This window comes from Nocardioides cavernae, from assembly GCF_013410035.1.
Taxonomy (GTDB): domain Bacteria; phylum Actinomycetota; class Actinomycetes; order Propionibacteriales; family Nocardioidaceae; genus Nocardioides; species Nocardioides cavernae_A.
Genome location: NZ_JACCBW010000001.1, coordinates 1352121 through 1407432 on the forward strand (window position 1 = coordinate 1352121; position 55312 = coordinate 1407432).

Annotated in this window: 60 protein-coding genes (2 of these 60 only partly in view); 27 read left to right on the plus strand and 33 right to left on the minus strand. The window is 73.0% G+C overall.

The genetic code is table 11. The features are described from left to right. Together F4692_RS06580 and F4692_RS06585 are read left to right on the plus strand one after the other, a co-directional pair. A protein-coding gene (locus tag F4692_RS06580; RefSeq protein WP_179618771.1) for an MMPL family transporter crosses the window boundary here: on the plus strand, window positions 1-1054 show its final stretch. It extends 1445 nt beyond the left edge of the window; 1054 of the gene's 2499 nt are visible here — the last part of the coding sequence; its start codon lies beyond the left edge, outside the window; its stop codon occupies window positions 1052-1054. A 35-nt stretch (window positions 1055-1089) separates the two neighbouring features. Continuing rightward, the gene (locus F4692_RS06585; RefSeq protein WP_179619061.1) at window positions 1090-1860 is read left to right on the plus strand and encodes an HAD-IIA family hydrolase; all 771 of its coding nucleotides are present in this window, start codon (window positions 1090-1092) and stop codon (window positions 1858-1860) included. A gap of 15 nt (window positions 1861-1875) precedes the next feature. On the opposite strand, the gene chrA is transcribed toward F4692_RS06585, so the two are convergent. The 4 genes from chrA to F4692_RS06605 all read right to left on the minus strand — a co-directional run bounded on the left by chrA (window position 1876) and on the right by F4692_RS06605 (window position 5096). Then, entirely contained in the window at window positions 1876-3222 is a 1347-nt protein-coding gene (gene chrA / locus F4692_RS06590) for a chromate efflux transporter (protein WP_179619062.1), read from the minus strand. Further along, complete coding sequence (locus F4692_RS06595; RefSeq protein ID WP_179618772.1) at window positions 3219-3479, minus strand: GlsB/YeaQ/YmgE family stress response membrane protein; 261 nt, start codon at window positions 3477-3479, stop codon at window positions 3219-3221. Before F4692_RS06595 ends, chrA begins: the two co-directional genes overlap by 4 nt. A gap of 62 nt (window positions 3480-3541) precedes the next feature. Then, window positions 3542-4162, minus strand: a complete 621-nt coding sequence (locus F4692_RS06600) for a DUF2238 domain-containing protein (RefSeq protein ID WP_179618773.1) — start codon at window positions 4160-4162, stop codon at window positions 3542-3544. Window positions 4163-4184: 22 nt separating this feature from the next. Beyond that, entirely contained in the window at window positions 4185-5096 is a 912-nt protein-coding gene (locus F4692_RS06605; RefSeq protein ID WP_179618774.1) for a cation diffusion facilitator family transporter, read from the minus strand. Between the two features lie 137 nt (window positions 5097-5233). Between F4692_RS06605 and F4692_RS06610 the strand changes: the two genes are divergently transcribed. After that, window positions 5234-5830 carry a vitamin K epoxide reductase family protein gene (locus F4692_RS06610; protein ID WP_179618775.1) on the plus strand — a complete coding sequence of 199 codons (597 nt, stop codon included), beginning with the start codon at window positions 5234-5236 and terminating at the stop codon, window positions 5828-5830. Window positions 5831-5834: 4 nt separating this feature from the next. Here F4692_RS06610 and F4692_RS06615 read toward each other — a convergent pair whose 3' ends face one another. After that, window positions 5835-6170 carry an ArsR/SmtB family transcription factor gene (locus F4692_RS06615; RefSeq protein WP_179618776.1) on the minus strand — a complete coding sequence of 112 codons (336 nt, stop codon included), beginning with the start codon at window positions 6168-6170 and terminating at the stop codon, window positions 5835-5837. 66 nt (window positions 6171-6236) lie between these two features. Between F4692_RS06615 and F4692_RS06620 the strand changes: the two genes are divergently transcribed. After that, on the plus strand, window positions 6237-7502 hold the full coding sequence (locus F4692_RS06620; RefSeq protein WP_179618777.1) for an MFS transporter: 1266 nt from the start codon (window positions 6237-6239) through the stop codon (window positions 7500-7502). Window positions 7503-7622: 120 nt separating this feature from the next. On the opposite strand, the gene F4692_RS06625 is transcribed toward F4692_RS06620, so the two are convergent. From F4692_RS06625 to F4692_RS06645, 5 genes are read right to left on the minus strand one after another with little or no spacing between them, the layout of a single operon-like run. Then, window positions 7623-8633: an aldo/keto reductase family protein gene (locus F4692_RS06625; RefSeq protein WP_179618778.1), complete on the minus strand. Its 1011-nt coding sequence runs from the start codon at window positions 8631-8633 to the stop codon at window positions 7623-7625. Between the two features lie 23 nt (window positions 8634-8656). Beyond that, window positions 8657-9301 carry a Pr6Pr family membrane protein gene (locus F4692_RS06630; protein WP_179618779.1) on the minus strand — a complete coding sequence of 215 codons (645 nt, stop codon included), beginning with the start codon at window positions 9299-9301 and terminating at the stop codon, window positions 8657-8659. 19 nt (window positions 9302-9320) lie between these two features. Further along, entirely contained in the window at window positions 9321-9548 is a 228-nt protein-coding gene (locus tag F4692_RS06635; RefSeq protein WP_179618780.1) for a biotin/lipoyl-binding carrier protein, read from the minus strand. 55 nt (window positions 9549-9603) lie between these two features. Then, window positions 9604-10851: a hypothetical protein gene (locus F4692_RS06640; protein ID WP_179618781.1), complete on the minus strand. Its 1248-nt coding sequence runs from the start codon at window positions 10849-10851 to the stop codon at window positions 9604-9606. An 11-nt stretch (window positions 10852-10862) separates the two neighbouring features. Further along, complete coding sequence (locus F4692_RS06645; RefSeq protein ID WP_179618782.1) at window positions 10863-11630, minus strand: carbon-nitrogen hydrolase family protein; 768 nt, start codon at window positions 11628-11630, stop codon at window positions 10863-10865. Between the two features lie 38 nt (window positions 11631-11668). Here F4692_RS06645 and mobA point away from each other — a divergent pair, with 38 nt between their 5' ends. From mobA to F4692_RS06665, 4 genes are read left to right on the plus strand one after another with little or no spacing between them, the layout of a single operon-like run. After that, window positions 11669-12241, plus strand: coding sequence for a molybdenum cofactor guanylyltransferase (gene mobA, locus F4692_RS06650; protein ID WP_179618783.1), 573 nt, complete (start codon window positions 11669-11671; stop codon window positions 12239-12241). A 48-nt stretch (window positions 12242-12289) separates the two neighbouring features. After that, window positions 12290-12613: a DUF6457 domain-containing protein gene (locus F4692_RS06655; protein WP_179618784.1), complete on the plus strand. Its 324-nt coding sequence runs from the start codon at window positions 12290-12292 to the stop codon at window positions 12611-12613. A gap of 4 nt (window positions 12614-12617) precedes the next feature. After that, window positions 12618-13586, plus strand: coding sequence for an NAD(P)H-quinone oxidoreductase (locus tag F4692_RS06660; protein WP_308645180.1), 969 nt, complete (start codon window positions 12618-12620; stop codon window positions 13584-13586). A 44-nt stretch (window positions 13587-13630) separates the two neighbouring features. After that, the gene (locus tag F4692_RS06665) at window positions 13631-14254 is read left to right on the plus strand and encodes a bacterial proteasome activator family protein (protein ID WP_179618786.1); all 624 of its coding nucleotides are present in this window, start codon (window positions 13631-13633) and stop codon (window positions 14252-14254) included. Between the two features lie 4 nt (window positions 14255-14258). Here the strand turns inward: F4692_RS06665 and F4692_RS06670 are convergent, their stop codons facing one another. Genes F4692_RS06670 through serS form a run of 4 tightly spaced genes read right to left on the minus strand, consistent with a single transcriptional unit; the run spans window position 14259 to window position 17751 of the window. Then, entirely contained in the window at window positions 14259-14843 is a 585-nt protein-coding gene (locus tag F4692_RS06670; RefSeq protein ID WP_179618787.1) for a hypothetical protein, read from the minus strand. 10 nt (window positions 14844-14853) lie between these two features. Further along, window positions 14854-15672: a Cof-type HAD-IIB family hydrolase gene (locus tag F4692_RS06675; protein WP_179618788.1), complete on the minus strand. Its 819-nt coding sequence runs from the start codon at window positions 15670-15672 to the stop codon at window positions 14854-14856. After that, window positions 15657-16487, minus strand: a complete 831-nt coding sequence (locus F4692_RS06680) for an HAD family hydrolase (RefSeq protein ID WP_179618789.1) — start codon at window positions 16485-16487, stop codon at window positions 15657-15659. The genes F4692_RS06675 and F4692_RS06680 overlap by 16 nt, the downstream gene beginning before the upstream one ends. Next, window positions 16480-17751, minus strand: a complete 1272-nt coding sequence (gene serS, locus F4692_RS06685; protein ID WP_179618790.1) for a serine--tRNA ligase — start codon at window positions 17749-17751, stop codon at window positions 16480-16482. The genes F4692_RS06680 and serS overlap by 8 nt, the downstream gene beginning before the upstream one ends. Window positions 17752-17811: 60 nt before the next feature. Here serS and F4692_RS06690 point away from each other — a divergent pair, with 60 nt between their 5' ends. Further along, a complete protein-coding gene (locus tag F4692_RS06690; RefSeq protein ID WP_308645181.1) occupies window positions 17812-19386 on the plus strand; it encodes a bifunctional phosphatase PAP2/diacylglycerol kinase family protein in 1575 nt (524 codons plus the stop codon). Between the two features lie 5 nt (window positions 19387-19391). On the opposite strand, the gene F4692_RS06695 is transcribed toward F4692_RS06690, so the two are convergent. From F4692_RS06695 to F4692_RS06720, 6 genes are all read right to left on the minus strand, one after another. After that, on the minus strand, window positions 19392-20066 hold the full coding sequence (locus F4692_RS06695) for a response regulator (RefSeq protein ID WP_179618791.1): 675 nt from the start codon (window positions 20064-20066) through the stop codon (window positions 19392-19394). Then, window positions 20063-22561 (minus strand): sensor histidine kinase, encoded by a 2499-nt coding sequence (locus F4692_RS06700; protein WP_179618792.1) that lies wholly within the window; start codon window positions 22559-22561, stop codon window positions 20063-20065. The genes F4692_RS06695 and F4692_RS06700 overlap by 4 nt, the downstream gene beginning before the upstream one ends. 4 nt (window positions 22562-22565) lie before the next feature. After that, the gene (gene kdpC / locus F4692_RS06705; RefSeq protein ID WP_179618793.1) at window positions 22566-23150 is read right to left on the minus strand and encodes a potassium-transporting ATPase subunit KdpC; all 585 of its coding nucleotides are present in this window, start codon (window positions 23148-23150) and stop codon (window positions 22566-22568) included. Between the two features lies 1 nt (window position 23151). Then, entirely contained in the window at window positions 23152-25152 is a 2001-nt protein-coding gene (gene kdpB / locus F4692_RS06710; RefSeq protein WP_179618794.1) for a potassium-transporting ATPase subunit KdpB, read from the minus strand. Beyond that, the gene (gene kdpA / locus F4692_RS06715; RefSeq protein WP_179618795.1) at window positions 25149-26807 is read right to left on the minus strand and encodes a potassium-transporting ATPase subunit KdpA; all 1659 of its coding nucleotides are present in this window, start codon (window positions 26805-26807) and stop codon (window positions 25149-25151) included. The genes kdpB and kdpA overlap by 4 nt, the downstream gene beginning before the upstream one ends. Before the next feature lie 183 nt (window positions 26808-26990). Then, window positions 26991-27392 carry a DUF4446 family protein gene (locus F4692_RS06720; RefSeq protein WP_179618796.1) on the minus strand — a complete coding sequence of 134 codons (402 nt, stop codon included), beginning with the start codon at window positions 27390-27392 and terminating at the stop codon, window positions 26991-26993. A gap of 69 nt (window positions 27393-27461) precedes the next feature. On the opposite strand from F4692_RS06720, the gene F4692_RS06725 reads away from it, so the two are divergent. From F4692_RS06725 to F4692_RS06755, 7 genes are all read left to right on the plus strand, one after another. Then, a complete protein-coding gene (locus F4692_RS06725) occupies window positions 27462-28304 on the plus strand; it encodes a prephenate dehydratase (RefSeq protein WP_179618797.1) in 843 nt (280 codons plus the stop codon). A gap of 14 nt (window positions 28305-28318) precedes the next feature. Continuing rightward, window positions 28319-28924, plus strand: a complete 606-nt coding sequence (locus F4692_RS06730) for a TMEM165/GDT1 family protein (protein WP_308645182.1) — start codon at window positions 28319-28321, stop codon at window positions 28922-28924. Continuing rightward, the gene (locus tag F4692_RS20680; protein ID WP_218858171.1) at window positions 28906-30054 is read left to right on the plus strand and encodes a GNAT family N-acetyltransferase; all 1149 of its coding nucleotides are present in this window, start codon (window positions 28906-28908) and stop codon (window positions 30052-30054) included. The genes F4692_RS06730 and F4692_RS20680 overlap by 19 nt, the downstream gene beginning before the upstream one ends. 129 nt (window positions 30055-30183) lie before the next feature. After that, the gene (locus F4692_RS06740; protein ID WP_179618798.1) at window positions 30184-31110 is read left to right on the plus strand and encodes a hypothetical protein; all 927 of its coding nucleotides are present in this window, start codon (window positions 30184-30186) and stop codon (window positions 31108-31110) included. Window positions 31111-31202: 92 nt separating this feature from the next. Then, window positions 31203-32429, plus strand: coding sequence for an arginine deiminase (locus F4692_RS06745; protein ID WP_179618799.1), 1227 nt, complete (start codon window positions 31203-31205; stop codon window positions 32427-32429). Window positions 32430-32499: 70 nt separating this feature from the next. Next, the gene (locus tag F4692_RS06750) at window positions 32500-32874 is read left to right on the plus strand and encodes a cyclic nucleotide-binding domain-containing protein (protein WP_179618800.1); all 375 of its coding nucleotides are present in this window, start codon (window positions 32500-32502) and stop codon (window positions 32872-32874) included. 5 nt (window positions 32875-32879) lie between these two features. Continuing rightward, window positions 32880-33932 carry an adenylate/guanylate cyclase domain-containing protein gene (locus tag F4692_RS06755; RefSeq protein WP_308645183.1) on the plus strand — a complete coding sequence of 351 codons (1053 nt, stop codon included), beginning with the start codon at window positions 32880-32882 and terminating at the stop codon, window positions 33930-33932. Between the two features lie 12 nt (window positions 33933-33944). Here F4692_RS06755 and F4692_RS06760 read toward each other — a convergent pair whose 3' ends face one another. Then, a complete protein-coding gene (locus F4692_RS06760; RefSeq protein ID WP_179618801.1) occupies window positions 33945-36815 on the minus strand; it encodes a helix-turn-helix transcriptional regulator in 2871 nt (956 codons plus the stop codon). A gap of 162 nt (window positions 36816-36977) precedes the next feature. On the opposite strand from F4692_RS06760, the gene F4692_RS06765 reads away from it, so the two are divergent. Continuing rightward, the gene (locus F4692_RS06765) at window positions 36978-37220 is read left to right on the plus strand and encodes a hypothetical protein (protein ID WP_179618802.1); all 243 of its coding nucleotides are present in this window, start codon (window positions 36978-36980) and stop codon (window positions 37218-37220) included. A 103-nt stretch (window positions 37221-37323) separates the two neighbouring features. Continuing rightward, a complete protein-coding gene (locus F4692_RS06770) occupies window positions 37324-38307 on the plus strand; it encodes an EamA family transporter (protein ID WP_179618803.1) in 984 nt (327 codons plus the stop codon). Here F4692_RS06770 and F4692_RS06775 read toward each other — a convergent pair. The 5 genes from F4692_RS06775 to F4692_RS06795 all read right to left on the minus strand — a co-directional run bounded on the left by F4692_RS06775 (window position 38188) and on the right by F4692_RS06795 (window position 41452). Further along, window positions 38188-38526 carry a YnfA family protein gene (locus F4692_RS06775; RefSeq protein WP_179618804.1) on the minus strand — a complete coding sequence of 113 codons (339 nt, stop codon included), beginning with the start codon at window positions 38524-38526 and terminating at the stop codon, window positions 38188-38190. The two genes, F4692_RS06770 and F4692_RS06775, sit on opposite strands and share 120 nt — an antisense overlap. A gap of 183 nt (window positions 38527-38709) precedes the next feature. Continuing rightward, entirely contained in the window at window positions 38710-39642 is a 933-nt protein-coding gene (locus F4692_RS06780) for a DUF5926 family protein (RefSeq protein ID WP_179618805.1), read from the minus strand. A gap of 45 nt (window positions 39643-39687) precedes the next feature. Beyond that, the gene (locus F4692_RS06785; RefSeq protein ID WP_179618806.1) at window positions 39688-40509 is read right to left on the minus strand and encodes a glycerophosphodiester phosphodiesterase family protein; all 822 of its coding nucleotides are present in this window, start codon (window positions 40507-40509) and stop codon (window positions 39688-39690) included. An 80-nt stretch (window positions 40510-40589) separates the two neighbouring features. Next, window positions 40590-40931, minus strand: coding sequence for a UBP-type zinc finger domain-containing protein (locus tag F4692_RS06790; protein WP_179618807.1), 342 nt, complete (start codon window positions 40929-40931; stop codon window positions 40590-40592). 29 nt (window positions 40932-40960) lie between these two features. Further along, window positions 40961-41452 carry a DUF2087 domain-containing protein gene (locus F4692_RS06795; protein ID WP_179618808.1) on the minus strand — a complete coding sequence of 164 codons (492 nt, stop codon included), beginning with the start codon at window positions 41450-41452 and terminating at the stop codon, window positions 40961-40963. 294 nt (window positions 41453-41746) lie between these two features. Between F4692_RS06795 and F4692_RS06800 the strand changes: the two genes are divergently transcribed. The 4 genes from F4692_RS06800 to F4692_RS06815 all read left to right on the plus strand — a co-directional run bounded on the left by F4692_RS06800 (window position 41747) and on the right by F4692_RS06815 (window position 44554). Next, complete coding sequence (locus F4692_RS06800; RefSeq protein ID WP_179618809.1) at window positions 41747-42238, plus strand: hypothetical protein; 492 nt, start codon at window positions 41747-41749, stop codon at window positions 42236-42238. 60 nt (window positions 42239-42298) lie between these two features. Continuing rightward, complete coding sequence (locus F4692_RS06805; RefSeq protein ID WP_179618810.1) at window positions 42299-42922, plus strand: LysE family translocator; 624 nt, start codon at window positions 42299-42301, stop codon at window positions 42920-42922. Between the two features lie 127 nt (window positions 42923-43049). Further along, entirely contained in the window at window positions 43050-43664 is a 615-nt protein-coding gene (locus tag F4692_RS06810) for an ANTAR domain-containing protein (protein ID WP_179618811.1), read from the plus strand. Between the two features lie 131 nt (window positions 43665-43795). After that, entirely contained in the window at window positions 43796-44554 is a 759-nt protein-coding gene (locus F4692_RS06815) for an endo alpha-1,4 polygalactosaminidase (protein ID WP_179618812.1), read from the plus strand. A gap of 22 nt (window positions 44555-44576) precedes the next feature. Here F4692_RS06815 and F4692_RS06820 read toward each other — a convergent pair whose 3' ends face one another. Beyond that, window positions 44577-45560, minus strand: coding sequence for a TerC family protein (locus F4692_RS06820; RefSeq protein ID WP_179618813.1), 984 nt, complete (start codon window positions 45558-45560; stop codon window positions 44577-44579). A gap of 187 nt (window positions 45561-45747) precedes the next feature. Between F4692_RS06820 and F4692_RS06825 the strand changes: the two genes are divergently transcribed. Next, window positions 45748-47193 carry a dihydrolipoyl dehydrogenase family protein gene (locus tag F4692_RS06825; protein ID WP_179618814.1) on the plus strand — a complete coding sequence of 482 codons (1446 nt, stop codon included), beginning with the start codon at window positions 45748-45750 and terminating at the stop codon, window positions 47191-47193. A gap of 64 nt (window positions 47194-47257) precedes the next feature. Here the strand turns inward: F4692_RS06825 and F4692_RS06830 are convergent, their stop codons facing one another. Further along, window positions 47258-48466, minus strand: coding sequence for an ATP-binding protein (locus F4692_RS06830; RefSeq protein ID WP_179618815.1), 1209 nt, complete (start codon window positions 48464-48466; stop codon window positions 47258-47260). A 74-nt stretch (window positions 48467-48540) separates the two neighbouring features. Between F4692_RS06830 and zwf the strand changes: the two genes are divergently transcribed. After that, window positions 48541-50040: a glucose-6-phosphate dehydrogenase gene (gene zwf, locus F4692_RS06835; RefSeq protein ID WP_179618816.1), complete on the plus strand. Its 1500-nt coding sequence runs from the start codon at window positions 48541-48543 to the stop codon at window positions 50038-50040. Window positions 50041-50121: 81 nt separating this feature from the next. Here the strand turns inward: zwf and F4692_RS06840 are convergent, their stop codons facing one another. Continuing rightward, window positions 50122-50388, minus strand: coding sequence for a hypothetical protein (locus F4692_RS06840; RefSeq protein WP_179618817.1), 267 nt, complete (start codon window positions 50386-50388; stop codon window positions 50122-50124). A gap of 45 nt (window positions 50389-50433) precedes the next feature. Between F4692_RS06840 and F4692_RS06845 the strand changes: the two genes are divergently transcribed. Then, complete coding sequence (locus F4692_RS06845; RefSeq protein WP_179618818.1) at window positions 50434-51315, plus strand: Fpg/Nei family DNA glycosylase; 882 nt, start codon at window positions 50434-50436, stop codon at window positions 51313-51315. 96 nt (window positions 51316-51411) lie between these two features. On the opposite strand, the gene F4692_RS06850 is transcribed toward F4692_RS06845, so the two are convergent. The 3 genes from F4692_RS06850 to aat form a co-directional block, all read right to left on the minus strand. Further along, entirely contained in the window at window positions 51412-51801 is a 390-nt protein-coding gene (locus tag F4692_RS06850; protein ID WP_179618819.1) for a hypothetical protein, read from the minus strand. A gap of 79 nt (window positions 51802-51880) precedes the next feature. Beyond that, window positions 51881-52363, minus strand: coding sequence for a hypothetical protein (locus tag F4692_RS06855; protein WP_179618820.1), 483 nt, complete (start codon window positions 52361-52363; stop codon window positions 51881-51883). Between the two features lie 86 nt (window positions 52364-52449). Continuing rightward, window positions 52450-53136 carry a leucyl/phenylalanyl-tRNA--protein transferase gene (gene aat, locus F4692_RS06860; protein WP_308645184.1) on the minus strand — a complete coding sequence of 229 codons (687 nt, stop codon included), beginning with the start codon at window positions 53134-53136 and terminating at the stop codon, window positions 52450-52452. A gap of 99 nt (window positions 53137-53235) precedes the next feature. On the opposite strand from aat, the gene F4692_RS06865 reads away from it, so the two are divergent. Together F4692_RS06865 and F4692_RS06870 are read left to right on the plus strand one after the other, a co-directional pair. Further along, window positions 53236-54567, plus strand: a complete 1332-nt coding sequence (locus tag F4692_RS06865) for a calcium-binding protein (RefSeq protein ID WP_179618822.1) — start codon at window positions 53236-53238, stop codon at window positions 54565-54567. 40 nt (window positions 54568-54607) lie between these two features. Beyond that, window positions 54608-55288, plus strand: a complete 681-nt coding sequence (locus F4692_RS06870) for an EcsC family protein (RefSeq protein ID WP_179618823.1) — start codon at window positions 54608-54610, stop codon at window positions 55286-55288. A gap of 16 nt (window positions 55289-55304) precedes the next feature. Here F4692_RS06870 and F4692_RS06875 read toward each other — a convergent pair whose 3' ends face one another. Continuing rightward, window positions 55305-55312, minus strand: partial view of a hypothetical protein gene (locus F4692_RS06875; RefSeq protein ID WP_179618824.1) — the 3' end only. The gene runs 1183 nt beyond the window's last position; only the last 8 of its 1191 coding nucleotides appear in the window; its start codon lies beyond the right edge, outside the window — the gene reads right to left on this strand; the stop codon is at window positions 55305-55307.

Genomic DNA, 55312 nt, shown 5'->3' on the forward strand with positions numbered 1-55312 from the left:
CCAGATGCGGCTCGGGCTGCCCGACGGCTCGACGCAGCCGCCCGACTCCTCCGGCTTCCAGGCCTACGAGGTCCAGGCCGAGAAGTTCGGCGAGGGCTCCAACGGGCCGCTCCTCGTCGTCGCGGACCTGCCCGCGGCGATCGGCGAGGACGAGGTCATCGCCGAGCAGGCCGCCATCGGCGAGCGCCTCGGCAACCTCTGGGCGGTCGAGGCGGTCGTCCCGATCGGCGCGTCGAAGGACCGCACGGCGCTGGCGTTCCAGGTGGTCCCGCGCGGCGCGCCGTCGAGCGAGTCCACGGGGGCGCTCGTCCACGACCTGCGTGAGCTCAGGCCCACGACGACCGACGGGGGGGAGGCGACCCTCGGCGTCGCCGGCAACGCGAGCGCCAACATCGACATCTCCGAGCAGCTCTCCGACGTGCTCCCGACCTACCTGGTGCTCGTGGTGGGCCTGTCCCTGCTGATCCTGGTGCTGGTGTTCCGCTCGATCCTGGTGCCGCTGACCGCGACCCTCGGCTTCGTGCTGTCCCTGCTGGCGGCGTTCGGCGGCATCACCGCGATCTTCCAGATCGGCTTCCTCGCCGACCTCTTCGGCGTCCACGCGCCGGGGCCGGTGCTGAGCTTCCTGCCGATCATCGCGACGGGCATCCTGTTCGGGCTCGCGATGGACTACCAGCTCTTCCTCGTCTCGGGGATGCGCGAGGCGTACGCCCACGGCGCCGACGCGCGGGTCGCGGTGAGGCACGGCCTCAACGCCGGGCGGGCGGTCGTCACCGCGGCGGCGATCATCATGATCTCGGTCTTCGCCGGGTTCGTGTTCTCCCACGACGCGACCATCAAGCCGATCGGGTTCGGCCTGGCGTTCGGCGTCCTGCTCGACGCCTTCGTGGTCCGGATGCTCCTCATCCCCGCGGCGATGCACCTCCTCGGCGACAAGGCCTGGTGGCTCCCCGGCTGGCTCGACCGCCTGCTGCCCGACGTGGACGTCGAGGGCGCCAAGCTGGAGCGCAGCCACCCCGTGCAGGACGGCGCGGCTGGCACGATGTCGACGTGACCGACACCCGCCCCGTGCTCACCTGGCTCACCGACATGGACGGCGTCCTCGTCCGCGAGGAGGACCCGATCCCCGGCGCCAAGGAGTTCATCGCCGCCCTGCGCGCCCAGGACATCCCGTTCCTCGTCCTCACCAACAACTCGATCTTCACACCGCGCGACCTGCGGGTGCGGCTGCTGCGCAGCAGCGGCATCGACGTGCCGGAGGACCGGATCTGGACCTCCGCGCTCGCCACCGCGCAGTTCCTCGACGAGCAGCGGCCGGGGGGCTCGGCGTACGTCGTGGGCGAGTCCGGCCTCACCCAGGCCGTGCACGACGTGGGCTACGTGATGACCGATCAGGACCCCGACTACGTCGTGCTCGGCGAGACCCGGACCTACTCGTTCGAGGCGATCACCAAGGCGATCCGCCTGGTCGGCGACGGGGCGCGCTTCATCGCCACCAACCCCGACCCGAGCGGCCCGAGCGCGCAGGGCATCCTCCCGGCGACCGGGTCGGTGGCCGCCCTCATCAGCACCGCGACGGGACGCTCGCCGTACTTCATCGGCAAGCCCAACCCGCTGATGATGCGCAGCGCCCTCAACCGGCTCGAGGCGCACTCCGAGACGACCGTGATGATCGGCGACCGGATGGACACCGACATCATCAGCGGACTGGAGGCGGGGCTGCGGACCATCCTGGTCGCGACCGGCGCCACCGAGCTGCACCAGGTCGAGGACTTCCCCTACCGGCCGACCCGGGTCGTCGACTCGATCGCCGACGTGGTGTCGCTCGTGAGCGAGCTGTTCCGCCCCGACGAGGTCTGAGCAGCCGGGGGCGGGTCAGGCCGCGAGCGCGAGCCCGAGCACGATGCCGGCGGCCGCACACGCACCGAGGGTCCGCAGCACCGACCACCGCCGCCAGAAGACCAGCGCGCAGCCGAGCGCGGTGATCGCGAGCGCCGGCCATGAGACCGAGCCGAGCAGCGGGTACTCGACGTCGAGCGGACCGGCGACGAGCTGCCGGGTCTCGTCGAAGAGCGTGTGCAGCGCGAAGAGGACCGCGAGGCTGGCGATGACGCCGACGACGGCGGCGGTGATGCCGGTCAGCGCGGCCGCGAGGTCGCGGTTGCCGCGCAGGCGCTCGACGTAGGGCGCGCCCAGGAGGATGAAGAGGAAGCACGGCACGAAGGTGACCCACGTGGTCAGGAGCGCCGCGATGACTGCGGCGACCCACGGGTCCAGCCCGCCCGGCGAGCGGTAGGCCCCGACGAAGGCGACGAACTGCACGACCATCACGAGCGGCCCCGGCGTCGTCTCGGCGAGGGCGAGGCCGCGGACCATCTCCCCGGGAGCCAGCCAGCCGTAGACGTCGACGGCCTGCTGGGCGACGAAGGCCAGGACGGCGTACGCCCCACCGAAGGTCACCAGGGCGGTCCCCGAGAAGAAGAGGCCCTGGTCCACGAAGACGCTGGAGCGGCCGAAGAACAGCGCTGCCAGCGCGACCGGCACGAACCATGCCACCAGTCCCACCAGCAGCACCGTCGCGGACCGGCGCCCGGACGGACGCTCGGCGTGGAGCTGCTCGTCGCTCACCAGCGGCTCGGGGCCGCCGTCGGCGGCAGCCCTGGGCGGCGCGGTGAGCGTGGGGATCCGCCGACCCAGGGCCCACCCCAGGACGGCCGCCGCGAGCACGACCAGCGGGAACGGGACGCCGAAGAACGTCAGGGCCACGAAGGACGCGACCGCCAGGACCACGAGGGCCGGGTGGCCCAGCCCCTTGGTCCCGACGCGGATCACCGCCTGCAGGACGATCGCGATCACCGCGGGCGCGAGCCCGAGGAAGAGCGACTCGACCAGCGTGGTGTCGCCGAACGCCACGTAGACGCCGGAGAGCACCAGCAGCGCCACCACGCCGGGCAGGACGAAGAGGATCCCCGCGACCAGCGCGCCGCGTACGCCGTTGAGCAGCCACCCGACATAGGTCGCGAGCTGCTGCGCCTCGGGTCCCGGGAGCAGCGTGCAGTAGGACAGCGCGAAGAGGAACCGCTGCTGACCGATCCAGCGCTTCTCGTCGACGAGCGTGCGCTGCATCACCGCGATCTGCCCGGCGGGGCCGCCGAACGTCTGCAGCGAGATGGCGAACCAGGCCCGGGTCGCCTCCCGCAGCGGGATGACGTCGCGTGTCAGGCGGCGGTCCTGCCCTTGCCGGCGACCGACTCGGCCACCCCGATGAGCAGGACGGCGGCGACCACGGCGAGGACGAAGCCGAGGATGTTGAGCTCCCAGATGTCGCCGGTGCCGAAGAACTGGGCGATCAGGCCGCCGATGAGTGAGCCGACAAGGCCGAGGCCGAGCGTGGCGAGGATGCCGAGGTTCTGCTTGCCCGGCTTGATGAGGCGGGCGAGCGCTCCGATGATGAGGCCCGCGACGAGGAATCCGATCATGTCCTGCTCCTGAGTCTCGATGGTCGGGAGCGGTGGCTCCGTCGTGTCGAGCATAGCCACGCTCAGGTGAGCGGAGCAGGCTCCAACAGGTGACCTCGGCGCCATGTGTGATGGATCACGATCGCCACGACCACCGCCCCGGCGGTGCCGAGCGACAGGTCGCTGAGGGTGTCGGCGTACGCGAACTCGCGCTCGGTCGACCGGCTGATGAAGGCGAAGTACTCCGCGACCTCCCACGCGATCGCCGCCGTGGCACCGAACGCGAGCCCGCGCTCGAGCACACGGCCGAGGCCGACGTCGCGGGGCAGCGTGAGCAGGATGAACGCCGCGGCGAGCAGCCCGGTGTTCATGAAGTGCATCCAGTCGTCGAACCACCAGACCGTGTCGTAGAGGTCCATCCGGTTGCCGAGGATGTCGGTGAAGCACGTGACGGTGATGAGCAGGTCGGGCAGCCACGGGAAGGAGATCCGGTCGCGCCAGAGGGTCCACCAGAGCAGCGGCACGGTGAACGAGATCAGGGGGTAGCCGATGGCCCGGGCTCCCGCGGCCTTGTCGCGCAGGTTGGCCTGGTCGGGGTAGAGCACGGCGAGCAGCAGCATCACGACCAGGATCGCCTTGGCCAGGACGTTGGCGGTCTTGGCCAGGGCGGGTGTCGCGGGGTGCTCGATCGCTGCTTCAGTCACCGGGACACCCTCTCACCGGGCATCACCAGGTCGCGGCCTGGCACTCCCGCGCGGGGTCCGCCTCGACCTGGAGCGTCGCGTGGTCCATCCCGTGGACCTCGCGCAGGGCCGTCTGCGCGCCGGCCAGGACGACGCGGGCGTCCGCGCCGACGCACAGGACGAGGTGGGCCGTCGCCACGTTCATGCCCGAGGTCAGCGTCCAGGCGTGCAGGTCGTGCACGTCGGCCACCCCGGGCACCGCCTCGAGGTCACGGACGACCGCCTCGAGGTCGACGTCGTGCGGGGCGTGCTGGCCGAGGACGGCGAGCACCTCGCGACCGAGCAGGAGCGCTCGCACCGCGACGAAGACGCCGATCGCCACCGCCACGACCGTGTCCCACCAGCCGTCACCGGTCAGCCCCACGAGGACGCCGGCCGCGATCACGCCCACGCTGCCGGCGGCGTCCGCCATCACCTCGAGGTAGGCGCCCCTCACGTTGATCGACTCCTGGGCCCCACCGCGCAGCAGGACCAGGCAGACGAGGTTGACGGCCAGGCCGACCGCGCCGACCAGCAGCAGGGGGCCGGAGGGGACCTCCACCGCACCGCCGGTGCGGCGTACGGCCTCGACGACGACGTACGCCGACACCCCGAGCATGATCAGCACCGTCAGCCCCGACGCGAAGACCTCGGCGCGGTAGGAGCCGTAGGTGCGCCGCCCGGTGCCGTCGGGTCGGGTCGCGATCTTCGTCGCGACGAGCGCGGCACCGAGGGCGACGACGTCCGCCGCCATGTGGCCCGCGTCGGACAGGAGGGCGAGGGAGCCGGTGGCGAGCCCGACGACGAGCTCGACGACGAGGAAGGTGGCGACCAGGCCGAAGGCGACGGCGAGCCGCCAGCGGTGGCGTCCGCCTGCGTGGCCCGGGCCGTGCCCGTGGCCGTGACCCGCTCCCATGCATCCTCAATCGTCGATCGGCCGTATCATCGTCGCAGGGCGATGCTAGCCCCGTGAGCCCGGCTGCGTCCACTGTTGTGCCGATGGTTCAGGATGTACGCGAACCGCCGCCGTACGTCCGAGGAGCCCGGCCCGCCATGAGCACGCCCACCGCCACCGAGCCGGACCGTCGCCTCGCGATCGGCCTGCTCGTCGGTGGCCTCGTCGGGCTGGTGGCCTCGGCCGTCCTGCTGATCGAGCGGATCCGGCTCGCCGAGGACAGCAGCTACGTCCCGTCGTGCAGCATCAACCCGGTCCTGAGCTGCGGCAACGTGATGGAGTCGACCCAGGCGGCGCTGCTCGGGTTCCCCAACCCGATCATCGGCGTGGCCGCCTTCCCGGTCGTGGTCGCGATGGCCGCGGCGCTGCTGGGCGGGGCGAGGCTCCCCCGCTGGTACTGGCTCGGGCTGCAGGCGGGCGTCACGGTGGCCGTGGTGTTCATCTCGTGGCTCGTCTTCCAGAGCCTCTACCGGATCGGCGCGCTGTGCCCCTACTGCATGGTCGTGTGGGTCGTGGTGATCCCGATGTTCCTCTACGTCACGCTGCGCAACCTGCGGACCGGCGTGCTCGGCGGACCGGGCGGGCTCGCGCGCGCGCTCGACGACTGGTCGGCACCACTCCTCTTCGGTGCGTACGCCCTCGTCGTCCTGCTCGTCCTGCAGCGCTTCTGGTCCTACTGGTCGACGCTGCTCTGAGCGGTCAGTGCCGCTCCTCGTAGTGGTGGCCGGGGGTGACGGCCGTCAGCTCGAGGAGACGCTCGGCGCTCGCCAGCACCCCCTGCAGCTCCTCGACGTGGACCAGCGACCACATCGACGCCCGGCCCTCCGGCCGTGAGGTCACCAGGCCGCAGTCCCGGAGGCAGGCCAGGTGCTTCGACACCGTGCTCTGTGCCAGGCCGAGGTGCGCGGTCAGGTCGACCACGCGGTGCTCGCCGAGCATGAGGTGGCGCACGATCAGCAGCCGCGACGGGTCGGAGAGCGCGTGGAAGAGCGCGGCCTCGTCCGCGAGCCCGGCCGTCTCCTGGGTGATCGCCACGCGACGATGCTAGCCAGCAGGCGACCACCCGTCCGAGCCGACGGACCCCTCGCCTAGCCTGCGGTGGTGGAGAGGCGGCTGCTGGCGGACACCCGCCCGCTCGCGAACCCCCACTTCAAGCGGCTCTGGCTGGCCAACATCGTCACCGTGATCGGTGCGCAGCTGACCGTCGTGGCGGTGCCCGCGCAGATCTACGCGATGACCGGGTCGTCGGCGTACGTCGGCCTCACCGGCGTCTTCGGGCTCGTGCCGCTGGTGGTCTTCGGGCTCTGGGGCGGGGCGCTGGCGGACGCGTTCGACCGGCGCACCCTGCTGATGGTCACGACGTGCGGGCTGATCCTCACCAGTGCCGGCTTCTGGTTGCAGGCCGCCCTCGGCGCCGAGGACGTGTGGCTGCTCCTGACGCTCTTCGCGGTGCAGCAGGCGTTCTTCGCGGTGAACCAGCCGACCCGGTCGGCGCTGCTGCCGCGGCTCCTCGACAGGGAGCTGCTGCCCGCGGCCAACTCGCTCAACATGACCGTCATGCAGGCCGGCGGCATCGCCGGCCCGCTGGTCGGCGGTGCGCTGATCCCGCTGGTGGGCTACTCCTGGCTCTACCTGCTGGACACGGTCACGCTCTTCGCGACCCTCGGCGCGGTCGTGGGCCTGCCGGCGCTCCCGGTCATCGGGGCCACCCTGACCCCGGGGCTCTCCGCGGTGGTCGACGGCTTCCGCTACCTGCGGACGCAGCCGGTGCTGATGATGTCGTTCGTCGTCGACATCATCGCGATGGTCTTCGGGATGCCCCGCGCCCTCTTCCCGGAGATGGCGCACCTCGACTTCGGCGGCCCCAGCGAGGGCGGCCTGGCCTTCGCGCTGCTCTTCGCGGCCATCCCCCTGGGGGCGGTGATCGGCGGCGTGCTCTCGGGCTGGGTCTCCCACGTCGAGCGCCAGGGCCTGGCCGTGATCGCGTCGATCATCGTGTGGGGCCTCGCGATGGTGGGCTTCGGCGTCGCCGCGCTCCTGGCCCCGTTCGCTCCCGGCCTGATGCTCGGCGTCGCCGTCCTCATGCTCGCGATCGGCGGCGCCGCCGACATGGCCTCCGCCGCGTTCCGCACCTCGATGCTGCAGGCGGCCGCCGACGACTCCGTCCGCGGGCGCCTCCAGGGCATCTTCATCGTCGTGGTCGCGGGCGGCCCCCGCATCGCCGACGTCGCCCACGGCGCGACCGCCGCGGCGACCGGCGCCGCCGTCGCGGCTGCGGGAGGCGGCGTACTGGTGGTGGTCTTCACCGTCCTCGCCGCGCTCGCGGTCCCGGCCTTCGTGCGCTACCGCATCACCCGGGTGGCGTGACCTCGGTCCGGGCGGCGCTCCACCATGGGATGTCGGTGGACCGGCACTTCCCGAGGTTCATTCACCCGGGGGAGTGCCAGCTGGTCGACATCCCATGGTGGAGCAGCAGCGGCGGCGGGATCAGACGGGGCGGCTCTTCGGCGAGTTCGCGGCCGTCAGCCCCGGGTCGCGGACGACGACGGAGCCGAGGGCCTCGTCGATGCGGGCCATCACGTCGGCGTCGAGCCTCACCCCCGCGGCCTTGACGTTGTCGGCGACCTGCTCGGGGCGCGAGGCGCCGACCAGGGCGGCGGCGACGTTGTCGTTCTGGAGGACCCAGGCGATCGCGAGCTGCGCCATCGTCAGGTCGCAGTCCTCGGCGATCGGCTTGAGGCCCTGCACCGCGGTGAGGACGTCGTCCTTCATGAAGCGCGAGATCATGTCCGCGCCACCCTTGGTGTCGGTCGCGCGCGAGCCCTCCGGCGGCGCCTGGCCCGGCTCGTACTTGCCGGTCAGCACGCCCTGGGCGATGGGGCTCCACACGATCTGGGAGACGCCGAGCTCCTCCGAGGCCGGGACGACCTCGTCCTCGATGACGCGCCAGAGCATGGAGTACTGCGGCTGGCTCGAGATGAGCTGGAAGCCGAGCTCCTTCGACAGCTCGACGCCCGCGCGGATCTGGTCGGCGGTCCACTCGCTGACGCCGATGTAGAGCGCCTTGCCCTGGCGTACGACGTCGGCGAAGGCCTGCATCGTCTCCTCGAGCGGGGTCTCGGTGTCGAAGCGGTGGGCCTGGTAGAGGTCGACGTAGTCGGTCTGCAGCCGCTCGAGCGAGCCGTTGATCGACTCCATGATGTGCTTGCGGGACAGGCCGGTGTCGTTCTTGCCCTTGGGGCCGGTCGGCCAGTAGACCTTCGTGAAGATCTCGAGCGACTCCCGGCGCTCGCCCTTCAGCGCCTCGCCGAGGACGGTCTCCGCGGCGGTGTTGGCGTAGACGTCCGCGGTGTCGAAGGTGGAGATCCCCTCGTCGAGGGCCGCGCGCACGCACTGCGTGGCGACGTCGTTCTCGACCTGGGAGCCGTGGGTGAGCCAGTTGCCGTAGGTGATCTCGGAGATCTTGAGTCCGCTGTTGCCGAGGTATCGGAATTCCATTCCTCCGACACTAGCGAGGGGCACTAGCGGGGGACGGGGCGCAGCCTCCGGTCGAGCCACACGTAGAGCGCGAAGAGCAGGAGGAAGAGGATCGTGATGCCCAGGCAGGCGATCCCGACCGCTCCCCAGCCCTCCTCCGAGGCGTCGAGGAACGGGTAGGGCACCCAGCCGTCCACCTGCGCCACGACCAGGGTCCAGGCCGTCCAGGCGACCGGCCAGACCAGCGCGTACGCCGCCTCCCGCACGCTCGCGCGCGGGCGGGGGCCGACCCACGCCCACGCCGCGACCGCCAGCACCGGCACCACCATGTGCAGCAGCTTGTCCACGACCCAGTTGGCGCCGTCGAGGTCGAGCAGCGGGCGCAGCAGGAAGAAGTGGACGAGCCCCGTGACCGTGATCCCGACGATGCCGGCGAGGCGGGCCACCCGCCACCCGGTGCGGTCGAGCAGCGGGTCGCGCGCGAGGGCGGTCGAGGTGACCGCGACGAGCAGGTTGCTCTGGATCGTGAAGTAGGCGAGGTACTGGTAGATCCGCTGGGCCAGGCCGGGCGGGTCGGTCTCCACCAGCACGGCCTCCCCGGAGATGGTCAGCACCATCTGGAAGGCCAGCGAGAACCACGCGACGGCCGCCACGCCGAGGTGCACGCGCCGCGCGCGCTCGACTGTCATGACCGGAGCGTAGGGCCGCTCAGTCGAGGACGACCAGGACGTCGCCGTCCTGGACGACATCACCGACGGTGACCTTGATCGCCGTCACCGTGCCGCCCCGCTCGGCCAGCATCGGGATCTCCATCTTCATCGACTCCAGCAGGACGACGGTGTCGCCTGCCTCGACACGGTCACCCTCGGCGACCTCGATCGTGAGGACGTTGGCGACGAGCTCGGAGACGATCTCGAGGGAGGTGGGGCGGGCCATGCGCCCGACGCTAGCGGTTACCCGGGCGTACGACCGGATCCGGCGGGGCCCGTCCTCAGAGCTCGGCGAAGCGGCGCGGCTCCGGCCGGTGCGGGCCGGCCTCCTCCGCGCGGCGCCCGCCCTTGCCCTTCGGGCCGGTGAGCGCGAGGTCGGCGCGGATCACGAGGTAGCCGACGACGAGCCCGAGCACGACGGAGTACGCCGCGCGGAGCCCTGCCTCCGCGTAGGTGCTCTCGGGCGAGACGAGGCCGGTGGCGAGCGGGACCGTGGCGGCGACGCCGAACGCGCACACCCACCAGCCCTGCCGGCGGCGGGCACGGACGTGGGTGCCCCACACCAGCGCCGGGATGCCGAGCAGCACGACGAGGGGGCGGGGGAAGGCCCCGATGCGGGCCGAGGTCCAGTCGGCGAAGTCGAGCACCGAGGACACGAAGGACTGCGCACCGTAGCGGCGCAGGAGCTCGGCGTACGCCAGCGTCGCGAAGAGGACGCCGAGGCCGATGGCGACGACGATGATCCCGCGGCGGCCGAGGCCGTGGAGGCCCGCGCCGAGGCGCCACACGATCGCCAGGACGAGGCCGAGGGCGAGCAGCAGGGCCACGATCTCGAACCGCTCCGTCGACACGGTCGGCTCGAACCCGACGGCCGCGAACGCGGTGACGACCGCGACGAGCGTCGCGACGAGCGCCTCGCGCACCGCCTTGAGCCCGGTGACCGCGGGCACCGTGATCATCACTGCGTAGACGCTGCCGACGACGCAGGTCATCACCGCGGCGCCCGTGGGCAGGACGCGACCGCCCACGAGCAGGCTCGCCACGCCCAGGACCAGGGCGAGCCCGGCGGAGACCAGGGCCCGTCCGGCGGTCCGGGTGGCGAGCAGCCACGACAGCGCGGTGACCACGGCCACCGCGCCGGCACCGTCGGTCCACTCCGGCATCCACGTGACGTCCTCGATGACCTGGTTGTGGTCGAGGATGCCGGTCAGCGCGGACCAGCCGAGAGCCAGGGAGCCCAGCAGCAGCACGCCGAACCACAGGACGAGGAGCGAGCGCCGCGGGCCGTCGGGCAGCTCCTCGTCGGGCTCGGGGACGTCGAGCACTGCGGACGGCGGGACCGATGCCGGGACCACGGGCGCCGCCGGCGGTGCGGCTGTCGCGGCCTGACCCGCCAGCGCGGCCGGCCCCGCCTGCTCGGCCGGCTCGGCCGGATCGGCCCTCCGACGTCGCAGCCGCGAGGGCGGACGCTCGGCGGCGCGCTTGCCGCGGGCGGACCCGCGGCGGCCGTCGGAGGTGGGGGAAGACACGTCGGACGAGGTTACAGCCGGCGGTTCGCCAGCGACGGATTGGTGCGGCGGGCCTCGGCGAGGTCGGCGCGGTCGAGGACGACCTCGAGCGTCTCCTCCCCGCCGGACGCCGCGGCGAGCGTTTCGCCGAGGGGCCCGACGACGGCCGAGTGCCCGCTGTAGCGCGGCTCCGGCTGTCCCGCCCCGACGACGTAGCAGGTGTTCTCGATGGCGCGCGCCGCCAGCAGCGTGCGCCAGTGCTCGACCTTCCGCTCCCCCGGCAGCCAGGCCGCCGGGACGACGATCACCTCGGCGCCGGCGTCGACGAGACGCCGGGCCAGCTCGGGGAAGCGCAGGTCGTAGCAGGTCATCAGGCCGACCTGCCACCCGGCGACGTCGACGACGACGGGCTCGAGCGGTCCGCCCGTGAGCCGGTCGGACTCGCGGTAGCCGAAGGAGTCGTAGAGGTGGATCTTGCGGTAGGTCGCCCGCGCGCCGCCCCCGACGACGAGGGTGTTGTAGGGGCGCTCCGGGTCCTCGGCGACCTCGAACATCCCCGCGACGACCGTGCACGACGCCGCGTCGGCGACATGCCCGAGCTCGCGCGCGAACGGCCCGTCGAGCGGCTCGGCGAAGGCGCTCACGTCCGAGCCGGCCTCACCGAAGTCCCGGGCGAAGGCCTCCGGGAGGACGACCAGGTCCGCACCGGGCGTGACGCCCTGCGCGAGGCGTACGCGGTTGTCCTCGGGGTCGAGCCCGCTCGTCCACTGGTGGACGCGCACGCGCAGCTGGTCGGCCATGCGACCAGCGTAGGACCACGGGCTGCGACACTCGGCCCATGGACGTCGACGTCACCGCCAGCGGGTTCTGCGGGGTCGTCCTGGCCGGCGGGACCGCGGCGCGGATGGACGGGGTCGACAAGTCGGGCGTCGAGCTCGGCGGGCGCACCCTGCTGGCGTACGCCCTCGACGCCCTCCTCGACGCCGACGAGGTGGTCGTGGTCGGTCCGTCGGTCCCGACCGAGCGGCCGGTGACGTTCGTGACCGAGGACCCGCCGCGCGGCGGCCCGGTGGCCGGGCTGCTGACCGGGGTGGACGCGCTGCTGCGCACGCCCCGGCTCGTCGGCGTGCTGGCGGTCGACATGCCGCGGGTGACGCCGACGACCTTCCGCCGGCTCCGCGAGGCGACGGCCGGGCACGACGGCGCGTTCCTCGTCGGCCGCGACGGGCGGCGGCAGCTGGCCGGCGTGCTCGACGCCGCGCGGCTGGCGGGCGTACGCCCCGACCTCGAGGGCCAGCACGGCATGGCGCTGCACCGGCTGCTCGCGCCGCTGGACCTCGCGACGGTCGCGGCCGTCGGCGACGAGGCCGTGGACGTCGACTCGTGGGCGGACCTGCGCGACCTCCGGTGATGGCCGGCCTCCCTTGCAGGCCCCGGTGGGTTGCGAGACATTGGGACCGTGAACCTCCACGACTGGATCGATGAGCTCAGCGACGTCCTCGACGTCGAGGCCGAGGTCGACGAGGGCCTCGTCCTCGACCTGGCCAAGGTGGCCGCCGACAACGTGGAGAAGATCGCGGCACCGATCACGGCCTACCTCCTCGGCGTCGCCGCCGGATCGACCGGCGCGAGCCCGGAGGAGGTGGAGCGGCTGGCGGCCCGGGCGCAGGCGCTGGCGGAGGGCTGGGACCGACCCGCCGACGCCCCTGACCCGGCCGACGTGGACGATGACGTGCCGGACGACTCGTCCGTGGACCACTCCACAGATCTCTACGAGGACTGATCGCGTGCGCGCTGCCACAGCCACCGGGGCCGGTGGCCCCGACGTCCTGTCCGTCACCGAGGTCGACGAGCCCCGCCCCCAGCCGGGCGAGGTGCTGGTCGACGTCGTCGCGACCGCGGTGAACCGCGCCGACACGCTGCAGCGGCAGGGCTTCTACCCGCCGCCGCCCGGCGCCTCGGACATCATGGGGCTCGAGTGCAGCGGCCGCATCGCCGAGCTGGGCGAGGGCGTCGAGGGCTGGAAGGTCGGCGACGAGGTGTGCGCGCTGCTCGCCGGTGGCGGGTACGCCGAGCGCGTCGCCGTGCCCGTCGGCCAGGTCATGCCGGTGCCCGGCGGGGTCTCCCTCGTCGAGGCGGCCTGCCTGCCCGAGGTCGCGGCGACCGTGTGGTCCAACGTCTTCATGACCGCGCACCTGGCGCGCGGCGAGCGCTTCCTCGTCCACGGCGGCGCCGGCGGCATCGGCACGATGGCGATCCAGCTGGCCGCCGCCCGGGGGGCGGAGGTCTTCACCACCGCCGGCTCACCGGAGAAGCTCGAGCTGTGCCGCTCGCTGGGCGCGACCCACGCCATCGACTACCACGAGGACGACTTCGTCGAGGTGCTGCAGGAGGCCGGCGGGGCCGACGTCGTCCTCGACAACATGGGCGCGAAGTACCTCGGTCGCAACGTCACCTCCCTCGCGACCGGCGGGCGGCTCGTGATCATCGGCATGCAGGGCGGCAGCAAGGGCGAGCTCGACATCAACGCGCTGCTGCGCAAGCGCGCCTCGGTGACCGCGACCTCGCTGCGCGCGCGGCCGCTGTCGGAGAAGGCGGCGATCTGCTGCGGCGTGGTGGAGAACGTGTGGCCGCTCGTCGCGTCCGGGGACGTCCGGCCGATCGTCGAGACGACGATGCCGCTCGAGGACGTCGCCCGGGCCCACCGGATGATGGACGACGGCGGTCGCGCCGGGAAGATCGTCCTCACCCTCTGAGGCGCTGCGGTCGACGCTTCGGCGGCCCCGGCTAGGGTCGTGACATGACCCAGCAGCAGCCCGAGGCCCCCAGCACCGAGGACCAGGTCGTGGTGGTCGGTCCCGACGGCCAGCCGATCGGCACGATCCCGGCGAGCGCGCTGCCCGACATGGTGCAGGCCGCCGACGGCGACGAGGACGGCCAGGGCGAACGGCACGTCACCGAGCTGGTGGAGCAGCCGGCGAAGGTGATGCGGATCGGCAGCATGATCCGCCAGCTGCTGGAGGAGGTGAAGGCCGCGCCCCTCGACGAGGCGAGCCGCCAGCGCCTCAAGGAGATCCACGCCGCCTCGATCACCGAGCTCGAGTCGGGCCTGGCCCCCGAGCTGGTGGAGGAGCTGCAGCGGCTCTCGCTGCCCTTCACCGAGGAGGGCGTCCCCTCCGACGGCGAGCTGCGGATCGCCCAGGCGCAGCTCGTCGGCTGGCTCGAGGGCCTCTTCCACGGCATCCAGACCGCGATCTACGCCCAGCAGATGGCCTCGCGCGCCCAGCTCGAGCAGATGCGGCGCGCGCTGCCCGCCGGCGGCGGCCAGCCGGGGCAGGTGCCGACGGGCATGCCCACCATGCCGACGTCCGGCGCGCCCGGGTCGGGCGACTCCGACGGCAACCGCGGGGGCATGTACCTCTGAGTCGTCAGCCCCGGTTGAGCCGCCGCACGACCACGAGCCCGAGCAGGCCGATGATCGCCGCCGCGGCGCCGGGTGCTGCGGTCCGCGCGAACCCGGCGGGGGGCGAGTCCTCCACCTTGGTCCGGACCGCCTGCGGTGGCGGTGGTGGCTCGATCGCGGTGTAGCCCGCGGACAGCTCGGCGACCTTCTCGAGCTTGTCGACCTTGCCCTGCGTCCACTCCGCCGTGCCGCCACAGCTGTCGGCTTCGTAGGGGGCGGCGTCCCCGGTCGCGAGGAAGATGTACTCGGTGTCGGTCGGGAGCTCGCCGAGGCCGCAGCTCCTGGCCCCGCCGGCGCTGAAGACCTGGGTCTCCCGCTCCGGGGCGCCCTTGTAGGCGCGGGTCGCCTCGATGTCGTAGGTCCAGTCGTTGCCGGCCTGCTCGACGTTCTGGACGGTGCCGATGAAGATCGCGTCGGCGCGCGCGACCTGGCGCTCGAGCGTGCCCTGCCGGCAGGTGCAGTCGGCGGCCGCCGCGGACGTGGCGACCGTCGCGACCAGGCCGAGGCACGCGAGGAGCAGCGCGGCGGCGAGGCGTACGGCGCGGATCATGCCCGGCAGCCTACCGAGGCAGGTCGAAGAGGTCCGCGAGCACCGCGGCCACGCCGTCCTCGTCGTTGCCCGGCGCCACGAGGTCCGCCGCCTCCCGCACCGAGGGGTGCGCGTTGGCCATGGCGTACGCCGTCCCGGCCCACTCGAGCATCGGCAGGTCGTTGGGCATGTCGCCGAAGGCGACGACGTCCTCGGCTCCCACGCCCAGCTCGGTCGCGACCGTGGCGAGCGTGGTGGCCTTGGTGACCCCGGCGGCGCTGATCTCCACGAGCGCGAACGTGGAGGACCACGTCGTCGTGGCGAGGTCGCCCACCGCGTCCTCCACGCGCCGCCAGAACTCCTCGGGCTCGTGATCGCGGTGCACGGCGAGCACCTTGACCACGTCGTCGGTGTAGATCGACTCCCAGGTCCCCTGCTCGGACCGGAGGTCGTCGGGGTGGCGCGGGAAGCCGGTCTCGCTGGCCCAGCCGCCGGTGTGCTCGACGGCGAAGGACGTGCCCGGCACGGCGGCCCGGACCCGCTCGGCCAGCTCCAGGCCCACCTCGCGGGGCACCGCGCTGAAGTCGCGCACCTCGCGGCGCGCGACGTCGTACACCACCCCGCCGTTGCTGCAGATCGCCAGCCCGTGCCCGCCCACGGCCTCCCACAGGTCGACCATCCAGCGGACCGGGCGGCCGGTCGTGAAGACGACGGGGACGCCGCGCTCGTCGAGGGCGTCGAGCACCGCGCGGGTGCGGGAGGAGACCACGCCGTCGGCGTCGAGGAGCGTCCCGTCGAGGTCGGTCGCGACCAGCCGGGGAGCCGACCGGCCAGCTAGGCCGGGAACCATCGCGACATCTCGACGGCGGCGCCGTGGTCGACGACCGGGTCGGTGACGGCGTCGGCCGCCTCCTTGACCTCGTCGACGGCCTGTCCCATGGCGACACCGCGGCCGGCCCACCGGAGCATCTCGATGTCGTTGCGACCGTCGCCGATCGCGAGGACGTCGGCGGCCTCGAGGCCGAGCCGGGCGCAGACGTGGGCGAGCCCGGAGGCCTTGGACACGCCGACCGGGGAGAGGTCCATCCAGGCCGTCCACCCGACGACGTAGTCGGTGCCGTGCAGGCCGAGGCGCGCCGCGAGCTCGATGAAGTCGTCGGCGGTGGCCTCGGGGTCGCGGATGATCACGCGGCTGACGGGCTCGCCGACGATGTCGGAGACCTCGGTGATCACCTGCTCGCCGGACAGCTCGCCCTCGGGGAAGACCCGGTTGACCCGGTAGCCGCCGACGCCCCGCTCCTCGACCGCGACGAGGGCGTTCGGGTGGTGCTCGAGGACGGCCGCGACGGCCGGGGCGGCGTCGAAGGTCTCCTCGTGCACGACGTCCATCGGCGGGTAGCGGAAGACCACGGCCCCGTTGGACGCGACGACCCAGAGCTGGTCGGCGTCCTCGCGCGGGATGTGGAGCAGGTCGGCGATCCGGGTCATCCCGTGCGGCGAGCGGCCGCTGGCCAGGACGATGTGGGCGCCCGCGTCGAGCGCGCGGTGCACGGCGTCGTGCACCGGCGCGGTGATGGTCTCGTAGTCCTCGGTCTGCCCGTCGACCCAGGCGAGCAGGGTGCCGTCGATGTCGAGCGCGACGAGCCGGGGCTGCCAGTCAGCCAACGGAGACCGGCTTCATGACCTCGAGGCCACCCAGGTAGGGACGCAGCGCCTGCGGCACCGTGACCGAGCCGTCCTCGTTCTGGTGGGTCTCGAGGATCGCCACGATGGCGCGGGTGACCGCGGTCAGCGTGCCGTTGAGGGTCGCGACCGGGGTCGTCGATCCGTCGACGCGGGTGCGGATGTCGAGGCGCCGTGCCTGGAACTCCGTGCAGTTGGACGTCGAGGTGAGCTCGCCCCAGCCCTTGCGGGTCGGGATCCACGCCTCGCAGTCGAACTTGCGCGCGGCGCTCAGCCCGAGGTCGCCCGCGGCGGTGTCGATCACGCGGTAGCAGAGCTCCAGCTTGTCGAGGAACTCCTTCTCCCACGCCAGCAGCCGCTGGTGCTCGGCGTAGGACTCCTCGACGGTCGTGTAGACGAACATCTCGACCTTGTCGAACCAGTGCACGCGCCAGATGCCGCGGGTGTCCTTGCCGTGCGAGCCGGCCTCCTTGCGGAAGCACGGGCTGAAGGCGGCGTAGCGCAGCGGCAGCGTGCCGGCGTCGAGGATCTCGTCGGAGTGGTAGGCCGCCATCGGCACCTCCGAGGTGCCGACGAGGTAGAGGTCCTCGCCCTCGATGCGGTAGACGTCGTCGGCCGCCTGGCCGAGGAAGCCCGTGCCCTCCATGGCCCGGGGGCGTACGAGGGACGGCGCGGCGGTCTGCACGAAGCCGGCCGCCCGGGCCTGGTCCATCGCCAGGTTGACCAGCGCCAGCTGGAGCTGGGCGCCGATGCCGGTGAGGAAGTAGAAGCGCGACCCCGAGACCTTGGCGCCGCGCTCGAGGTCGAAGGCGCCGAGCATCGCGCCGAGCTCGACGTGGTCGCGCGGCTCGAAGTCGAACTCGCGGGGAGTGCCGACCTGCTCGATGACGGTGTAGTCGTCCTCCAGCCCGGCCGGGGCGTCGTCGTCGGCGATGTTGGGGATCGCCTTCATCGCCTCCTCCCACGCGGCCTCGGCGGCGGTGCGGGCGGCCTCCGCCTCCTTGACCCCGGCGGCGAGCTCCTTGACCTGCGCGAGCAGGGTCTGCTTCTCCTCGCCCTGCGCCTTGGCCACGAGCGCGCCGCTGGCCTTCTGCTCGGCCCGACGGGCCTCGAAGTCGGCGATCGCCTGCCGTCGTGCGGAGTCGGCTGCGAGCGCCCGGTCCACCACGTCGTCGGACAGCCGCCGCTTGGCCTGGGCGGCGCGTACGCGGTCGGGGTCGTCACGGAGCAGGCGAGGGTCGATCACAGCGAAAGGCTAGCCGGAGGGGCGTGGGTGGAAGGAATTGGTTGTGGGCATACTTCGCGGGTGACCCCCGCCTCTCGCAACCGCACCCTCGGCTGGGCTGCGCTCGCGGCCGTGCTGTTCGGGGTCCTCGGCGTCCTCGTGACGCGCGACCGCGCCCCGCTGGACGCCTTCGACGTCGAGGGGCGGCGCCTGGAGGACTGGGCGGACGACTCGTCGGCGCTGGTCGACGTGCTGCGCGTGATCGAGGCGGCGTTCGGCACCATCGGGATGACCGTGCTCACGGTGCTGCTCGTGGTCGTGCTGTTCCTGCGGCGGCAGCGGTGGGCGGCGCTGCTGGTCGCCGTCGTGATGGCCGTGACGTCGGTCGCCACCACCGTGCTCAAGGTGTGGCTGGGCCGCGACCGGCCCGACTGGCAGGACACCCTGGGCCTGCACACCAACTACAGCTTCCCGTCGGGCCACGCGTCCTCGACGGGCGCCTTCGCGGCGCTCCTGGTCATGCTGCTCGTGCTCTTCGTCCGGCGCGCCAGCCTGCGGCGTACGGGCATCACCCTCGTCGTCGGGTGGTGGCTGCTCGTCTGCGTCGACCGCGTGCTCCTGGGCCGCCACTTCCCGACCGACGTCATCGGCGGCTCGCTCCTCGGGGTCGGCGTCTTCCTGCTCGCGCTCGCATTCATCGACCCCCGCCCGCGCCTCACGGCCGCCAAGGCCGAGCCGCTGCCGGAGGTCTACGCGTCGGAGAAGCGGCTCGCCGTCATCCTCAACCCGATCAAGGTCGAGGACGTCGGCCAGTTCCGCTCGATCGTCAGCACGATGGCCCGCGAGTCGGGCTGGTCCGAGCCGACGTGGCAGTACACGACCGTCGAGGACCCCGGCACCGGCATGGCCGAGCGGGCCGCCGTCTCCGGCGCCGACCTCGTCATCGTCTGCGGCGGCGACGGCACGGTGCGCGAGGTGTGCGCCGAGCTCGCGGGCACCGGCATCCCGGTGGGGATCATCCCAGCGGGCACCGGCAACCTGCTCGCCCGCAACCTCGACATCCCCCTCTACATCCGCTCGGCGATCGACGTCGCGCTCAACGGGCAGGACCGCGCGATCGACCTGGTCGAGGTCGGCGGCGACGGCATCGAGGACACCCACTTCATGGTGATGGCCGGCATGGGCTTCGACGCCGCGATCATGGAGGGCGTCAACGAGGACATCAAGAAGAGGATCGGCTGGGTCGCCTACGTCGTCTCGGGCCTCAAGTCGCTGATGTTCCCCGCCGTGCGCGTCGAGATCCAGGTCGACGACGAGGAGCCGACGACCCACCGTGCGCGCACCGTCGTCGTCGGCAACGTCGGCTTCCTGCAGGCCGGCATGCCGCTCCTGCCCGACGCCACCATCGACGACGGCGTCCTCGACGTGGTGATCATCCACCCGCGCCAGTTCCTGTCCTGGATCACCGTCGCGATGCGCGTGCTCCGCAAGAGCCCGATCGTCGACGAGACCCTCGACCGCCGCACCGGCTCCCGCGTGCGGATCAAGGCCTCCGCCGACACCCCCCGCCAGCTCGACGGCGACTCGATCGGCGAGGGCCGCGAGCTGTGGATGGAGTGCATCCACGGGCGGTTGCTGGTGCGCGTGCCACGCTGAGCCCGTCAGGGCGCGAAGCGGTAGCCCATCCCCGGCTCGGTCACGAAGAGCACCGGGTGCGCGGGGTCCGCCTCGAGCTTGCGCCGGATGCTGGCCAGGTGGACGCGCAGGTAGTTGGTCTGGGTGTCGTACGCCGGCCCCCACACCGCGGTCAGCAGCTCCGCCTGCCGGACCAGCCGCCCCCGCCGCCGGGCCAGGACCTCCACGAGCTTCCACTCGATCGGCGTGAGGTGCACCTCCACGCCGTCGCGGGTCGCACGCGAGTCGGTCACGTCGAGGCGCAGGCCGTCGACCTCCACGACGAGGTCCGGCTCCTCCCGACCGGCGCGGCGCGACGTGGCGCGCACGCGGGCGAGGAGCTCCTCGATCGAGAACGGCTTGGTGATGAAGTCGTCGGCGCCGAGGTCGAGCGCCTCGACCTTGTCGTCGGACTCTGTGCGCGCGGACACCACGATCACCGGGACCTGGGTGAAGGAGCGCAGCTGGGTCAGCACCGCGATGCCGTCGAGGTCGGGCAGGCCCAGGTCGAGCAGCACGACGTCCGGCATCCGCTCGTCGACCACCTGCAGCGCCGAGCGGCCGTCGCCGGCCGTCTCGACCTCGTAGTCGCGCGCCCGCAGGTTGATCGACAGGGTGCGTCGCATGGCGGGGTCGTCGTCGACCACCAGCACGAACGTCATCGGGCCTCGCTCTGCTCGGACGGGGCGGGCAGGTCCAGGACGAAGGTCAGGCCGCCGCCGGGGGTCTCCTCGGTGGTGATCGTCCCACCCATCGCCTCGGTCAGGCCCTGCGCCACCGCGAGGCCGAGCCCCACCCCGTCCTGCTGCGGGACGTCGCCGAGTCGCTGGAAGGGCGTGAACAGCCCGGCCCGCTCGTGGTCCGCGACGCCCGGCCCGGTGTCGGCGACGCGGAGGAGCACGCGGTCCCCTGCGGTCGCGGCGGCGACCCGGACCTGCGCGGACCCGGGGGTGTACTTCAGCGCGTTCTCGCAGATGTTGGCCAGCACCCGGTCGAGCAGCCCGGCGTCGGCCAGGACCGCGAGCTCGGGGTCGACCGCCACCTCGATCCGTCCTCCGCCGGCGAGGGGCGCGATGGCCGCCCGCACGACCTCGGCGAGGTCGACCTCGCCGAGCAGGGGCCTGACCGCGCCGGTGGAGATCCGGCTCATGTCCAGCAGGTTGGCGACCAGCGCGCTGAGCCGGTCCGTGGACTCCTCGATCGTGGCGAGCAGCTCGGCACGGTCCTCCTCCCCGAACGTCACGTCCGTCGACCGCAGGCTCGCGACGGCCACCTTGGCCGCGGCCAGCGGGTTGCGCAGGTCGTGCGACACGGCGGCCAGCAGTGCCGTGCGCGTGCGGTCCGCCTCCAGCAGCCGCAGCCGCTCGACCTCGGCCGCGGTCGCCGCCCGACGCTCACCCATCACCTTGGCGTAGGCGGCATAGGCGTTGAGCAGGCCGCGCTCGGACGCCGGGAGGGTCGCGCCGGCGAGGACGAGGGTGCTCTCCTCGTCGATCGCCGCCGACACGTCGGCCCGCTCGACGGAGGTGGGCGGGGTGCCCCAGCTCGCGACGACGGTCTCCGCGCCCCCGTTCCGGCGTACGACCGCGGCGCCGGAGGCGTCGAGCAGCCGGCAGGCCGACGAGAGCAGCCCCTCGAGGTCGTCGCTCGAGGTGAGCAGGCTGTGGGCGAGCACGGTGAGCGCGTCGGCCTCGGCACGGGCCGCGGTGGCCTGCGCCGTACGCCTCGCGGCGGTGTCGACCACGGTCGCGACCGCGATGCCGACGGCCACGAAGATGGCGATCGTGACGACGTTCTCGGGCTCCGCGATCGTCAGGGTGTAGAGCGGTGGGGTGAAGAGGTAGTTGAGCAGCAGGGCGCTCGCCAGCGCGGACACGACCGCCGGCGCGAGCCCGCCGATGAGGGCCGTCGCGACGACGACCACCATCAGCGACATCGCCTCGATCGGCAGCCCGTGCAGGTCGGCGGTGAGGTAGAGCAGCGCGCTGACGACGACGGGCATCGCGAGCCCGAAGACGAGACCGGCCAGGCGTCGTCGCGGGCCGACGTTGTCGACCCGCGGTCGGGTCGCGGAGCGTCGGGCGTAGTCGTGGGTGACGATGTGGACGTCGATGTCGCCGGAGCCGGTGACGACGCGCTCCCCGACGCCCGGTCGCAGCAGCGTCGGGACCCGGCCGCGGCGACTGGCGCCGATGACCACCTGGGTGGCGTTCTCGGCCCGCGCGAACGACAGGATCGCGTCGGCCGCGTCGTCGCCGACGACGGTGTGGAAGGAGCCGCCCAGCTCCTCGGCCTTCGCCGCGAGCTCGGTGAGCCGGTCGGGCGAGATGCCGGTCAGGCCGTCCTGCCGCGTGACGTAGAGCGCCTGCCACTCCCCGCCCGCGCGTCGGGTGGCGATGCGGGCGGCTCGCCGCATCAGCGTGGACGACTCGGGTCCGCCGCTGACAGGCACCACGACGCGCTCGCGGGTCGCCCACGTCGAGTCGATCTCGTGCTGGTCGCGGTAGCGCTCGAGGCCCTCGTCGACCCGGTCGGCGAGCCACAGCAGGGCCAGCTCGCGCAGCGCGGTGAGGTTGCCCTCGCGGAAGTAGCGCGACAGGGCCGCGTCGATGCGGTCCGCGGCGTAGACGTTGCCGTGCGCCATCCGGCGCCGCAGCGCCTGCGGGCTCATGTCGACCAGCTCGATCTGGTCGGCCGAGCGGACGACGTGGTCCGGGACCGTCTCGCGCTGCCGGACCCCGGTGACCTGCTCGGTCACGTCGTTGAGGGACTCGAGGTGCTGGACGTTGACGGTCGTGACGACCTCGATGCCCGCGTCGAGGAGCGCCTCCACGTCCTGCCACCGCTTCTGGTGGGTGCTGCCCGGGACGTTGGTGTGGGCGAGCTCGTCGACCAGCACCACCTCGGGCCGGCGTGCGAGCACGGCCTCGAGGTCCATCTCCTCCTGCACGGTGCCGCGGTGGTCGATCCGGCGGCGCGGCACGACCTCCAGGCCCTCGGCGGCCTTCTCGGTCCTCGGTCGGCCGTGCGTCTCGACGTAGCCGACGACCACGTCGGTGCCGCGCTCGAGCCTCCGGTGCGCCTCGTCGAGCATGGCGTAGGTCTTGCCGACACCCGGGGCAGCGCCGAGGTAGACGCGCAGCCGCCCTCTCTCCATGCCCTCAGTCTCCACCCGTGGCGGCAGCGGCGACCGCCACGTTGAGCTCGAGCACGTTCACGCCCGGCTCGCCGAGGAAGCCCAGGCTGCGCCCGTCGGTGTGGTCCGCCACGAGCTGCTCGACCTGCGCGAGCGGAAGGCCGTTGGCGCGCGCCACCCGCGGAGCCTGCAGGTCGGCGTACGCCACGGAGACGTGGGGGTCGAGGCCGGAGCCGGACGCGGTGACCGCGTCGGGCGGGACCTGCGAGGCCTCCACCCCCTCGCGCGCCGCCACCTCGGCCCGGCGCTCGCGGATCGTGGCGACGAGGCCCGGGTCGAGGGGCCCGAGGTTGCTCGGCGCCGAGGCGAGGGTGTCGTGGTCGTTCGGGGACGGGCGGGAGTGGAACCACGCGTCGCCGTCGAACTGCTGGCCGAGGAGGCGCGAGCCGACCACCACGCCGTCGACGCGGACGGGTGAGCCGTCGGCGCGGTCGCCGAGGCCCTGGCCGACGGCCCACACGGCGACCGGGTAGAGGACGCCGAGGACGACGGTCATCACGAGCAGGAGGCGCAGTCCGGCGAGGGACTGCCGGGCGAGGTCGGACAGCATGTCAGATCCCTGGGATGGTCGAGACGATCAGGTCGATGAGCTTGATGCCGACGAAGGGCACGACGATGCCGCCCAGGCCGAACACGAGGAGGTTGCGCCGCAGCACGGCCGTCGCCGACGCGGCCCGGAAGCGGACGCCCCGGAGCGCGAGCGGGATGAGGCCGACGATCACCAGTGCGTTGAAGACGACGGCGGAGAGGATCGCCGACTGCGGGGTCGCGAGGCCCATCACGTTGAGCCGGTCGAGCGAGGGGTAGGCCGCGACGAACATCGCCGGGATGATCGCGAAGTACTTCGCGACGTCGTTGGCGATGGAGAACGTCGTGAGCGCGCCCCGGGTGATGAGGAGCTGCTTCCCGATCTCGACGATGTCGATGAGCTTCGTCGGGTCCGAGTCGAGGTCGACCATGTTGCCGGCCTCCTTGGCGGCGGCCGTGCCGCTGTTCATGGCCACGCCCACGTCGGCGGCGGCCAGGGCCGGGGCGTCGTTGGTGCCGTCACCCGTCATCGCGACGAGCCGGCCGCCCTCCTGCTCGCGCTGGATATAGGCCATCTTGTCCTCGGGCGTCGCCTCGGCGAGGAAGTCGTCGACGCCCGCCTCCCGCGCGATCGCCTCGGCGGTGAGCGCGTTGTCGCCGGTGATCATCACCGTGCGGATGCCCATCGAGCGCAGCTCGGCGAACCGTTCGGACATGCCCTCCTTGACGACGTCCTTGAGGTGGATCACGCCCAGCACCTCGCCCGTGCCGGCGGCGTCCCTGCGCCCGATCACCAGCGGCGTGCCGCCCGCACGGGAGATGTCGGCGACGATCTCGCGCACCTCCGCCGGCTGCTCGGTGCCGAGCCAGGCGGCGATCGCGGAGCCCGCGCCCTTGCGGACCTGCGTGCCGTCCGACAGGTCCACCCCGGACATCCGGGTCTGGGCGGTGAACTCGACGAAGACCGCGTCGCGGGGCAGGTCCTGGTCGTCGGCCCCCATGCGGAGGGCCAGGTCGACCACCGACCGTCCCTCCGGCGTCTGGTCGGCGATGCTGGACAGGCGGGCGGCGTCGCGCAGCCCGCCCTCGGCCACCCCCGGGGCGGGCACGAAGCAGCTGGCCTGGCGGTTGCCGTACGTGATCGTGCCCGTCTTGTCGAGCAGGAGGGTGCTGACGTCACCGGCGGCCTCGACCGCCCGGCCGGACATGGCCAGGACGTTGACCCGGACCAGGCGGTCCATGCCGGCGATGCCGATCGCCGAGAGCAGCGCGCCGATGGTGGTCGGGATGAGGCAGACCAGGAGGGCGACGAGGACCACCACGTCCTGGGGTGCGCCGGACCAGGCGGCCATCGGGGCGAGGGTCGCGACCGCCGCCAGGAACGCCAGCGTGAGGCTGGCGAGCAGGATCGACAGCGCCACCTCGTTCGGGGTCTTGCGCCGCGAGGTGCCCTCGACGAGCGAGATCATCCGGTCCAGGAAGGTGTGGCCCGCGGCGGCGGTGATGCGGACGACGATGCGGTCACTGAGGACGCGCGTGCCGCCCGTGACGGCGCTGCGGTCGCCGCCCGCCTCGCGGATGACGGGGGCCGACTCACCGGTGATGGCGGACTCGTCGACGGACGCGATGCCCTCGACGATGTCGCCGTCGCCGGGGACCACCTCCCCGGCCTCCACGACGACGTGGTCGCCGACCACGAGGCGGGTGGCCGGGACCGCGGTCTCCGTCCCGTCCGCGCCGAGCCGGCGCGCGAGGGTGTCCGTACGCGTCGCACGCAGCGACGCGGCCTGCGCCTTGCCGCGGCCCTCGGCCACGGCCTCGGCCAGGTTGCCGAACACGACGGTCAGCCACAGCCAGGCGCTGATCGCGACGGCGAAGACGCTGGGGTCGACGATCGCCGCGACGGTGGTCGCGACCGAGCCGAGGAGCACGATGAACATCACCGGCGAGCGCCACAGGTGGCGGGGGTCGAGCTTGCGCAGGGCCTCGGGCAGCTGCTGGGCGCCCTGGGTCAGGAGGTTCATGCGAGGGCCTCAGCGATCGGTCCGAGTGCGAGCGACGGGAAGTAGGTGAGGCCGGTCATCACGAGGATGACGCCGACCAGCATCCCGACGAAGAGGGGCGTGTGGGTGGGGAGCGTGCCGGCGGTCGCCGGCACCCTGCCCTGCGCGGCGAGCGAGCCGGCGAGCAGGAGGACCAGGACGATCGGCACCAACCGGCCGAGGAGCATGGCCAGGCCGAGCGTGACCTGGAAGAAGTCCGAGGTGACGGTGAGGCCGCCGAAGGCGCTGCCGTTGTTGTTGGCGGCCGAGGTGAAGGCGTAGAGCACCTCGGAGAACCCGTGGCCGCCCGCGTTGCCCATCGCGTCGGACGTCGAGTCCCGAGATATCGCGACGCCGGTGCCGACGAGCACCAGGGCGGGGGTGGTGAGCGTGTACAGCGCGACGTAGGTCATCTGCCGGGCGCTGATCTTCTTGCCCAGGAGCTCGGGCGTGCGCCCGACCATCAGCCCGGCGACGAAGACCGCGAGGACCGCCATCACGAGGATGCCGTAGATGCCGGCGCCCACGCCGCCGGGGACGATCTCGCCCAGCATCATGTTGAGCATCGCGACACCGCCCCCGACGGGCGTCAGGGAGTCGTGGGAGGCGTTGACGGCTCCCGTCGAGGTCGCCGTCGTCGACACCGCGAACAGCGCCGAGGCCCACTCGCCGAAGCGGGTCTCCTTGCCCTCCATCGCCGCTCCGGCGGCCTGCGCGGCCGCACCCTGGCCGGTCACCTCGGACCACGTCGCCGCGGCGAGCGCCAGGCTCCACAGGACGCCCATCACGCCCAGGAACGCGACGCCCTGGCGGCGGTTGCCGAGCATCGTGCCGAGGGTGCGGGTCAGGGCCACCGGCGTCACCAGGATCAGGAAGACCTGGAGCAGGTTCGTCCAGCCGCTCGGGTTCTCGAAGGGGTGCGCGGAGTTCGCGTTGAAGAAGCCGCCGCCGTTGTTGCCCAGCTCCTTGATGGCCTCCTGGCTCGCGACCGGGCCGCCGGTGAGGACCTGTGGGTGGCCGGAGAGCGCCTGCATCATCGTGTCGCCGAAGCTCTGCACGACGCCACCGGCGACGAGCAGGACCGCCGCGACGAACGACAGCGGCAGCAGGATGCGGATCGTGCCGCGGGTGAGGTCCACCCAGAAGTTGCCGAGCGAGCCGCTGCGCGTGCGTACGAACCCGCGCACGAGCGCGACCGCGACGGCGATGCCCACAGCGGCGGAGAGGAAGTTCTGCACCGCGAGGCCCGCCATCTGCACGGTGAAGCCCAACGTGGACTCGCCGGCGTACGACTGCCAGTTGGTGTTGGTCACGAAGGACACCGCGGTGTTGAAGGACATCCAAAGACCGACGCCCGGCAGTCCACGGTCCATCGGCAGCGCGGCCTGGCAGAGCTGGACCGCCATCAGGACGACGATGCCGACGAGGCTGAAGCCGACGGCGCTCGCCGCGTACGACCGGGCTCCCTGCTCGGCGTCGGGGTCGACGCCGCTGAGGCGGTAGACGAGGCGCTCGACGCGCAGGTGCGAGGTGCTGGTGTAGACCCGCGCCATGTAGTCCCCGTAGGGCACGTACACCGCCGCGAGCAGCGCCACCAGCAGGGCGATCGTCAACACACCGCCGACGGTGTCGGTCACTGGAAACGCTCCGGCAGGACGAGGGCCGCGAGGACGTAGAGGGCGATGCACACCACGGCGACCACCAGCAGGCTGGACAAGAGGCTCATGCCGCGAGCGTCGTCCCGCCGGGCGGCCCCCGGGCCCGTCTTGTCGCCGTCCTAACGCGCCTTGACGGGCACTTGGCGCCGGCGCCCGCCCACGTCAGGGACGGGCGTGCTCGATCGCCTCCTCCTCCTCGGGCGAGAGCTGCTGCTCGCACGTCCAGGAGGAGATCGACTTGGCATAGGTGCGCGCCTCGCTGCGGCCGTGGATCGAGGTCAGCACGACCCCGTGGCCGGCGTCGTCGAGGACCGCGAGGCTCCAGCTCAGGTGGCCGCCCACGTCGCCGAAGGCGTCGTAGCGCACCACGGACAGGTGCCGCAGCGCGTCGGCGTTCTCCGCCTTGAGCGCGGCGACCTCCTGCCGCAGGCCGTGCACGTCCTCGGGCAGCGCGTCGACACCGGCACCGGTGGGCCGCGCGGCCGTACGTCGCAGGGCGAGCGCGGCGAGCACGCACGCCACGGCGGCGAGGACGACGGCGACGACGGGGACCACATCGAGCATGACCCGACCCTATGTTCGGCGGCTGGTCACGGCCCGGTGGACACGGCCGGGGATGACAGACTCCCCGGCGTGACTTCAGCACGGCGGATCGCCTACCAGGGGGAGCCCGGGGCCAACTCCCACCTGGTCTGCCAGCAGGCCTACCCCGACTGGGAGCCGCTGGCGTGCGCGTCGTTCGAGGACGCCTTCGCCGCCGTCGAGAACGGCGAGGCCGACCTGGCGATGATCCCGATCGACAACTCCATCGCCGGCCGGGTCGCCGACATCCACCACTTCCTGCCGACCTCGGACCTGCACATCGTCGGCGAGCGCTTCCTGCGCATCCAGTTCTCTCTGATGGCGCTGCCCGGCGCGACCCTGCAGTCGCTGCGCACCGTGCACAGCCACGTCCACGCCCTCGGCCAGTGCCGCGGCGTCATCCGCGAGCTGGGCCTGACACCCGTCGTCGCGGGCGACACGGCCGGCGCGGCCCGCGAGGTGGCCGAGTCGGGCGACCTCACGATGGCGGCGATCTCGCCGCCGCTCGCCGCCGACATCTACGGCCTCGAGGTGCTGCGCGAGGAGGTCGAGGACGAGGACCACAACACCACCCGCTTCGTGGTGCTCTCGCGCGACTTCGAGCAGGCGCCGGCGGGCGACGGGCCGGTCGTGACGACGTTCATCTTCAACGTCCGCAACCTGCCGGCCGCGCTCTACAAGGCCCTCGGCGGCTTCGCGACCAACGGCGTGAACATGACCAAGTTGGAGAGCTACATGGTGGGCGGGCACTTCACCGCCACGCAGTTCCTCGCCGAGGTCGACGGCCACCCCGACGACCCCGGGGTGCGCAACGCCCTCGAGGAGCTCGCGTTCTTCACCACCGAGGTGAAGGTCCTCGGCGTCTACCCCGCCGACGCCTTCCGCGACGCGTAGGACACACTCGAGCGGTGATCGACCTGCTCGTGGTGGCCCTCGCGTTCGGCGCCATCTTCGTCGTGGAGCTGCCCGACAAGACCTTCATCGCCACGCTGGTGATGTCGACGAAGATGCGCCCGCTCTTCGTCTGGATCGGCGTCGCGCTCGCCTTCCTCGTCCAGACGGGCGTCGCGGTCGGGGTCGGCACGGCTGCCTCGTTCCTGCCCGAGCAGCTGATCCACACCGTCGCGGCGCTGATGTTCGTCATCGGCGCGATCATCCTGTTCCGCGCGGCGCGGACGGCCGACGAGGAGGAGGCGGGGCAGGAGGACGAGTACGCCTCGCGCGCCGACGCGACCGCCCAGGGCTTCAAGGTCGTGGTGACGTCGTTCCTCGTGCTCTTCGCGGCCGAGTGGGGCGACCTGTCCCAGCTGCTCACCATCTCGCTGGTCGCGAAGTACGACGACCCGGTCTCGGTCTTCCTCGGCGCCTGGGGCGCCCTGCTCGCGGTGTCCGGCCTGGCCGTCATCGTCGGCCGTCTCCTGCTCCAGCGCATCCGGCTCAGCGTGCTCCACTACGTCGGTGCGGCGGTCTGCGTCTTCATGGCAGCCTTGACCGTGTGGGAGATGACACGCTGAGCGACCGGCTGGCCTCCGCCGTCCACGACCGCTACGTCGCGGTCAACGGCGACCACCCGATGACCGCCGCGGACGACGCCTACGTCCGTGAGCACTTCGTGCCCGCGACGGCCGAGGCGGTGCGCCTCATGCTCGACGGCCTGCTGCCGCTGCCGTCGTACCTGCTGAGCGACGGCACGCCGATGGTGCCGGCGGACCACGGCCTGCTCGCGGAGGTCGCCGGCGGCGTCGAGCGGCTCCACGACTGGTTCGTCGCGTTCTGGCCCGACGACCCCGCGACCGGCGAGGCCGAGTGGGGCCACTACCTCTCCGGGCAGTACGTCTGCCTCGAGGAGGTCTCCCCCGTCCGGATCAGGCAGAAGACCGAGCGCGTCGCGGAGGCGTCGGCCGCGGTCGAGCTGCTGCGCCGCGACCCGCACGACGAGATCGGCCGCGGGATGATCGGCGAGGCCGTCGACGGCGTGCTCGCCGTGCCGGGCCTCGACTCGCTCCTGCGGCCGATGACGGCGTACGACCGCCTGCGCTTCGGCGGCCCGACGGTGCGCGAGACCTGGGTCGACGGACCCCGCCGGGAGTTCCTCACGCCCGTCGCGCCGGTCTGGCCGCTGCGCACCGAGCGGCTGGTGCTGCGGCCCTTCGAGCCCGGCGACGCGGCCGCCCTCGCCGAGGCCTGGGCCGACGAGGACTACGCCAGCCTGCTCCTCACCCACACCCAGAACCCCTCCGAGGTCGCCGAGATGGTGCGCCGTCGCGCCGACCCGGGCGACGGGAGGTTCGTCGGCCTGGTCGCCGAGCACGACGGCGAGGTGGTGGGCGACTCGATCCTCATCCTCCAGGGCACCGGCCTCAGCGAGGGCGAGATCGGGTGGACGGTCCTGCCGCGCCACGCCGGCCGCGGGTACGCCACCGAGGCCGCCCGCGCCGTGCTGCGGATGGCCTTCAAGCACTACGGCCTGCGCCGGGTCGTGGCGAACCTCGACGCCCGCAACGACCGCTCCGCCGCCCTCTGCGAACGCCTCGGGATGCGGCGCGAGGTCCACCGGATCGGCGACTTCTGGTCGAAGGGGCAGTGGACGAGCTCGTACGAGTACGCCCTCCTCCGTGAGGAGTGGCGGGCGGCGGGGGGCTGAGGTCGCGCCGCCGCACGTGCGGCGGTCCTGGCCCCTCGCCGGCCGATCTCGCGACCACAACCGCCGCACGTGCGAGTGGGCTGTGGATGGCGGGCACTCCACCACCGCCGATGCGGCGACCATCGCTGCATGAGCTTCGACCCCCGGACGCCGTTCCTGCGCCGTGACGCGATCGAGGCCGGGGTGAGCCCGAGGACGCTGCGCGGACCGCGCTTCCGTGTCGTGCTGCCCGGCGCCTACGTCGCTGCGTCGACCGTGGTCACCCCGGTCGTACGCGTGCGCGCCGCGCTGCTGCCGTACGCCGGGGTGGCGTGGGCCAGCCACGCCTCGGCCGCCCGGGTGTACGACCTGCCCATCCCGACGATCGCGGACGAGCACGTCAGCGTCGCGCGGGCCGGCCTGCGGCGCCGTCACCGCGGCGTCCGGGCACACGTCGGAGGGGACGCGCCGGTCCGGGTGGTCGAGGGGGTCGTGGTCTCGGCCCCGGAGATGCTCTTCGTGGAGATGGCGGGCATGCTCACGCTCGTCGACCTCGTCATCCTGGGCGACGCGATGGTGCGACGACGGCTGGTCACCCCGCAGGACCTCCTGGAGTTCGCCGACGCCGTCCGGCACAAGGCCGCCGCGCCGGCGCGGCGCGCCGCGGCGTACGTCCGCGCCGGCGTCGACTCGCCGATGGAGACCCGGCTCCGGATGCTCATCGTGCTGGCCGGACTGCCCGAGCCGGAGGTCAACGTCGTCATCCGCGACGAGACGGGCGACGTCGTGCGCAAGCACGACCTCGGCTATCCCACGGCCAAGGTCGCGATCGAGTACGACGGCAAGGTGCACGTCCTCACCGTCGAGGCGTGGGAGGCCGACCTCGCCCGGCGCGACGCGAGCGACGACGCCGGCTGGCGCCTCCTGCCCGTCGTCAGCTCGGGGATCTTCCGCCGCCCGGAGGAGACCCTGCGCCGCATCCACCGCGTGCTGCGCTCGCGCGGCCTGCCGGGCGTACCCCTCCGGCTCACCGACGACTGGCGGGCGCACTTCCCCGGTCACGCCGACGCCGCCTGAGCACGTGCGGCGGTCATGGCCGTCGATCGGTCCGGACGGGGACCACATCCGCCGCACGTGCGGCGGCAGGGTCCAGCGATAGAGTCCGCGGCATGGCAGAGACTCCCCACGGGGCTGACAGCGAGGTCGGCCGCCTGGCCACCGTCATGCTCCACCGCCCCGGCAACGAGCTGAAGCGGCTGACGCCCCGCAACAACGACCGCCTGCTCTTCGACGGCATCCCGTGGGTGAGCCGGGCGCAGGAGGAGCACGACGCCTTCGCCGAGACGCTGCGCGAGCGTGGCGTGGAGGTCCTCTACCTCACCGAGCTGCTCACCGAGACCCTCGAGAGCGAGCTCGCCCGCAACCATGCGATCACGAGCGCGCTGTCGGGGCTGCACCTCGGCGACACCATGCGGCGCTACCTCGCGTCCGCGCTCAAGGACCTCGCGCCGGCCGAGCTGACCGACGTGCTGACCGCCGGCATCCGCAACGACGAGGTCAAGGGCGGCCACGGCCTGGTCACCAGCCTGCTCGACCCGCACGACTTCCTCATCGACCCGCTGCCCAACCTGCTCTTCACGCGCGACTCCAGCGTCTGGGTGCGCGACCGCGTCGCCGTCACCAGCCTCGCGATGCCGGCGCGCAAGCGCGAGACCCAGCTGACCGAGCTCATCTACACCGAGCACCCGCGCTTCGCCGGCACCCGCAAGATCCACGGCTGGCACAACGAGCACGTCGAGGGCGGCGACGTCCTGCTGCTCGCGCCCGGCGTGATCGCGGTCGGGGTGGGCGAGCGTACGACCCCGGCGGGCGTCGAGCGGCTGGCGCGTCAGGTCTTCCACGCCGGCCTCGCGCACAGCGTGCTGGCCGTGCCGATCGCGCAGGAGCGCGCCACGATGCACCTCGACACCGTCTGCACGATGGTCGACGTGGACAAGGTCGTGATGTACCCCAACGTCGCCGACACCCTTCGCGCCGTCACCGTGACGCTGGCCGACCCCGGGTCGGGCGAGTCCGACCTGACGCTCGCGGTGAGCGAGTCCGAGCCGTTCCTCGTCGCGGCGGCCAAGGCGATGCAGATCGACACCCTGCACCAGATCGACACCGGCCTCGACCCGGTCACCGCCGAGCGCGAGCAGTGGGACGACGGCAACAACACCCTGGCCCTCGCGCCGCGGGTGGCCGTGGCCTACGAGCGCAACGACGAGACCAACGACCGGCTCGAGGACGCCGGCATCGAGGTCGTCCGGATCGCCGGGTCCGAGCTCGGCTCGGGTCGCGGCGGTCCGCGCTGCATGAGCTGCCCGATCGCCCGGGAGCCCCTGCACACCGACTGAGGGTCGATGTCGGTGAACACCCGTTGACCGAAAACCCATCACCCGGTCGGCGCTGGCTCGTTGTCGGGGCATGACCGACTCCATCCTCGACGCCCTCGACCCCGCGGACGCCCGGCGCGTGGTGGCCGCGGGTCGCGCGCTGACGCTCCCCCAGGGCTGGTCGCCCATCGCGGAGAGCACCCCGGCCGACAAGGCCTACCTCATCACCGACGGCGAGGTCTCGGTCCGCAGGGGCGGCGTCGAGATCGCGACCCTGGGTCCCGGCGCGGTCGTCGGGGAGGCGGCCATCGTCAACCGCACCCTGCGCTCGGCCACCGTCGTCGCCCTGACGCCGCTGCGGGTGGTCCACTTCACCAGCGACCAGCTCGAGGAGCTCGCCGACGAGGTGCCGGCCTTCGGGGCGGCGCTGCGCGCTGCCGCCGCGGGACGCTCGTCCGGGGGCTGACGCCCGTGCCCGGCCCGGACGGCCCGGACGCCGCCGACGACGCGGGAGGCGTGCCAGGCGTGGACGAGGCGGGCGGCGGGCTGCCCCCCGACGTCGCCGACGCGATGGAGGCCTTCCTGCTCGGCCAGGCCCCGAGCCTGACGCGGGTCCAGGTCGCCGAGCGCGCGGGCGTGCCCCTCGACCTGGCCGTCACGCTGTGGCACCAGCTCGGCTTCCCGCACCACGACGACGAGGACGTCGCCTTCACCGAGGGCGACGTCGAGGCGCTGCGGCTCACCTCCGACCTGGTCCGGATCGGCATCCTGCCCGCGGACTCGCAGGCCGCGCTGGTCCGCACCCTGGGTCGCAGCTTCGCCCGGCTCGCCGAGTGGCAGACCACGCTCCTGGCCGGCCTCGCCGTCGAGGGCGAGGACCCCGGGTCCGCGGCGACCCAGCTCGCCACGGACGTGCTGCCGCGCGTGGAGTCGCTCCAGGCGTACGTCTGGCGCCGGCACCTCGCGAACGCCGCGCAGCACCTCCTCGAGGACGCCGGCGGGCTGACCTCGAGCGAGTCGGTGCTGTCGGTCTGCTTCGTCGACATCGTCGGCTACACGACCCGCAGCCGCAGCCTCGACGGCACCGAGCTGGTGCAGTGGGTCGACGCCTTCGAGCAGGACACCACGACGCTGGTCGTCGACCACGGCGGCCAGGTCATCAAGACCATCGGGGACGAGGTGCTCTTCACCGTCGCCGACCCCGCGTCCGCGGTCGCCGTGGCGATGGCGCTCACGGCCCGCGGTGACGACGAGGACGACGCGTTCCCCCGGGTGCGCGCCGGGATCGCGCACGGACCGGTGGTCCGGCGCCTCGGCGACGTCTTCGGCTCCACCGTCAATGCGGCGTCGCGGCTCACCTCGGCCGCCCGCCCCGGCTCGGTCCTCGTCGACGCGGGGTTGCACGACGCGCTCGCGACGGACGGAGACGACGACCCCTGGCGCTGGCGGCGGGTGCGCCGCGTCTCGGCGAAGGGGTTCACCGACCTCGCGGCCTGGCGGGTGCGCGAGCACCTGCGCGCGTGAGACGCCCCGGGCTCAGCGCTCGGCGTCGACCAACCGGGCGAGCTCGGTGCGTGAAGCGACGCCCACCTTGCGGAAGATGTTGCGCAGGTGGCTCTCGACCGTCTTGGTCGACAGGTAGGTCCGCCGGGCGATCTCGGGGTTGGTGAGGCGGTCCACGACCAGGTCGGCGATCTCGCGCTCGCGCGCGGTCAGCGCCGCCAGCCCGGCGGCACCGCTCCCGACGGTCGTACGCCGGTGCGGGCGTCGGCCCACCCGCCCGAGCTCGCGCTCGGCCTCGTCGCGGAACCGCACCGAGCCGCACGCGTCGAGGACCTCGGCGGCCTCGGTCCACAGGACGACCGCGCCGCCCTCGTCCCCCAGCGCGTGCCGGGCGCGGCCCGCGAGCACCCGGGCCCGGGCCGCGTCGACCCGCGCGCCCGCCCGGTCGGCGTCCGCTGCCGCGGCCAGCGCCTCCTCGACCGCACGCGCGTGCTCGCCGGCGGCGTGGGCGCAGGCCGCCTGCGCGCGGTGCGCGAGCGCGCTCGCGAACGGGAGCCCGACCGCCTCGGCCCTGGCGCTCGCGCGGGCAGCGGCCGCCTCGGCCGAGGCGTGGTCGCCGAGCGCCAGGTGGGCACGCACGGCGGTGTCGAACAGGTAGGTGCGCCAGCCGCCCGGGATGCCGTCGAGCCCCGGACCCCCGCACCGGGCGTACAAGGTCTCGAGGGCGGCCTCGGGGCGACCGCGCTCGCACTCGACGAAGGACAGCACCGCGCCGGCCCACGTCGTGATGACCGAGTCCGCGCGGCTCTCGGCCAGCGTCAGGCTCTCCTGCGCGTGGCCGAGCGCCTCGTCGAGGCGACCGGCGACCGCCTGCGCGAACGCGAGGTTGAACAGGCCCCACGCCGTGGTCTCGGGACGGCGGGCGGCCCGCGCCGCCTCGACCATGGCGTCGCAGTGCCGGACGGAGTCCTCGACGCGCCCGGCCACCCACAGCGCGGTGCCGTAGGCCGGGCCCAGGGTCGGCATGACCCACAGGTCGCCCGCGGCACGCGCGTACGCCAGGCCGCGGGCGGCGTGCTCGATGCAGTCGTCGTAGCGGTCGAGGTAGAGCTCGGCTCCCGTGATCCCGCCGAGGACGTCGAGGCGCCGGACGTGGTCCTCCTCGGTCAGCGTGGGCAGCACGGCGAGGGCGGACCCGAGGTGTGCCTGCGCGGTGGCCGTCTCCCCGCCGAGGGCATGGGCGAACGCCGCCGCGGCGTGGGCCGCGGCCGACAGGACGGGTCGCTGGAGGCGCTCCGCCTCGGCGACGGCCGCGGACGTCCACGTCCCCACGGCGCCGGCGTCGCGGTCGTAGAAGGCGTCCATCACCATCGCGATCATCACCGACACCGCCAGCTCGCCGCCGTCGAGCCCCTCCAGGGTGCCCACGAGGCGGGCGTGCGCGTCGGCGTACCTGCCCAGCCCCTGCTCGATCGCCACGCAGGTCAGCGCCAGCTCGACCCGGCTCTCGTCGTCGGACGCCAGCCCGAGCGCCTCGACCGCGGCGTCGAGGGCGGCCTCGGGCCGGCCGAGCGCGGCGAGCAGGGGCGGGAGCCGGCGCACCAGCCGGAGCCGCGGCTCGCGACCCGCCGCCGCGGGCAGCAGCCGCAGCGCCGCACGCAACCAGCGCACCGCCGTCTCCGGTGCGCGCCCGGCCGTGAGGGCCGCCGCCTCGGTCAGCACGTCCACCGCCACGAGGTCACCGGGCCGGGCGGAGTGCTCGAGGTGGCCGGCCAGGTCGGGCGCCGGCGCGCCCAGCTCGGCGAGCCCGGCGGCGCACCGCTCGTGCAGCACGAGGCGCCGACCCGGCGGCAGCGCGTCGTAGACCGCCCGGCGCACGAGCGGGTGGCGGAACGCGAACTGCCGTGGGACGTCGCCGCTCTCCACGATCCCGCGACGCACCAACCGGTCGATGAGGTCGTACGCGCTCTCGTCGTCGACCTCGGCGACCCAGCCGACCAGGTCCAGCCCGAACGGGTCCCCGACGACCGCGGCCGCCTCGGCGAAGCCGCGGGCCGGACCCGAGCGGTCGAGCTCGGCCAGGATCGCCTGCGAGATCGCGGGCGGCAGGCCGTCGGCCGCACCTCCGAGGCGGGTGGTCGCCCCGGAGAGGGTCAGCAGGTAGAACGGGTTGCCGCCGGTGACGCGGTGCAGGTCCGCGACGGAGTCACCGTCGCCGACCCCCATCAGCTCGGCGGTCTGGGCCGCGTCGAGCGGCTGCACCTCGACATACCTCGCGGTGCCGTCGTAGACCGCACGCGCGACGTCGGCGGCCAGGTCGGCGTCGACCTGGCGCGGGCGGTACGCACCGACGAGCAGGACGCGGGCGCGGCCCGGGCGGCGCAGCAGGTAGCCGAAGAGCTCGAGGGACGACCGGTCGGCCCAGTGGAGGTCGTCGAGCACCAGCACGAGCGGTCGCCGGCGCGAGAGGACCTCGAGCACCGAACGGATCGCGGCGTAGCCGTCGACGCGCTGCTCGGGGGTGCCGGCACGGCGCCCTCCCGTCGCATCCGGTGCGTCCGGTGTCGCTGGGACGTCGAGCGAGGGCAGGAGGGCGGCGAGCTCGACGCGGTCGGCCGCGGTCAGCTCGTCGAGGAGGTCGCCGTCCAGCGAGCGCAGGTGGGCCTCGAGCGCGTCGACGAACGGCCCGAGCGGACGCTCCTCGAACTCCGAGGCGCGACCGGTGAGCACCAGGCCCCCCAGCTCCTCGACCCGCGCCCGGAGCACGCTGAGCAGGAAGGTCTTGCCGATGCCGGGGTCGCCCGCGACGACGGCCGCCGAGCCCTCCCCGCGGAAGGCCTCCTCGACGGCACGCACCAGCGCGCGGAGCTCAGCCTCCCGCCCGACGAGATCCGTGCGCGCCACGCGTCCCCCTCCCCGGACTCGGCCGGGACTCAGGATAGGGCGATCCGGCGCCGGCGCCATGCCCCAGCCGAGGTACGCCGCGCGGTCCAGGGTGCGGTTCAGGGTGCGGATCAGGGTGTCCGCCCGATGTGGTGGGGACGCCGCGCCGACAGCCTCGTCGTCATGCCCGAGTTCCGCCTCTGCCACCACCACACGCCCGACGAGTGCGGCGCCGCCGTCGCCTCCTGGCGCGGCTCCACCAGCCCTCTGCGGGGGCGCCCGGCGACCGCGTCCTGCGCGTTCGGCGGTCACCACGTCTGGTGGGACGTCGAGGCCGACGACCGGGAGGCGGCGCTCTCGCTGCTGCCCGGCTTCGTGGCACACCGCACCGAGGTCGTGCGCGTCACCGCGCTCGACATCCCCTGACCGCACCACCGACCGAGGAGTCCTCCCATGCCCGTCCCGCACACCACCCTGTCCCACCCGGCGTCCCACCCGGCCCTCGTCGGCATCCTCGGCAAGGCCGGTCGTGCCACCGACCGCTGAGCAGCTGCGCCCGCTGGGGGTCGCCGCCGGACTGGTCCTGTGCGCCTCGCTGGCCGTGCAGGGCTCGGCCGTGCTCTCGCACGCGATGTTCGCCGACCTGGGGGCCGGCGGCGTCTCCGGCCTGCGCTTCCTGCTCGCGGCCCTGCTCGCCCTGGTGCTCGTACGCCCGCGCTGGCGCGGACGCGACCCCGCCGCGTGGGCGTGGATCGCGGTCTACGGCACGGTCATCGCGGTGATGAACCTCGCGATGTACCGCTCGCTGGAGCACCTGCCCCTGGGCGTCGCGGTGACCATCGAGCTCTGCGGGCCGCTCGCGCTCGGGGCGACCCGGCTGCCGCACCCGGCCCTGCGGGTGTTCCCGGTGGTCAGCCTGGCCGGCCTGGTGCTGGTCGCGCGCCCCGGGGGCGGCCTGCCGCTCACCGGTCTCGCCCTGGCCGGCTGCGCCGCGCTCGGCCTGGCGGCGTACGCCGTCGTGGCGGAGCGGATCAGCGCGACCTCGGACGGCAACGGCTGGGAGGAGCTCGCCCTCGCGCTGGTCGTCGCGGCGGCCTGGACCCTGCCGCTCACCGCGGGGTCCCTGCCCGACGTCGAGGCCGGTCACCTGCCGCGTCTCGCCGTGGCGGCGGCGTTCGGGGTGCTGCTGGCCTTCGGCCTCGACTTCCTCGCCGTGCGCGTCAGCTCGGCGCGCGTGGTCGCGGTCCTGCTGTCCTTCGACCCGGTGCTGGGCGCCGTCCTGGGGTGGCTGTTCATGGCCCAGGACCTCGGCACGCCGACGCTGCTCGGGATCGCCCTCGTGGTCTCGGCGGGCGTCGTCACCTGCGGCCTGCACGGAGCGGCGGCCGGGGGCTCACACGGCGGCGCGCGGCGCGTACATGATCACGGCGACGCCGACGAGGCAGATCAGCGCCCCGGCGACGTCGTAGCGGTCGGGGCGGAAGCCGTCGGCGACCATGCCCCACGCGAGTGACCCGGCGACGAAGACACCGCCGTACGCCGCGAGGATGCGCCCGAAGTGGGCGTCCGGCTGGAGCGTCGCGACGAAGCCGTAGACGCCGAGCGCGATGACGCCGGCTCCGATCCAAAGCCAGCCCCGGTGCTCGCGCACGCCCTGCCACACGAGCCAGGCGCCGCCGATCTCGGCGAGGGCGGCCAGGGCGAACAGGAGCAGGGACTTGGCGATCAGCATGCGCCGAGTCTCGCAGCGAGGACCGTTCGGCGTGGCCGGCATGCCCGGGGACGTGAAAGCCCGGTCGTTGTTGACGGGGGAAACAACAACGACCGGGCGATGACGAATCTACTCCGCTCGTGAGCGCACGCACAACCATTGGCCCGGTTGTGTTCGAAGCGTGGAGCGAACGTGGAGCGATCCTTAACGGATCGTCACCTGCCGGTTGGCGAGTCCGGCGCGGGCCGAACGCTCCTCGGCGGTGAGGTCGCCAGCCTCCAGCGCCTGCTCGAGATCGGCGGCGAACCGGGCGGCCGGCTCCTCGAGCACCTCGGCCCCGGTGCCGAGCGGGAGGTCCCACACGGGGGCCAGCAGGCCGTGGGCGCGGAACATGCCCACGAAGCGCGATCCGTCGGCCACGGAGTCCTGGCCGGCGGCGTGCAGGCGGGCGAGCGCGTCGAGCAGCTGGTCCTCGGGGTGCGGCATGACCCAGCGCAGGTGCTCCTTGGTGCCCACGTTGGTCCAGTACGCCGCCTCGACCGAGGAGAGCCGGGTGGTCGGCATCACGCCGCCGTTGGCCTGCTCGAGCGCCGCCTCCATGCTCGCGTCGCGGTCGGGGATGTCGTCGATCCAGTACTCGAAGCCGTCGTGGACGGTGATGTCGAGCTCGGTGTCGGAGATCAGGTCCTGCAGGCTCGGCCCGTCGCCGGGCGCGCTCATCAGGCCGATGATGCCGGGCTCCTCGGTCGCCAGTGCCAGCTCGAGCACGGCACCGAGGTCGCGGGCCGGGTTGCCGTAGGAGTGCTGCACCTGGAGACCGAGCCAGACGTCGCCGGACTCGCGCACCATCGCGGGCGCCGCACCGGGCAGCAGGGTCGCGAGGCGTACGCCGCGCTCGCCGTCCTTGAGCGTCAGCGGCGCGGTCGCGGCCGGGACCAGCTCGCGCAGGGCGATCACGTCGCACTCGCCCGGCATCCCCTCGAACGGGCGGGCCACGAAGGTCGGCGCGGCGCCGCCCGCGGCACCGTGGCACGCCTTGTAGCGCTTGCCGGAGCCGCACGGGCAGGGCTGGCGGGGTCCGACCTCGCCGGGGGCGACCTCGGTGGGCTGGTTGCGGTTGCGGGACTTCTTGGCCATGCCCGAACCCTAGTCGGGTGCCTCCACCCCGCCTGCACCCCCGACCTACCCGCCGAGCAGCTCCAGCATGTAGCCCGGGCGGTCGCTGATCACGGCCGCGACGCCGAGGTCCAGGCACACCTGCAGGTCGTCCTCGGTGTTGACCGTCCACACGTGGATCTCGCGCCCGGCCCTCACCAGGTGCTTGCCCAGCCCGGGGTGGTCGCGCAGCTCCTCGACGCCGGGCCCGATGATCCAGTCGTCGCCGACCAGCGGGCGCAGCACCGGCCAGTGGTGCGCCTTGTCGACGAGCATCACGACGTCCAGCTCGGGTGCGAGCCGGCGCACCCGGTTGGCGGCGTTGAGGGAGAAGCTCATGATCCGCGCCGGCGACCCGGCGCGGTCCCACCCGAAGTCCGCGAGGGTGTCCACCAGCCGGCGCTCGACGAGGCCGCCGTAGCGCGTGGGGTGCTTGGTCTCGATCGCCAGGTCGACGTGCCGGTCGTAGTCGGCGACGGTCTCGAGCAGCTTGCGCAGCGTGAGCACCTTGCCGTCGACCGGGTCGCGGGTCGGCGACTCGTCGTCGAGCTCGGACCACGGGTTCTTCCACGAGGCGAAGTCGAGCTCGTCGAGCTCGGCGAGGCTCATCGTCGAGACCAGGCCCATCGTCGCGGCCGTACGCCGCAAGTTGCGGTCGTGCACGCACACGAGGTGCCCGTCGGCGGTCAGCCGGACGTCGCACTCGAGGCCCTCGGCGCCCTCGTCGAGGGCCCGCACGTAGGCCGCGAGGGTGTGCTCCGGGGTCTCGTGGCTGCTCCCCCGGTGCGCGACGACCTGGGGACGGTCGGACCGCTCCGGTGTGCGGCGGGAGCGTGACCTGCGACGCATGCGCCGAGCATGGCACGCCGAGCGCGCGTCACGTCGGACGCCACGTCACGTCCCCCAAAGCGAGGAGGTCGAGCGGCCGCTCAGTGGACGTGGTCGCGCCAGTCCGCCGGCACCCGGTCGGCCGGGCCCGGCACGGACTGGCCCTCCGGCCTGCTCTGCGGGTCGGCGAGCCGCGGGCCGGTCACGCCGACCGACCGCGCGTAGTCCCAGAACCAGTCCTCGCCCGGCTCGAAGCTCTGCACGACGGGATGGCCGGTCGCCTGGTGGTGCGCGGTCGCGTGCTGGGCGGGGCTGGAGTCGCAGCAGCCGACGTGGCCGCACTGCGCGCAGCGGCGCAGGTGCACCCACCACCCACCGGCCTCCTCGCACTCCACGCACCCCGTGCCGGACGGGGCGACCTCGGGGTCGATGCCTGCAGTCATGGGGACCAGCCTGCCTCGCCGGGGCCGGTTCAGGAAGTGCCCGGTCCGGATCCACCTGCCAGGAACCCCGGCAGCCAGTGCGCCTCCCAGGCCGGGATCTCCTGCTCCTCGACCGGCATGCGCACGGGTGCCCGCTCGGCGGTGCGGTAGCGGCCGTCCGACCGCACCATGAGGTGGTAGTTCACCAGCTCCCGGCGGAGGTAGGCGAAGTCCTCGTGCACGCTGCGCAGCACCTCGTCGACCTCCTTCTCGGCGTACTCCCGTCCGGGCTCGAACCGCGTGAGCACCTCGAGCAGCACCGCCGCGCGCACCTTCCGCCGGGCCGGCACCCGCTCGATCCGCCCGTCGGTGAAGAGCCTGCCGACGAGGCGCTCCTGCTCGGCCCGCGCTGCGTCGTACGCCTCCTGCCGCCCCGGTCGCTGCGCCCCGGCCTCGAGCGCCGCCCGGGCCGCGGTGTAGGTCTCGCCCGTCTCGGCCATGCGGGCGCGCACGACCTGCTTGAAGTCACTGTCCCTGGTCACTCGTCATCACCCTCTGCTGCGCTGCGCCCCCAGTGCGCCCTGCAGCGGGCGTTCGACGTACGTGGCTCACCCATGACGTCCGAGGATCTGCTCCCCTTCACCACCTCGCGCGGACTGGGGCCGACGCGCCTGGCTGGGCGCTGGACGACGCCCTCGGCGTCGATGGTGCCAGAGGCCCACGGGCGGGGGCAAAGACTTTCTGCGGGGGTTGACCCGGGCGGAGCCGGCTTGTTCTGGTGGGAGGAGAGGGCGAGGCCATCGGGGGTCTCGCCACCGACGTACGGAGTCATGCCCATGCACAGCACCCCTCGCAGGACCCTGCTCAGCGCCGTCGCCTCGCTCGTCGCGGTCGCCGGCCTGGCCGGTCCGTCGCAGGCGGTCACCAAGCTCACCGACGCGCAGGCCGCGAGCCAGCTCACGGCGGCGGGCATCACCCGCGTCTCGACCGGGGGCTGCACGGACCGCACCGTCTCGACGTGCACGTCCTACGACCAGATCAACCAGGAGACGGTCAGCGGCATCAGCACCTTCAGGTCCGTCAGCGGCTGCGCCATCACGATCACGGGCGGGACCGAGACCGGCCACGCGTCGGGCACCTACAGCCATGCCAACGGCTACAAGGTCGACGTGCGGCCGACCACGTGCGTGACGGACCACATCACCGGCCACTACGCCTACTCCGGCACCCGGGGCGACGGAGCCACGCTCTACACGGCCCCGTCGGGCAACGTGTACGCCCGCGAGGGCAGCCACTGGGACATCACCTACTACTCCTGCGGCTGCTGACGCCCGTCCGCTCGCCGAACCCACCTGACACCGGCGGCGGCGTGGCCCCACACTGGGCCCATGCCGTCGTCGAGCCAGTGGATCGCGTTCCTCGTCGCCTCGATCCTCTTCATCCAGGTCCCGGGGCCGAGCCTGCTGTTCACCATCGGCCGGGCGCTCACCGTGGGCCGGCGCGAGGCCCTCCTCTCCGTGCTCGGCAACGCCCTCGGCCTCGCAGCCCAGGTCGCGCTCGTCGCCGTCGGCCTCGGCGCCGTCGTGGCGGCCAGCGCGACGGCGTACACCGTCGTCAAGGTCGCCGGCGCGGCCTACGTCGTGTGGCTCGGGGTCCAGGCGATCCGTCACCGCGCCGACGCCCGGCTGGCGATGTCGGAGGGAGCTCCCGCGCGCCGCGGCCACCCCGTCCGGATCGGCTTCACCGTCGGGGCCACCAACCCCAAGACCATCGTCTTCTTCGTGGCGTTCCTCCCGCAGTTCACCGACCCCGGCGGTCCCGTCGCCGTGCAGACGATGCTGCTGGGTGTGGTCTTCGGCGTGCTGGCCGCGATGTCGGACAGCATCTGGGCGCTGGCCGCCGGGACCGCCCGGCAGTGGTTCGCCCGGCGACCCGAGCGGCTCGACGCGCTCAGCGCCACCGGCGGCACGCTCATGGTCGGCCTCGGCGCCACCATGCTGACCGTGGACTGAGGCGCGGCCCCCACGGTCGCCCGGGTTCGCCCGCCCACGGGCGGACGCCGGGGTACTGTGGCCGGGAGGCGTCAGCGTCCGTGGGCCAGCCGGCCGATCGGACAGCGACACCGGGCGGGCGGCACGCATGGAGCCGTTGCCGGCGACCGCCGAGGCGCTCGACCTGCTCGTGGCCTCCGGCGACGAGGGCGTGCGTGCCAGGGTCGCCTGGATAGGCGAGACCGTGCTCGAGGTCGTCCCGCACGCCGACGCCTTCGCCCTCTGGTTCACCGACGAGGACCTGACCCTCGTCCACATCAGGCCACTCATCGATCCGTCCGTGCGGGCCTCCCAGCGAGGCTCGCGGACCAGCGTCGCCCTCAGCTTCGCCACGGGCGGCCGGGTCATCGCGGTGGTCACGATCTACTCCGACCGTGAGGAGGCCTTCGCCGGCCGCGTGGAGGTGCTCGAGCGCCGGCTGGGCGCTGTCCCGGGGGCCTCCCTGCTCGACCACGACCTCGCCCTCAGGTGCCGTCGGCGAGCGGAACTCGCTCCGGCACAGCTGCGGTCGCGAGCCCTGATGGACGCGGCCATCGGCACCCTCATGGGCGCCGTGGGGCTGAGCCTCGACCAGGCCGAGGCGTGGTTGGCCGACGTGGCCCGCGACAGCGGGCGCACCGTCGTCGCGGTCGCTGTGCAGGTCGTCGCCGCACACCATGCCGCCATCGACCCCGACGAGCCACCGACGGACGAGCGGACGTAGGCGCCATGACGTCCGGGTACGTGCTGTGCCGCGTGGCCCACCGGGCCCACCAGGCCACCGACCGGGACCCGAGCAACCGCGACCGGCGGGAAGGCCGGATGGACGCTCCACGACGCCCCTAGGCTGGCGCCATGCGCGCCCTCCTCGTGACGGTCCTCCTGCTCTGCCTCGGCACCCTCCCGGCCCGGGCCGACATGTCGCCGCTGCCCACCGGCACCGACGTCGACTACCAGCTCGGTGGCGCGGCCTACGTGCCCGACAACGTGGGCATCGTCGTGCGCGACCGGACCGCCACCCCAGCCCCCGGGGCCTACAACATCTGCTACGTCAACGGCTTCCAGACCCAGCCGGACGCCAAGGCCTACTGGCGCAAGCACCGCGACCTGCTGCTGCAGGACGGCCGCGGCCGGCTGGTCGAGGACGAGGCCTGGGGCGAGTGGCTCCTCGACATCCGCACGCCGGCCAAGCGCCAGCGCCTGGCCCGCATCGTGGGTCGCTGGACCTCTGGCTGCGCCCGCGACGGCTTCGACGCCGTCGAGTACGACAACCTCGACTCGTTCTCCCGCAGCGGCGGTCTCATCAGCGCGCGGCACGCCAAGGCGTTCGCCCTCCTGCTGACCGCCACCGCCCACGGTGCGGGGCTCGCCGCCGGGCAGAAGAACTGGGCCACCTGGGACGGCACCACGGCCGGCTTCGACTTCGCGGTGTCCGAGGAGTGCGGGCGCTACGACGAGTGCGACGCCTACGTCGACTCCTACGGCGACCGGGTGCTCGTCGTCGAGTACCGCGCCCGGGACTTCCGCAAGACCTGCCGCGCGTACGGCGACCGGCTGGCCGTCGTCCTGCGCGACCGCGACCTCACGCCGGACGGCGTACGCCGCTTCTGCTGACGTACGCCGCCCGGCACCGCGGTCAGTGGGTGCCGACCGACTCCGGCTCGGCGGCCTTCTTGCGCTTGTTGGCGATCAGGCTGGTGGTGATCGTGATGCCGAGGATGCCGACGATCACGAACAGCGACATCAACGTGGGCACGTCCGGCACCGAGGGCCAGACCAGGTGCGCCCAGTGGAGGACCAGCTTGAAGCCGATGAAGCCGAGGATCGCGGCGAGGCCGTAGCTGAGGTGCTCCAGCGCGTTGAGCGCACCCTCGAGCACGAAGTAGAGCGCGCGGAGGCCGAGCAGCGCGAAGGCGTTGGTCACGAAGACGAGGTAGGGGTCACCGGTGATGCCGTAGACGGCGGGCACCGAGTCGACGGCGAACACGATGTCCGTGCCGAGGACCGCGACGGTCACCAGCGCGAAGGGCGTGAGCATGCGCGTGCCCTTCTCCACGACGGTCATGCGCGGGCCGTGGTAGTCGTCGGTGACCGGCATGAAGCGACGCATCACCTTCACCAGGCGCATCTCCGAGACGTCGACCTCGTGGTCCTGCCCCGACACCGCGTCGCGCAGCATCTTGATGCCGGTCAGGAGCAGGACCGCGCCGAAGACGAGGAACACCCAGTCGAAGCGCGACAGCGCCGCGGCGCCGAGCGCGATGAAGATGCCGCGCAGGACGAGCGCGCCGATGATGCCGTAGAGCAGCACGCGCTGCTTGAGCACCTCGGGCACGGCGAAGGCGGCGAGCAGCAGCATGAAGACGAAGAGGTTGTCGACGCTCAGCGTCTTCTCGACGAGGTAGCCGGTGTAGTACTCCAGGCCCCGGTCGCCGCCGTGGACGTTCCAGATGTAGAGGCCGAACGCGAGGGGAAGGGCGACGTAGAACGCCGACCAGGCGATGGCCTCCTTCATCTTGACCTCGTGCGGGCGACGGGTGGCGATGAAGTCGACGACGAGCAGGGCGATCACGACGCCGATGGTGATGAACCACAGGGTCGGGGACGCGATGGACGACATGGGTCTCCTCAGGATGCTTCGTGGGTCCTGAGGTCTCCCCCGCCGCTCCGAGTGCGGCCGCTCGCCGGGGCGCCCGCTGAGGCGCCGTAGTGACCGACGAGTGTTGGTGGGGTACTCCCCTCGCCACGTATTTTAGTTGAAGCGGCAAGCGCACTCCAATCCGTGACGGCCACGTATCGTCCACGACATGGAAACGATCGAGTACGACGTCGTCGTCATCGGTGGCGGCCCGGCGGGCGAGAACGCCGCGCAGTACGCCGTGGAGGGCGTCGAGGTGAACGGCCGGGCGATGACCGCCGCGATCGTCGAGCACGAGCTGCTGGGCGGCGAGTGCAGCTACTGGGCGTGCATGCCCAGCAAGGCGCTGCTGCGCCCGATCGCCGTCGCCGACGTGACCGCGGACCTCCCGGGCGTCTCGACCGCGCACGTCACACCGAAGGCACTGCTCGAGCGGCGGGACTCGTGGGTCTCGCACTACGACGACTCCGGCCAGGTCTCGTGGGCGGAGGGTGCCGGCCTGGCCGTGCACCGTGGCACCGGCTGGCTCGTCGGCGAGCGCACCGTGCAGGTCTCCACGTCGTCGGGTGACGACGTGCTGCTCCGTGCACGCCGGGCCGTCGTCATCGCGACGGGCAGCGCCGCGCACGTCCCGGAGCAGTACGCCGCAGCCCTCCCGTGGGACTCGCGCGACGCCACGGGTGTCATCGAGGTGCCCGACCGCCTCGTGGTCGTCGGCGGCGGTGTCGTGGCGTGCGAGGCCGCCATCTGGATGCAGGCCCTGGGCTCGGAGGTGACGCTGCTGGTGCGCGGACCGCGGTTGCTCGAGCGGATGGAGCCCTTCGCCGGCGAGGCGGTGCTCGCCGGCCTGCGCGAGCGCGGCGTCACCGTCCACCTCGGCACGAGCGTCTCCGACGTGCGCCGCGACTCCCCCGAGGCCACCGGCACCGGACGCGTGCACGGCGGCGCGGTCACGCTGACCACCTCGGCGGGGGAGCTGGTCGTCGACGAGGTGCTGCTGTCGATCGGACGCTCGCCCCTGCTCGACGGCATCGGCCTCGAGAGCGTCGGGCTCGCCCCCGACGACGTGACGGGCGGGCGCCTGCCCGACTGGCTCCACGCCGTCGGTGACGCGAGCGGAGGCGCGCCCCTCACGCACTGGGGCAAGCACCAGGCCCGCCTCGTCGGTGCCCGGATCGCGGCCGCCGCGGTCGGCGAGGTCGCGTGGGAGCCCGACCGGGAGGCGCCGGTCCCGCAGGTGGTCTTCAGCGACCCCGAGGTGGCGAGCGTCGGGCTGACCGAGGCCGAGGCGCGCGAGGCCGGGCACGACGTCGTCACCTCGCGCGTCCCGACCTCGTCGGCCGCTGGCACGGGCCTGCTCCGCGACCACATCGCCGGCGAGTCGCAGCTCGTCGTCGACCGGGAGTCGCGGCTCGTCCTGGGTGCGACGTTCGTCGGCCCGGAGGTCGCCGAGCTCGTGCACGCCGCGACCGTCGCGATCACCGGGGGCGTGCCCGTCCACGTGCTCCGCCACGCGGTCGCGTCGTACCCCACCTCCTCCGAGCTCTACCTCCGGCTGCTGGAGGAGCTGCCCCGCGAGCTGCGGACCCCGCCCCCACCTCCGGTGGTCGAGTAGCCGAGCGAGGCGTGTCGAGACCCCCATCGGTGGGCCTCGACACGACCGTCTACCAGGGGGCCGCTCAGCCCCGCTCGCGCAGGTAGCGCCCGAAGTGGGGCACGGTGAACGCGATCCGCCCGCGCTCGCCGGAATAGACGAGGCCCTTCTTCAGCAACGAGTCACGGGCCGGTGAGAGCGACTGTGGCTTCTTGCCGAGCGCCGCGGCCACGTCGGCGCTGAGCACCGCCTCGCCCTCGACGTCGGCGCCGGCCTCGGCCTGCGCGACGGCGACGTCCGCCATGGCCATGAGGTAGTCGCGCTCGCCCGGCGTGGCCCGCTCGTAGCGGGAGCCGAAGAAGCCGACGGCGAGCTCGGACTCCGCCTCCGGTGCGGCGACGGCGACGTCGGCCGCGGTGACCGGCGAGCGTGGGGCGAGGTCCCACACCGCCTTGCCGTAGGCCTGGATGAAGTAGGGGTAGCCGCCGGTCGCGTCGTACATCGCGGCGAGGGCCTGGGGCTCGTACGCCGCGTCCTCGTCGGCCGCCGGCGCCTCGAGCGCCCGGTCGGCGGCGTCGCGGGCAAGCCGGTCGATGCGCTGGTAGCGGAAGAGCCGCTCGCTGTAGGACTTGCTGGCGCTCAGGACAGCGGGCAGGTGGGGCAGCCCGGCACCGACCACGATCACGGGCAGCCCCGACTGGCTGAGCTCGTGGCACGCGGCGCACAGTGCCGAGACGTCGTCGGCGCCGAGGTCCTGCATCTCGTCGATGAAGATGCCGATGCCCTTGCCGGCGTCCGCCGCGAGACCGCCGAGGTCGGTGAACAGCTCGACGAGGTCGATCTCGATGTCCCCGGAGTCTGCCCGCCCGCGCACGGCCGGGACGTCGATGCCGGGGTTCCACTGGTCCTTGAGCCTCGCCTGGGCACCGGCGTCGCGGTGCGCGAACGACTTCACCACGCCGAGCACGTGGTCCACCGAGTCCTCGTCCGATCGACCAAGCTCGCGCACGGCCTGGTGCAGCGCGCTGCTCAGCGGACGGCGCAGCCCCTGGCCGGGGCGGGCCTCGAGCTTGCCGGTCCCCCAGCCCTTGCGGACCGCCGCGCCGCGCAGGGCGTTGAGCAGGACGGTCTTGCCGACGCCGCGCAGCCCGGTCAGCACCAGGCTGCGCTCGGGACGGCCCTTCGCCACGCGCTCGAGGACGACGTCGAACGCGGCGAGCTGCTCGTCGCGGCCCGCGAGCTCGGGAGGGCGCTGGCCCGCGCCCGGGGCGTACGGGTTCCGGATCGGGTCCACGATGCGACCCTATTGCGTCGTCTAGATCCCTCCCTAGATTGTCGGATAGTGGGCGAGTCGGTCACGATCGGGGGGTGACCGAGCCGCCCGCCGCCCAGTCCATCTCCTACCCCGCCGAGTCGCGGAGCACCTCGCGCTACGCCCAGGAGCGCCTCGACCCGCACGTCATCGTGCTGTTCGGCGCGTGCGGCGACCTCGCGCGCCGCAAGCTGCTGCCCGGGCTCGCACACCTGGTCCTGTCCGACCTGGCGCCCGACATCCGGGTCGTCGGCACGTCCCTGGAGGACATGGACGACGACGGGTTCAAGGAGTTCGCCCGGACCGCCATCGAGCAGTTCGGCCACAAGCAGCTGACCGAGGAGGAGTGGGACACCTTCGACGACAACCTCGCCTACGTCCCGCAGGCGGCCGGTCCCGAGGCGCTCGCGGCGGCCGTCGGGAGGGCGAAGGAGACGCTCGGCGACGACGTACGCCTGCTGCACTACCTCTCCGTGCCGCCCAAGGCCGCGCTCCCCGTCATCGAGATGCTCGGGTCCGCCGGCCTGGTGGAGCGGTCCCGCGTGGTGATGGAGAAGCCGTTCGGCACCGACCTCGCGAGCGCGATCCACCTCAACGCGGAGGTCCACAAGACCTTCGACGAGTCGCAGATCTTCCGGATCGACCACTTCCTCGGCAAGGAGGCGGCGCAGAACATCCTGGCCTTCCGCTTCGCCAACGGGCTCTTCGAGCCGATCTGGAACCGCAACTTCATCGACCACGTGCAGATCGACATCCCCGAGACGCTGGGCCTGGACCAGCGCGCGAACTTCTACGAGTCCACCGGTGCCTACAAGGACATGGTCGTGACGCACCTGTTCCAGGTGATGGCCTTCGTCGCGATGGAGCCGCCGACCGCACTGGAGCCACGGGCGATCTCGGAGGAGAAGAACAAGGTCTTCCGCTCGCTGCTGCCGATCAGGCCGACCGACGTGGTCCGCGGGCAGTTCACCGGCTACACCGGCCTGCAGGGTGTCGCGGCCGACTCCGACACCGAGACCTTCATCGCGCTGGAGTGCCGCCTCGACAACTGGCGCTGGGCCGGGGTCCCGTTCTACCTGCGCACCGGCAAGGAGATGGCCGAGGGCAACCGCATCATCTCGATCGCCTTCAAGGAGGCGCCGCGCTCGATGTTCCCCGCCAACTCCGGCGTCGGGTCGGCCGGGCCGGACCACCTCACCTTCGACCTCGCCGACGAGTCGAAGGTGTCGCTGTCGTTCTACGGCAAGCGCCCGGGCCCGGGCATGCGGCTGCAGAAGCTGTCGATGCAGTTCTCGACCGGGGAGACCGAGGCCGCGGGCGACGTGCTCGAGGCCTACGAGCGCCTCATCCTCGACGCCATGCGCGGCGACCACACGCTCTTCACGACCGCCGAGGGCATCGAGTCGCTGTGGGACCGCTCCGCGCAGCTGCTCGACGACCCGCCGCCGGTGAAGCCGTACGCCCCGGGCACGTGGGGGCCGAACGCGATCCACCAGCTCATCGCGCCGCACGCGTGGCGGCTGCCGTTCGAGCGGGAGTGGCGGGTCAGGAGGTAGGCCAGGCCCAGGTCGGGGAGGTCGGGGAGGTCGGGGAGGTCGGAGAGGTCGGAGAAGGCGGGGAGGTCGGGGACGCGGGGGTCAGCCCGCCTGGCTGGGGCGGACGACCCGGTCGACGCGCTCGCGCGCGATGTCGTACGCCTCGTCGAGGCCCTGGCGCAGCAGGGCGATCAGGTCGGGGACCTCGTCGGCGGCGAGCCGGAACGTCCCGGCGCAGACGTTGTCGCGCCACAGCGACAGCACGACCAGCTGCGACTCCTGGTGCCAGGTGACGCGCAGCGACCTGTCCTCACCGCGGGGGTCGAGGAAGACCGCCCCGGTGCGCGGCAACGTGCGCGGCTGGGCCATGTCCCATTGTGACCCGGGACACGAGGATCTGCCTAGACTCGTGGCGTGCCCGAGCTCCCCGAGGTAGAAGCCCTCGTCCAGGACCTGCGCGGACGCCTGGTCGGGCGGGCGATCAGCCGCGTCGACCTCACCGCGTTCAGCGCGCTCAAGACCTTCGACCCGCCGCTGCACGCCCTGCACGGCACGCTCGTCGACGACGTCACCCGCCACGGCAAGTTCCTCGACATCGACGCCAGCGGGGTGCACGTGGTCATCCACCTCGCACGCGCCGGCTGGATCCGGTGGCGCGACGAGGTGCCCGCGCTGCCCGCCCGGCCCAACCCGAAGAACCCGCTCGCCGCCCGCGTGGTCATCGACGACCCGGACCTCGACGTGCAGCCGGGGCTCGACATCACCGAGGCCGGCACCAAGAAGGGCCTGGCCATCTACGTCGTGCGCGACCCGCAGCAGGTCGAGGGCGTGGCCCGGCTCGGTCCCGACCCCCTCTCCGACGACTTCACCATCGAGGTGCTGCGGCAGATCCTCGAGGCCGAGGGGAGGAAGCAGGTCAAGGGCGTGATGCGGATGCAGTCGATCATCGCCGGCATCGGCAACGCCTACTCCGACGAGATCCTCCACGCCGCCCGGATGTCGCCGTTCAAGCCCGCCAACAGCCTCGACGAGACCGACCTGCAGACGCTGTACGACGCCATCCGCACGACGCTGGGTGACGCGGTCGCCCGGGCGAGCGGGCTCGCCGCCAGCGAGCTGAAGGGCGAGAAGAAGAGCAACCTCGCGGTCCACGGCCGGACGGGACAGGCGTGCCCGGTCTGCGGCGACATCGTCCGCGAGGTGTCCTTCGCCGACTCGAGCCTGCAGTACTGCGCGACGTGCCAGACGGGCGGGAAGCCGTTGGCCGACCGCCGGATGTCCAAGCTGCTGAAGTAGCCGCTGAGGCACGAAGAAAGGTGCCGGTCGGACTCACCCCCGTGAAGTCCGACCGACACCTTGGACGTCAAGAATAGCTTGACGCAGCAGATCGTCTCACGCAGACGCGTGCTTGTCGCCCGTTTTCCGCGCGAACCTCTCCCACGCCGCCTGGCGCGACACCCCGAGGACCCGACCGATCTCCGCCCAGGAGACGTTGCGGGTGCGCAGCATGTCGACCCACTCGTGCGCGAAGCCGGTGTTCTGCTCGGCGGACGCGAGGATCATCGGCAGCGTCGCGAGCAGCTCGGCGTCGCTCATCCGCTCCCACGGCATCTGGGTGCTCACGGCCTCCCAGGTGGCCGCGTCGTGGAGCGTGCGGTGGAAGTCGTCGACGCAGCGCTCGCACACCTGCGCCCCCAGTCCGCCGACCAGGCGCAGGCCGCTGCCCGGCCCGCCCTGCTCTCCACAGAACGAGCAGGTCCGGCCTTCACGCGTGATCGTCATGCGTACCCTCCCTCGACGCATGGTCCATCATGCACCGTCCCGCCGGACGGGGCAGCGGGACGGTGAAGAATTCTCGGCGTCACTCGGTGGACTCGGGCGTCTCGGGGATCTCGGGCACCTCGATGTCGTCCATCGGGTTGCCGCAGGTGTCGGTGAGGTAGGTGCCGAAGGCCTCGGCCTGCTTCTTCTCCTCCGCGGACGCCTCCTCCCCGCCGGCCTGCAGCTCCTCGAGGTTCTCCATGGAGAAGTCGTCGGCGTCGATGTCCTTGGCCTGGTCGACCACGGTCTCGAACCCGGCGCGGGCGTCGTCGGAGATGCCCTCGGGCGTTCCGACCTCCTCCATCTTCGAGCCCCAGTCCGTCACGGCCTTCGCCATGTCGGCCTCGCTCGGCATCTCCGTGGCGTCCTGGGGGACGAGGTCGGTGAACAGGCTGTTGGCGGCCTTGCAGAAGCTGTCCTCGCTCGCGTCGGTCGGAGCGCCGCCGCCACCGCCGCAGGCGGAGGTCACGGCGCCGACCAGCAGGACGGTGCTGGACAGGGTCAGGCGAGCACGGTTGTTCATGGGATCCCCCTCGTCAGGACGCGGCGCTCGGGTGCGGTCGCGTCATGGGTGGTGCTGGACAGGTCCCTACCCTCCTGGGTGGGTGGTCAACCGTCCATTCGGAAGGCGGGCGGCAGCGGCAGCCGCAGGCTGCGCCCGAGCTGCTCGAGGTACTCCCCGCGCGGCCGGCTCACGACACCCAGCGTCGCCAGGTGCGGGGTCTGCCACTGCACGTCGAGCACCCGCTCGTCGGCGTGCTCGTCGCGGAGCAGGTCGACGAGCGCGACCAGCGCGACCTTCGAGGCGTCGCGCTCGCGGTGGAACATCGACTCCCCGGCGAAGAGCCCGCCGATGCTGACGCCGTACAGCCCGCCCACCAGCCGCCCGTCCCGCCACGCCTCGACCGAGTGCGCCCAGCCGAGCCGGTGCAGTCGCCCGTAGGCGCTGCGGAAGTCGCCGGTGATCCAGCCGTCGGGCCGCTCGGGGCTGCCGCACTCGGCCACCACGTCGTCGAACGCCGAGTCGACGCGGATCTCGAAGTCGCGCATCGAGCGGCGCAGCGAGCGCGACACCCGCAGTCCGTCGAGCGGGAGCATCCCCCGCTCGACCGGTGAGAACCACCCGACCTGCTCCTCGCCGTCGAGGGTCACCGGCATCGGGAACAGGCCGAGCCCGTAGGCGGTGACGAGGGTGCCCGGCTCGAGGTCCGCGCCGAGCGCGACCAGGTCGTCGTCGGGGTCCCACGTCGCGTGCGCGGGGAAGGCCCACGGCGTCGGAGCGGGGGCGATCTGCACCATTCGCACGGTAGCGAACAACCAAACCGCGGGGAACGACGTCTCCCTGCTGACACCGACCCGGAGGACGCCATGCGACACACCACCACCCTCACAGCCGTGATCGGCCTCGCCGTCACCGCCCTCGGCCCCGTGGCCGCAGCCGCACCGGCACGCGCCGCGGAGACCTGCGACGGCAAGGCCGCCACCCTCGTGGTGAGCCTGCCGGCCGGCTCCTGGACCAGCGCCCCGGTGACGGGCACGCCCGGTGACGACGTGATCGTCGGGACCACCGGGAACGACACCATCGACGGCGCCGGTGGCAACGACACGATCTGCGGGCTCGGGGGCGCGGACACGCTCGTGGGCGGCGACGGCGACGACCGCCTCTTCGGCGGGGCGGACGCCGACTACGCCCCCGACGACGGCTACTACGGCGACCTGCTCGTCCCCGGAGCGGGTGACGACCTCGTCGACCTCGGCACCGGTGCGACGGACATCTGGTTCTGGGAGTCCCCGCTCCAGGTGGACCAGGTGTCGTACGCCGACGCCCCGGCCGGCGTCCGGGTGGACCTCGCCGCCGGCACCGCGACCGGTCACGGCACCGACACGATCGTCGCCGCCGACCCCGGCCGCCCGATCGGCGTCATCGGGTCGTCCCACGACGACACCCTGCTCGGCTCCGCCGCCCGTGACGTCATCGACGCCGGAGGGGGCGACGACGTCGTCGACAGCGGCGACGGCGCCGACGTCGTGCGTCCGGACAACCCGGGGCGTACGACGTCCGGCTGGAGCATCGACGCACCGCGACCCGAGCCGGTGCCGCAGCCGGGGGACGACGTCGTGTCCACGGGTCCCGGCAGCGACGGCGTCACCGTCGAGCGGGGCGTGGACGTCGTGCGCGGAGGAGCCGACGTCGACCGGTTGTCCTCGGACTCCCCCGACCCGGGCACGCGGTTGCTCGGCGGCGACGGCAACGACCGGCTCTTCACCGAGGTCGCGGGCACCGTGATGCGGGGCCAGTCGGGGGACGACACCCTGACCGGCCACCTCGCCGGGCGCCGGTCGACGTGGGACGGCGGGTCCGGCCGGGACCGGCTGATCGCCTACACCCCCCAGCGCCCGACAGGTGGCGTGCTCCGCGTCGACGTCCCGCGCAAGCGCATCACGGCCGGTCGCACCACGCTCGGTCGCCTCGTGGGCGTCGAGCGGATCTCGGCGTTCGTCCGCTTCCCCCGCGCGGAGTTCCGCGGCGGTCCGGCGAACGAGTGGTTCAGCACCTCGGCGCGCTCGGTGCGCGCCTGGGGCGGCGCCGGCGCCGACCGCCTCGACGGCACCACGGGGTCGGACCTGCTCGACGGCGGACCGGGCCGCGACCGGCTCACCGGGTACGCCGGGCGCGACCGCTGCGTGCGGGGCGAGGTGCTGAAGTCCTGCGAGGTGCGCCGCTGAGCGTCCCCGCGACGAGGGCGCCGCCCGTACGATCGGGGGCATGGGCCTGAAGCAGACCGTCGGGCGGCAGCTCGCACCGAGGATCCAGGAGCTCGCTCCCGGACTCACCACGTCGTTCGTGCGTGAGGCCCTCAACCGCGCGATCGACGGCGTGGGTCCGCTCGCCCCCGCCGCGGTGGCCGCCGACAAGCAGCTCGCCGAGCAGGGCGGCGACGTCGATCGGGCGATCCACGAGGTCATCGAGAACAACGTGCGGATCGCCGGCGCGCAGGGCTTCGCCACCAACCTCGGCGGCCTGGTCACGATGGCGGTCACGATCCCCGCCAACGTCACCGGCCTGGCGCTGATCCAGTGCCGGATGGTGGCGGGCATCGCCCACCTGCGCGGCCACGACCTCGACGACCCGCGGGTGCGCAACGCCATCCTGGCCCTGCTCCTCGGCGAGGAGACGGTGCACGAGATGGTCACGAAGAAGAAGCTCGCCGGCACTCCCATGGCGCTCGCGACCGCGCCTGCGCACGACCCGACGATCGACGGCACGATCTCCGCGGTCGTCGCCACCGACCTCATCGCGCGCGTCGCCGGCAAGCGCCTGGCCACCACCGTCGGCCGGCGGATCCCCGTGGTCGGCGGCGTCGTGGGGATGGGCGCGGACGGCTTCGCCACGTGGAAGATCGGTCGCTACGCGGACCGGGAGCTGCTGCCGCGGCGCAAGGGTTGACCCGGGTCGTCGCCGGTCAGCGCC

What these genes read in the sequence shown, in the direction of transcription:
- F4692_RS06815 (WP_179618812.1), top strand. Translation starts at nt 43,796, where the DNA reads ATGCGCGCCCTCCTCGTGACGGTCCTCCTGCTCTGCCTCGGCACCCTC.
- F4692_RS06605 (WP_179618774.1), bottom strand. Translation starts at nt 5,096, where the DNA reads ATGGGAGCGGGTCACGGCCACGGGCACGGCCCGGGCCACGCAGGCGGA.
- F4692_RS06700 (WP_179618792.1), bottom strand. Translation starts at nt 22,561, where the DNA reads ATGGAGAGAGGGCGGCTGCGCGTCTACCTCGGCGCTGCCCCGGGTGTC.
- F4692_RS06610 (WP_179618775.1), top strand. Translation starts at nt 5,234, where the DNA reads ATGAGCACGCCCACCGCCACCGAGCCGGACCGTCGCCTCGCGATCGGC.
- F4692_RS06745 (WP_179618799.1), top strand. Translation starts at nt 31,203, where the DNA reads ATGGCAGAGACTCCCCACGGGGCTGACAGCGAGGTCGGCCGCCTGGCC.
- F4692_RS06785 (WP_179618806.1), bottom strand. Translation starts at nt 40,509, where the DNA reads ATGCGTCGCAGGTCACGCTCCCGCCGCACACCGGAGCGGTCCGACCGT.
- F4692_RS06665 (WP_179618786.1), top strand. Translation starts at nt 13,631, where the DNA reads ATGACCCAGCAGCAGCCCGAGGCCCCCAGCACCGAGGACCAGGTCGTG.
- F4692_RS06780 (WP_179618805.1), bottom strand. Translation starts at nt 39,642, where the DNA reads ATGGCCAAGAAGTCCCGCAACCGCAACCAGCCCACCGAGGTCGCCCCC.
- F4692_RS06805 (WP_179618810.1), top strand. Translation starts at nt 42,299, where the DNA reads ATGCCGTCGTCGAGCCAGTGGATCGCGTTCCTCGTCGCCTCGATCCTC.
- F4692_RS06585 (WP_179619061.1), top strand. Translation starts at nt 1,090, where the DNA reads ATGGACGGCGTCCTCGTCCGCGAGGAGGACCCGATCCCCGGCGCCAAG.
- F4692_RS06765 (WP_179618802.1), top strand. Translation starts at nt 36,978, where the DNA reads ATGCCCGAGTTCCGCCTCTGCCACCACCACACGCCCGACGAGTGCGGC.
- F4692_RS06855 (WP_179618820.1), bottom strand. Translation starts at nt 52,363, where the DNA reads ATGAACAACCGTGCTCGCCTGACCCTGTCCAGCACCGTCCTGCTGGTC.
- F4692_RS06720 (WP_179618796.1), bottom strand. Translation starts at nt 27,392, where the DNA reads ATGCTCGATGTGGTCCCCGTCGTCGCCGTCGTCCTCGCCGCCGTGGCG.
- F4692_RS06740 (WP_179618798.1), top strand. Translation starts at nt 30,184, where the DNA reads ATGAGCTTCGACCCCCGGACGCCGTTCCTGCGCCGTGACGCGATCGAG.
- F4692_RS06595 (WP_179618772.1), bottom strand. Translation starts at nt 3,479, where the DNA reads ATGATCGGATTCCTCGTCGCGGGCCTCATCATCGGAGCGCTCGCCCGC.
- F4692_RS06870 (WP_179618823.1), top strand. Translation starts at nt 54,608, where the DNA reads ATGGGCCTGAAGCAGACCGTCGGGCGGCAGCTCGCACCGAGGATCCAG.
- F4692_RS06630 (WP_179618779.1), bottom strand. Translation starts at nt 9,301, where the DNA reads ATGACAGTCGAGCGCGCGCGGCGCGTGCACCTCGGCGTGGCGGCCGTC.
- F4692_RS06625 (WP_179618778.1), bottom strand. Translation starts at nt 8,633, where the DNA reads ATGGAATTCCGATACCTCGGCAACAGCGGACTCAAGATCTCCGAGATC.
- mobA (WP_179618783.1), top strand. Translation starts at nt 11,669, where the DNA reads ATGGACGTCGACGTCACCGCCAGCGGGTTCTGCGGGGTCGTCCTGGCC.
- F4692_RS06820 (WP_179618813.1), bottom strand. Translation starts at nt 45,560, where the DNA reads ATGTCGTCCATCGCGTCCCCGACCCTGTGGTTCATCACCATCGGCGTC.
- F4692_RS06800 (WP_179618809.1), top strand. Translation starts at nt 41,747, where the DNA reads ATGCACAGCACCCCTCGCAGGACCCTGCTCAGCGCCGTCGCCTCGCTC.
- F4692_RS06675 (WP_179618788.1), bottom strand. Translation starts at nt 15,672, where the DNA reads ATGGTTCCCGGCCTAGCTGGCCGGTCGGCTCCCCGGCTGGTCGCGACC.
- F4692_RS06775 (WP_179618804.1), bottom strand. Translation starts at nt 38,526, where the DNA reads ATGCTGATCGCCAAGTCCCTGCTCCTGTTCGCCCTGGCCGCCCTCGCC.
- F4692_RS06810 (WP_179618811.1), top strand. Translation starts at nt 43,050, where the DNA reads ATGGAGCCGTTGCCGGCGACCGCCGAGGCGCTCGACCTGCTCGTGGCC.
- F4692_RS06695 (WP_179618791.1), bottom strand. Translation starts at nt 20,066, where the DNA reads ATGACGTTCGTGCTGGTGGTCGACGACGACCCCGCCATGCGACGCACC.
- F4692_RS06840 (WP_179618817.1), bottom strand. Translation starts at nt 50,388, where the DNA reads ATGGCCCAGCCGCGCACGTTGCCGCGCACCGGGGCGGTCTTCCTCGAC.
- F4692_RS06670 (WP_179618787.1), bottom strand. Translation starts at nt 14,843, where the DNA reads ATGATCCGCGCCGTACGCCTCGCCGCCGCGCTGCTCCTCGCGTGCCTC.
- kdpB (WP_179618794.1), bottom strand. Translation starts at nt 25,152, where the DNA reads ATGAACCTCCTGACCCAGGGCGCCCAGCAGCTGCCCGAGGCCCTGCGC.
- kdpC (WP_179618793.1), bottom strand. Translation starts at nt 23,150, where the DNA reads ATGCTGTCCGACCTCGCCCGGCAGTCCCTCGCCGGACTGCGCCTCCTG.
- F4692_RS06790 (WP_179618807.1), bottom strand. Translation starts at nt 40,931, where the DNA reads ATGACTGCAGGCATCGACCCCGAGGTCGCCCCGTCCGGCACGGGGTGC.
- F4692_RS06850 (WP_179618819.1), bottom strand. Translation starts at nt 51,801, where the DNA reads ATGACGATCACGCGTGAAGGCCGGACCTGCTCGTTCTGTGGAGAGCAG.
- F4692_RS06645 (WP_179618782.1), bottom strand. Translation starts at nt 11,630, where the DNA reads ATGGCCGACCAGCTGCGCGTGCGCGTCCACCAGTGGACGAGCGGGCTC.
- F4692_RS06825 (WP_179618814.1), top strand. Translation starts at nt 45,748, where the DNA reads ATGGAAACGATCGAGTACGACGTCGTCGTCATCGGTGGCGGCCCGGCG.
- F4692_RS06635 (WP_179618780.1), bottom strand. Translation starts at nt 9,548, where the DNA reads ATGGCCCGCCCCACCTCCCTCGAGATCGTCTCCGAGCTCGTCGCCAAC.
- F4692_RS06750 (WP_179618800.1), top strand. Translation starts at nt 32,500, where the DNA reads ATGACCGACTCCATCCTCGACGCCCTCGACCCCGCGGACGCCCGGCGC.